The sequence below is a fragment of the Enterococcus sp. DIV2449a genome (assembly GCF_051711225.1).
Taxonomy (GTDB): Bacteria; Bacillota; Bacilli; order Lactobacillales; family Enterococcaceae; genus Enterococcus_D; species Enterococcus_D casseliflavus.
The window spans coordinates 1-57,671 of sequence record NZ_JBIOME010000002.1 but is presented as its reverse complement, the minus strand read 5'-3'; the positions used below and the strand labels follow the sequence as shown (position 1 = coordinate 57,671).

Sequence of the window (57,671 nt, the reverse complement as noted above, 5' to 3'; positions counted from 1 at the left end):
CAGTACCCAGCACGCGTTGATCGTCCTCTAAAGTCAGCCTAGCCTTTAAAAAAGTCGCTAACTGCTTGTGAAAATGAAACTTCTCCTTTTTCTAATATTCTTTTCATAATTACCTCCTTTTATTTTCTCCATTTTATCATAAAAATTAGACAGTTCCGTATTAATTGTGAATTTTTTAACCAAAGTAAAAAATTGTAACTATCCATTAGTAATTGACTAACGAGAAAACAGATATAGTTAATAGATGTATTTCATTTGCCTAGGGTGTCAGATCAGGATCAAATATCGGAACATTTTTTTCAAAATTAAAAAATAGTTTTGGCACAAGTTGCGTATTTTACCTAAAAAGAGAGTTATTATTGCTGATACTCCATATATTGGCCTTCTTTTCCTACATCCACATCCGGCACTGCTAATGATAACGTACCTTCACTGTCATAGAATAAGTAAAGGTTGGCTCCCCTCCAATCTGAAAAAGTTTTTCCCGAATTTGATATCTGTTTATCTAAACTTATTATAGTATTCACGCTTACATCTCTTTTAGGAGTTGATCCGTAGCCATGAACAAAAATTCTTTTTGTCGTAGAATTTTTTATTTCTGTTATCCATAATTGATTAAAGCTGCGATTGATGTGCTGCATGATATGAAAGCGATCGGTGACGATCTCGGCATTTAGAAACACGGTTTTTAGCAGCTGGTTATAGCTGGCGTTCATGTCCATCACAAGATAGTTTATTTTTAAGCGCGCCTTTCTTGGAAAACGCATGAAGTATTGTGTCAGTTTAACTAATCGGCGATCTTCCAGAATGGTGAACAAGCGATTCGTTGTCCCGTCAACACAAATAAAGCTCCTAGCTCCAGAAACGGATTTCATTGATTTAAATTCATCCATACATAAAACGGTCGGCAGGTAGTTTTGATTCGGCTGATAGTCCTTTGTCGCCTCTCTTAAAATTCGAGCAACGGTACTATCGGAAACAAAGTAATTCTTTGCGATCAATTTTCGTGATTAGTTTTCGAATAATTCTACTAATATTGCCTGTTTGAGTTCCTTTGTCAGTTGATGATGCTCATCTACTAAGTCCGTTTTCGCAGAAAACGTTGATCCGCAATCATGGCAAAGAAAACGGCTACCTTTCAATTCTAAAATAGTCAGCCTTTCTTTGAACTTCAACATCTGTGAGTTCTTAATATAAGAGTCATTACGAATGATGCGCACAGAGTTGCATTGTAGGCAATGAGAAAAGCGATTCGTCAAATTTCCTTTGATGATTTGAGCATTCACGCCCTTGTATTTCCTTTCTTCCAACCAATCATCATCGAAGAACAAATTTTTATCTGTTAAACCAAGGAATTCTTTAGTAGTATTATCCTTTGAGAGACTCCTTTGGTAGGGTAGGTTTTAGTCGACTAAATTTTACCAAACGTGAGTCTCTTTTTGATTTGAAGATAAGAAAAAAGTGTTGGTGGAAAATCGACTTCGGTTTTCCACCAACACAAAACATTATAGAAACCGAAAAATCAAATGATTTTCAAGTGCTTCTTGTTTTTTTGCAGAGCGTAACTAACTTATGTCATACGCGTCTTTTAAGTGGTGCTAAACAATCCATCAAATATTGATTTAATAGAACCAACGAGTCCAAAGTTTGAGTATTCGGTAATATCCCAATTAAAAGCAAAAACATTTGAAGTCCTTATTTTAGCTCTTCCTAATCACCTGTTTATTCGTCTTCTCGATTTGAAACATAGAATAAAAAAACTATTCTGTAGATGTTTGTGTATCTTAAAATGGCGCAATAAACTAGTTAGTTGTGCTTTTCTTTAAACTCTGTGACTAATTACTTAGTTGGTGTAGAGTTTATGACTAACATGTATATATTATTATTAAACGAATGACTAGAACGAATAAAGATCAAACTAACGATTTCTCTATCATGAAAAGGGTGCTGTAAAATCATCAAAAGTAATGATATGATATATCAAAATTCTTATTAGAAAAGCCGGATTCAGGTTTTAATTCCATCTGTTAACGAACTCATTCTGTTTTAAGTTCTTCTTTCTTGATTTTTTTATCCTCTACCCTTAGGAAAGGGAAATAGATACCAAAACTAGTTGCAATTAGGAGAACTTGCAGAACAGCACCTTGCCAGCCAGATAATAAGAAACCTGAGATAATGGGGGGTGTCGTCCATGGAAGTTGTAGCCCATTTGTGATTGGAACAATCCCTGTACTCATTGCAAAATATGTGATTAGACACATAACCAGTGGGGTAATAACAAACGGAATAATTAAAATGGGATTCAACACGACAGGTAACCCAAAAATTAGTGGTTCATTAATATTAAAAATAGCTGGGATAAATGATAGTTTTCCCAATGTTTTATACTGAGAAGAACGAGCAAAGAAAATTAGCGCCAATGCTAACCCGATTGTTGCGCTAGAACCTCCTAGTTTCACAAAATTATCATAGAATTGTGTACTAATAATATTTTCAGGTGGTAACCCCTGCGCAACTAATTCAGCATTTTGAATGCCCAATGTACGCCAAATGGGAGTTGTGATTGCACTTGTGATTTGAGCACCGTGGAGCCCAAAGGCCCACAATAAGGCTTCGACAAGCAAGAAGAGCAGGGTAGCGGGTAAAGAATTGCCTAACTTCATTAGCGGCTCTTGCAAAAATTGAGAGATGAACGTCTGTGCGTCAGAATAGCTCGTAAGCAAAAATCCAATACGTATCAGGTTGAAAAAAGCTAGGACAAACAGTCCTGGGATCAAAGCCGCAAAAGACTTTGAAACATTTGGTGGAACAGAATCAGGCATTTTTATTGTCCAGCCTTTTTGACTGATAAAACGGAAAATTTCTACTGATCCAATGGTACTTAAGATGGCAACGAATAAGCCAGCAGCACCAAAATAAGACATAGGTAGAAAATTTCCAGTATCAGTGTTCGTGATAGGTGTCAGAATAAGGAAACTAATAATCGCCACAACCTCAGAGCTTATCACATCGACTTTGTAAAATTTCGCTAGTTCATTTGCTGCCCCCATAATAAATACAAATGACATTAAATTCATTGTCATATCATTGACTTTTCCAAAATAAACTTGCCAATTTTCCCCTAATAGTCCTTGCATAAAATCTCGATAGGCTGGAATTGGAAACTCGTTAATCAATAAAAAGAATGAACCAATAATTAAAAAGGGGGTAATGACCAAAAATCCTGATTTAATTGCGGATAAATAGCGGTTTTGATCCAGTTTTGTTGCAAATGGGATTAATTTTTCTTGAATGGAATCCATAAAATTACTCATTTTTTTCCTCCTTACTCTTCTGTGCCTAGATTTTGTCCGTTAGAAGCAATCACATTTTTGTACCAATAGAAAGAATCCTTTTTATATCGCTTTAAGCTTTTTAAATCAAATTCTGTGCGATCAACATAGATGAATCCATAGCGTTTTTTCATTCCCTCGTGGGTTGAAATCAAATCAATTGCCGACCAAGGACAGTACCCTATTATTTCGCACCCATCTAAAATTGACAGTTTGATTTGCTCAATGTGGTCTTGGTAGTAGCGAATTCGATAATCGTCATGGATTTGATAGTGTGCATCTAGTTCATCATAGGCCCCAATTCCGTTTTCGGTAACAAGCATAGGAAGCCGATAACGGGAGTAGATTTCTCGGAAGGTTGCACGAAAACCAACTGGGTCAATTAACCAACCAAAGGGTGTTTTTGGTAGTTCGGGATTCTTAACTCCCTTAAATAAGCCAGGGATTCCTTCTAGAGATTGTTGATCACCAACGATTGCTTCATTCTCGTAGTCTTCATCCCAACAGGCCATATCGGTACTATAATAATTGAATCCGATATAGTCAGGCTTACCATTTTTCAACGAATTCCAGTCTTCATCATGAATCTTCGGTAAGGCGTTCTTCTCTTTTAGATAGGCCCAAACCAGCGGGTCATACTCGCCTTTCACTGCAACATCCAAATAAAGCCAGTTTCGAATCGCATTAAAGTTTTGCGCAGCGATGACATCCTCTGGTTTACTGCTTTGTGGATAGACTAACGAAATGTTTGGGGCTGGCCCAATTTTACTTTTAGGCAATAACTGGTGACAACATTCCATCGCCTTGGCTTGTGCCACAAGCATATGATGATTTTGTTGATACAATTCTTGTAGCGTGTTTTGACAATCTTCCGGTACATGAAACGTTCCAATAACGGGTCCAACCAGCGTTAACATGTTCTGCTCATTAATTGTCAACCAATACTCCACGCGGTCACCATAAGTTTTAAATAGCAACGTGGCAAATTCGAGAAACCAGTTAACGGATTCGCGGTTAGACCAACCGCCTTTTTCTTGTAGCTTTTGTGGTAGGTCAAAGTGAAACATGGTGACAATTGGCTCAATCTCATACTTTAAACACGTATCAATCACATTGTTATAATATTCAATACCCCTTTGATTTACCTCTCCTATTCCTTCTGGTAAAATTCGAGCCCAGCTAATTGAGAAACGGTAGGCTTTAAATCCCATCTCTGCCATTAATTTAATGTCCTCTTCGTAATGGTGATATTGATCTGAACAAACAGTCAAATCTGACGTACCTTCTGGAATTACTTTGACGTCTTGCCAAGAGGGACCTTTGCCGTCAATTAAGCTAGCTCCTTCTACTTGGTAAGCTGAACTACTTGCACCCCAAAGAAAATTTTTTGGGAAAACATTGTTTTTTTTCGACTGATAAATTGTAAACATTGACTTCTTCCTTTCGTATTGAATTTTTTTTTTACCTAATTTCAGTTGACTGTTTTTTTTCTTTACACCTAGCCTGTCTTATCTTAGACTTAGACTCATAGGAGGGATATCTTTGAAAAAAATGGTATTAGAGCATACAACACGTCCCACGGATATTGCGTTTGTTTCTAGTGGTTATGAAGAATGTACCTCGACTCAATCCGTGGGGCCTATAAAAAAAGACTATGGTATTTTACATTTCGTCACACATGGGAGAGGTCATTATTACCTTGACAATCAACACCATATTGTTGAGGAAGCTCACTGTTTTTTTACACCAGAAAGCACCTCAGTTTTTTATCATGCGGATTCTAGCACCCCCTGGTCCTACTGCTGGATTTGTTTTAAAGGAACTGCTGCAATGGAAATCTTGGATGATTGTGGCTTGACTAAATTTAATCCAATTATGGAAATTAAAAACATGCAAGCCATTCACGAAATTATTATGGAAATGTTGCAGTACTATCAAATAACTCCCGCAAATGAGTGGTTTATCCAAAGCTCATTGCTCCGTATTTTCGCCTTTATTCAATTGGAGAACAAACAAGACTATCTTGACTTAGAGTTGGTGAACATACCATTACTAAATGAAGCGATTGAATATTGTCAGACCACTCAATTATCTGAAGTAACAGTGACGAATATGTGTGAATATTTGCACATCAGTCGAACGTACTTATTTTTACTTTTTAAAGAAAAATTGCATATGTCACCGCAACAGTTTATTACCAGTGCTAAGATAGCAAACTCAAGGGAGCTATTAGCTAAATCAAATTTATCAATTCAAGAAATCGCTTACCTTTGTGGGTACAAAAATCAATTTTCGTTTTCTCGCGCCTTTAAGCGAGAAAACTCCATCACGCCAACGGCTTATCGCCAAATGTATTTGCAACCGGAGAATCTACTGGACCGCTGAGGGTAACCCTCAGCAGTTCAATAAACTTACTCAATGGATAGAAAACTTTGATAGCGTAAAGGGTTGACAACAAAATGGACACCATCTTCTTGGTACCAGTTATACGAAACCATTTCTGAACCTTCCCCCCAAGTATCTGGACAGTCGATCAATTCCCAATCTAGGGGAATCATGTGTTGTGTTTGTTTAGAAGCTAAAAGCATCAAGTCCTGCATCTCCAAAAGCTCTGTGGGAGAGAGGATATTTGGTTTTATAGAAACAAATAGTGGGGTTCCGCTTCTTGCTAACACCTCAGTCCATTGTTTATTAAAGCGCCAGTCAATCTGACCCGTTATCCCGACGCAGTCTGCATCTACATGATAAAATGTATTATGTTGAGGTAGTCGAAATGCCAGAGTATTAACGCCAATCTGTCTCGTGCGTTCCCATTCAAGACCACTTGTGTCATCACCAGTCCGATGAATATGCATTAATCCAGCCCCTAAATGACCCATGGTATTACAACCTAAAATCAACGTATTGCTTGAGTGACATTCTTCAAAAATCAGTCGATAAAAGTTTTTTACAATTTCTGCATTAGTCAAAGTTTTATCGTAAAAATGCCAATTTTCTCTCGTAACCATTGGATTCATTTCAAATCCCCAGCGCCCAAACAAGTCGTAGGTGGAAAAGTCGTGTTTAATTAATTCAAAACCCCACTCACAAATTCTGCGGATGTCTTGCCGTAAATACTCCTCAACAAAGGGGTGGGTTGGATCTAATGTTAAGTCACTTATGCGACACTCATCAGTGAACACGCTATCTTTATTTAGCAAGGGACGAAACCAAATTCCCGTCCGTAATCCTAGAGACTTAATTTTCTGATTCATTTTTTGTAAGTCTAAAAATTTATCGTTGCCCTTTTTCCAAGGGCCTCCGTTATATTCTAAGAGATGATGTTCTTCCTGCCAGCCATCATCTAGAACCATGAAGGCGGGATTTTCGCATTTTTTTGTCAGAGTTGCTAGATACTTAGCATCTTCTAAGACGTCATTCTCTGAGGTATCTCCATATGCATAGTACCAATTGTTGCTACCATAAACTGGCACATCTGGGAGTAACGGCTCCGGACACATCCGTTTGCAAAAGGAGACTGCTGCTGAAAATGAGTCATCACCGTGATAGATTTCGCTGACTACTTGAGCTACCCGTAATTGACGACCTTGCAAATGGACCCCGTTTCCTCCATTACGAAGATCCATGACTAAGGTGACGCCAGCAGGATCAACTTGCCAAAAACACATTGCATTCGGTTGCACCTTCACGCCAACGCCAACTGTTTCTGCGGAGGTCTTGGCAAGAAAGTACCATGGCAGTATTCGATTAGGGCTTATAGGGTTAAACCCCATTGTTCCATAGCTCCGTTCCCACTCATCACCCAAAATTTTACTTTCTTTAGGCAATTTTTTAGGCCATCGTATTTTAATATATTTTAATTTGCTTTCATGGGCTCTTACGTTTATATCTAAATGTTTAGGTTCTTTAGTAAATGACAAGGAAATATCGTCAAAATCCATTTTGTGTCCTTGATAAAAATTTGAATGCAACCCTGTTTCAGTTTCAATCGAAATCCAAGAAGGATCTAATGTTTCTATCGTATTTTCAACCAATTAATAATGCTCCTTTCACGCTATACACGAAGTATAAACGAAGAAATAAAGTAATTCCATGTCCGTTGGTTACAGGTATATTGCTCAATGTTAACTGATTGATTTCTACTGAATCACTAGTGTCCCATAGAATTTTAAAAAAAAAACCAAAATTTGGAGGGTTCGGACATAATCCTAGACTAAAAATGAACTCAAGAAGAATGCACGTATGTTTTCCCGTGAAGAATGTGCAAAAGCAATTCAGTTTTTTTATGTTTTGGATTTGAGTAGAGGGTACATTCGTCCAATTCTTTACTGAGTAGTCGATGTATTTTTAAATGGATTTTTATTTTTTTTAAACGGGGAAAAGCGACGAGAGAACAAATTTTGTAAAAGGCCATCCAAAAATGTAGGTTTTGGGCCAATTAAATCCAAATTAGATGTAGGTTAGTTTAATAACACTTCATTAGGTAGAACTTGATTAGGAACTAAGGTGTGATAGCCTGTGGGCGAGCCGCTATCTTTTAATTTTAGGCTTTTTAAAGGCCGCAGATTGTCAAAATAAGTGCAACACCTTGTCATAAAAGACCTCATAAGGTGTTTTCCAACCCAAACACTTCTTGGGTCGTAGATTTAGTTTAGAAACAAATAGATCCACTGTACTGTCTAATACTTCAGTTAAATCTTGCCCTTTGGGTAGGTATTCTCGCAGTAGTCCATTAGTATTTTCATTTGTTCCCCGTTGCCAAGGACTATAAGGATCCGCAAAAAAACAGTCAATACCGCATGCTTTACTAAATTCATGATAAAGCATAAACTCTTGTCCCCTGTCAGGCGTAATCGTTTTAAGATTTGCTTGTTTGACCCCGGAAAACAAATCAATAATTGTCTTCTTGACCGATTTAGAGTCTTTTTTTGGTGTCTTCTTTGCCAGAAGAAAACGTGATTTCCGATCAACAAGTGTGACCAAACAAGTTTTCCCTTGAGCACCAATCACTGTGTCGGCTTCCCAGTGACCGATTTCACTTCTTTTTTCTGCTGAAATTGGTCGATCGTGAATTCTAGGGGCATCGTTGAATTGTCCTCGTCCATCAAGAGCGCTTTTTTTAGGCTTTCCTTTGCGACGCAGCTTCCTTCTAGCCCCTTTACTATCTTTTGTAAAACCATCATTGAATAATCCACGATAGATAGCGCGATAAATCGTGTTATAGCTAATCGATTCACCGTTATTTTCTAACTTGATTCTCTGAGAAATTTGTTCTGGAGACCATTGGTTTTCTAAAAATAACTTTCTAACACATTCTTTTAATGGAGAGGAATCTAGCAATCGCTTCTTACCACAACGTTTCTTATTTTTCTTGTATGTTTTTTGAGCAACAGATGGTGAATAAGCGCGTTTCTTTGTCGAGTGACGTTTTAACTCACGCATGACAGTTGAAGGGTTTCTTTTGATAAGCCGTCCGATACGGCGATAAGAAAATCCAAATCCGTGGTATAAGAATATCAATTCTCTTTCATGTGTAGTAAGATGTGTGTATGAAGCCATGGCTAAATTCCTCCTAATGATTGTTCGTCAAACACCATTATACAGGAATTTAATTTATGGCTTTTTTTGGTGTTGCACTTAAATTGTACATTCACCAACTGTGATAAAGGAGGGTCTTTTATGTATTTCGATTATCGTTTTGAACCCCGTGGCGATTACTTATGTATCGACTGTAAAAGTTTTTACAGCTCCGTGGAATGCGTAGAAAGAGGCTTAAACCCTTTGACGACCATGCTAGTGGTATTATCTGGATCTGATCGACCAGGTGGACTTGTCTTGGCCGCCTCTCCTGCCGCAAAAAAAGAATTAGGTATTTCCAACGTCACGAGAAAATATGAGCTACCGGATCATAAAGATTTGATATGTGTGCCACCCCGAATGAACTTATATATCGAAACAAACATAAAAATCGTAAATATTATTCGTCGGTATGTTTCTGATGATGACATTCATGTTTATAGTATTGATGAACTCTTTGTACGCTTTGACAAAGTTAAAAACCTCCACGGAAATTGTCGTACTAAACAATTCGCAAAAGCCTTAATGCAAAGGATACTCGAGGAAACGGGAATCTATACCACTGTTGGGATTGGCGATAATATGTTATTGGCCAAACTTGCATTGGACAATGCAGCAAAGAAGAATCCAGATATGATTGCAGAATGGCGTTATGAGGACGTCCCTTCTACAGTTTGGAAAATCAAAAGTCTGACTGATTTTTGGGGCATTGGTCACCGTACGGCAAAAAATCTATGGAAACGTGGAATCACTACGGTCGAAGAACTTGCAAATACCCCCCCTTCCAGACTGAAGGCTTCTATGGGTGTGATTGGGCTTCAGTTGCACGCTCACGCAAATGGGATCGATCGCAGCGAGATTGATAAGAAATATAAAGTCCTAGAAAAGAGTATTTCCAATTCTCAAATTCTTATGAAGGATTATACAGATAAAAAAGAAGTAATGATTATCATACGTGAAATGGCTGATTTGGTCGGATCAAGGCTACGAAAAGAACATGCTCAAACCGAATCAATCGCCCTTTCTATCGGCTACTCTCACGGTGAGTTGTTACCAGGGTTTTCGCGCCAAATGAAGGTGCCAGCAACGTCCAACACAAAACAAATCACTAATTACCTTCTACAGCTGTTTGAGGAACACTACACTAGTTATGCGGTACGGCATGTCGGTGTATCCTGTTCAAAACTCGTTTATCAGACGAGTTTACAGCTGGATCTATTTTCTGATCCAGAAAAAACAATTCAGCAAGAAAAACTCGATTTCCTATGTGATGAAATTAGAAACAGATATGGCTTTAAGGCTTTGATCCATGCTAGTTCGTTGTTGCCTGGGGCGACAGCTGTTAGCCGCAGCACGAAAGTCGGCGGCCATTAGAAAGGAAGATTAAAAATGAGTTATGGTGATTCGTACGATGATCGCGAAATGGTGAAGTGGGCAGGATTCTATCTGTCTGAGCATACAGACTTAATGAACAAGGATGATAAAAAGCGGCTAACCTCCCCTTCCCAGAAACCACAAATGGAACTGGATGAGATCAATAAAATTATGGAGGAAGCAAGACTGAAGGATAAATCAGTCTGTATTCAGATGGAAGCCAGAGACCTAAATGGCAATTACTATCCTGATATCATTGGCAAGATTAAAGGTTTCGACGAATTAGGAATATATATAGAAGAAACAAAAATCGGCTACGATGAGATTCGTAATGTTTGCTTATACAGTCATATAAAGTGGCAATCTAGCAAAGAATTTTAGAACTAATATTATGATTACACAATAAGGAAAGCGAAAGTATACTAGTATACTTTCGCTTTCCTTATATATCTTATATTAGATAAAGTTTATAAAATCCCTATATAATAAGTCTCTCTCTTAAGTAGAAAAGTATACTGGTATACTTTTCTACTTATTAAGCATTTTCAACTGAGTTTCATACATTGCTTTAAATGCTTCTTGCTGTCTTGTTGATAGCCGTGTGTTTACGTAACTATCTATAACTAAGTCTACTATCTCATTAATTGTGGCCTTAGGCATATTTTCTAATTCGCCCAGAAATGGTCTAAGAGTGTTCATTTTCAAATTAACAGAAGGCGATACTTTTTGTGTTAGGGTTGCTGAAAATCTTTTATCTTTTGCAGTCGGATTCGTAATAGATTCTTTCTTTATAGTCTCTGTATTCGTATTATTTATAGGAGTGATAGAAGAGGTTCTACCAAAATCTGTTTTTCCTTTTATTTCGACCTTTTTTGATTGTAAAGAAGATTTGTTATTCTTATTGCTTATTATTGGCTTGAAATTTTCAGACATATTTAATCCTCCAGAGATTCTAATATTTCCTCATGTCGGTCTAACTCATTTAAAACATCGATAAATACCTGATGAGCTTTAATATCCCATCCATCTGGTTTTCCAGTATAAGAATACGAAACACGTATACCTTCAACATCGTAAACCTTTAATCTTTCTTGATACTTAACGATTGTATCCAGAACATTTCCTCCATATAACTCTTTTGCTTGATCAAGTACTTTAGTATCTACTCGTCCGCCGGGTCTTAGCATGCAAGGTATAATCCCTAGCACTTGTAAATCATTATCGTAAGTGTCTGCAAGATATTGCATGTAAGCAATATAGGTTTGAGCACCGTCCAGAGATAATTCTTGAGTTTGTAACACAATGATACAGTAATCAGCTGCAAGCATAGCATTATCACTATAATCAGATATTGTAGGTGGCACGTCTATATAAATAGCGTCATAGACTTCTTTCAATGGTTTCAGTAGCTCTTTCAAGTAGGTAATTTGCTTAATTTCATCATTCGGGAAACGATTCATTAGTATTTTTGTTAGGTTTCTAAAGGTGGTATTGGATGCAATTAAGTCTAAGTTACTCATGATAGGTGTAATTTGAGTACTTAAGTCTCCTTCCTCAAATCCAGTAGTGATACTCTTTGTAATTTCTTCAAGCTCACCTGTTTTAGCTAAAATACTCGTTGCGTTTCCTTGTGGATCTAAGTCAACTACTAATGTTTTTTTGTTATTGATTACAGCACTTTCATATGCAAGCATAGTTACTGATTTAGTTTTTCCTACTCCGCCTTTAAAATTTCCCACGACATATACTTTTCCCATGAATAGACCTCCGATTGATTAATAATATATCATAAGTATACCAGTGTGGAATTTACTTGTAAAGAAAATAATTGCAAAAGTAGATTGGTGTAAAAGTATACCAGTATACTAAAGGTGTTATTAAGTATACTGGTATACTGCGAATTTAAAGGAAATAATATAAAAAAGTTCCTATATAGATTCAGGAAGCACCGATATGTAAATACTTTAATCACAAAACGAAAAAAGTATACCAGTATACTGATACACCGTAATAAGTGTAGAAGTATACTGGTATACCATTAAAAAAGTTCAAAAGTATACTGTTGCAAACCATTGTTAAAAATAGTTCTTTACAAGTTGAAGAATGTTCTGTAGTCTAAAAGAAAAATAAACAGTAAAAAAAGAGACGGAAAAATAAGTGAATTGGACCTCACCTATTTTTCTGAATCACATACAAACCTATGTGTTCTCGCTCGTCTCGGTAGTTATGTAAGTGGCTGGAAACCACTTATGTGATTGGATAATCAGTTCAGACTGGGAATCTGAACTTATAGGATTATATTACCATTTTTTGACGGGCAACTCAATATATACATGCTTATTTGTCATGCATTTTAACGAAATTATGACGTTCTAAGCCATTGAGAGAACACAAATCGAAAGATTATTTGTGTTCTCTTTTTTGTTTGGAAAGGATCAGCAACCATGGCATATGATTTAGATGTTGTATACTCGACTATTTTACAGAACGGGATTCGTAAATTTAAATTTAAAAATAGCCGCCTTAAACCTATCTCTTACACAGATCAGTCGGGGAGAGGGGCGATTTTTGCGTACCGTTCAAAGGAACACATGATCGAGGGGATTGGACTAGTGATTACTTCAGAAGAAGGGGTGATCGAAAACAATAATCGATTCACTCATTGGACACCAAATGTATTTCGCTATGGAACGTATGCTGATGAAGCCAGAATGTTTACAAAAGGTCATTCTGAGGACAATTTGCGTCAAATCAATACTTTCTTTGTTGATTTTGACACATTAGATCCAAACTTTGACTATGGAGAAATTATCTTGGCCAGTCACGAGATCGGCTTTATGCCTACAATGATTCTACGTACACCGCATGGATTTCAAGCTTTCTATGTACTAGACAAGCCTGCATACGTGACGAAAAAATCAAATTTTAAAGTGATCAATGTGGCTAAAATGATCTCAAAAAATCTAAGAAACAAATTTTCAAATGATTATCGGTTTCCTGTTGATGTAAATGCCAATCATTTTGGGATCACACGAATGCCTTCTGAAGAGAATGTTTTATTCTTTGAACCACAATATCGTTATAGTTTCGAAGAATGGATCGACTGGTCAATGAGAGAAGATGCGGATAAAAAAGCGGAGATCAAGAACGTTTTTGTATTACCATCTACTCAAGAATTTCGTCAAGTCGATGAACCCTGGTTCCAGCTGTTGCTAAAAAGTCAAAAAATACAAGGTGAAAAGGGCGTATATGGTCGAAATAATGTCATATTCACCTTGTCTTTGGCATACTTTTCGTCAGGATACGAAGTAGAAGCATGTGAATTGACGATGTTAGAATTCAATGACCGCTTGGCTAACCCTTTATCTGATCGAGAATTAACCAGAATCATTCGTTCCGCTTACTCCGGAAAATATCAAGCAGCGCACAGAGAAAAAATTGTCCTATTATGCCAAGAGTGGGTCGATGCCAATCTTTCTGAAGAGCAACTATTCAATAAAAAACGGGGTTGGTGGAAATTCAAGAAAGAAAGAGCCGTGCGCAAGTATTCACATAGTCATGAATGGGCAGAAGATCTACTATCCTATTTGAATGAGCAATCCTATGAAGAACAACCATACATTCTTTCTACAAAAAAAGAGTTAACTGAAAGTTTAAAGATCCCAAAACGTTCCCTGGACAAAGTACTGAAGCAGTTAAAAGAAGAAAACAAAATTCATTTTCGTGTTCGTGCTGGTCGTAATGGAGGTATTATGCTAGCTTCGATACATGGATTGATGCGCTCCGTTATCCGGCTAAAAAAAGAAAGCCAGGGGGCTTATTTCGCTGCGATCTCAGAAGCTTTTGGAAGAGAATACACGTTTATCCAGACAGCACTGAAACGCTTGATAGAACCCAATAAGATCGGCGTACAAACAGATCTGTTCATGATCGATACGGGTTGAAATTAAAAGGTGCAAATTGCCTATTACATTATATCTATGATACGTTCCTTTTTTCCCCGCCTTGCTTGCTGGTCTTAAGAAAGAGTAGTATTATTATTGCAAACGTAATAATATGGTGGGAGGTTTTTCTGACTATGAGTATCAATACCTTTGTATATCCCTACCCGATCACTGTATTTATTATTTCGCGGTTAGGTCTGACAGTAGAGCAATTTTGTGAATTACATGGCTATAAGCAGAGTACAGTAGCAAGCTGGGTAACAAGAAACCGTACCGTAAAGACGTTGCCTTGTGATTTTTTATATTGTCTTAGTCTTTCTTCAGGCTGGTCGATGGATGATGTTTATCGTCATTTATTGGTATTGGAGGAGAAGTTCTTAAAGAGTATTAATCCAAAAAAAGAAAAAGAACAAATTAATTAGTTCTGTCTATCATTCTTCGTTGTATTTTAGTTTTTTTACGTGTTTGTTAAGTGATATAGGAAATGTAACTTAATAAATGGAATGGCAACCCTTTTTTTAACAAAAATTATAAAGTGTAAAAATCAGGTGCTTGTTATCTAATCCGATTGTCCTTGACAACGAGCCTCCATGGACGTGAATCAACTGTGGCGAAGCTACAAGCAAATGTATCGGCCACTACGCAACGCTACCACATCCATGCTCATTATCAAGGATCCGCTCCGCTAATCTCCGATTTCGAATGCTGATTGGTGTCTCATACTCCCAAAGAACCGTGTAACCGAAGATAATTCCACCAATTGACGTAATCAAATAATGCAGTGACAGAGCAAGTTGGTAAAGATATTCCACTTCGGTTACTTGAAAATGGGAAAAAAGATTATTCTGTGATATTTAAGAACGGACAGGTAACTGATTACAACGAAGTATTTAAAAAAGTTATTGAATAATGATTCTTCGGTTCTGTTGCAAAGTTTTCTGATAAACTGATTTTAAGGTAAAATGAATGGAAAAGATAGCTTGGAGGAATCAAGATGGATCATTTTAAAGGCAAGCAATTTCAGAAAGATGTGATTATTGTCGCCGTAGGCTACTACCTTCGGTATAATCTTAGCTATCGTGACGTCCAAGAAATCCTATATGACCGTGGCATTAACGTTTCTCACACCACCATCTACCGCTGGGTACAGGAATATGGAAAACTACTTTACACTATTTGGAAAAAGAAAAATAAACAATCCTTCTATTCGTGGAAGATGGATGAGACCTATATTAAAATCAAAGGGAAATGGCACTATCTTTATCGAGCAATCGATGCAGATGGTTTAACCTTGGATATTTGGTTACGTAAAAAACGGGACACACAAGCAGCCTATGCTTTTCTTAAGCGGTTAGTGAAGCAGTTTGATGAACCGAAGGTTGTAGTCACAGATAAAGCCCCCTCTATTACAAGTGCCTTTAAGAAACTAAAAGAATACGGCTTTTATCAAGGGACAGAACATCGTACCATTAAATACCTGAATAATTTGATTGAACAAGACCATCGTCCAGTAAAGAGACGCAATAAATTCTATCGAAGTTTACGCACTGCCTCTACCACGATTAAAGGCATGGAAGCCATCCGAGGATTATATAAGAAAACCCGAAAAGAAGGCACTCTCTTCGGGTTTTCGGTCTGTACTGAAATCAAGGTATTATTGGGAATCCCAGCTTAAATCATAGATACCGTAAGGGATTTTATTCTTTATTTAAAACTTTGCAACAGAACCAATTCACGTCTTTTGTTAACGCCAATAATCACTATGAGGCTATTAGGGATATGATTTAAGTTAAATAAGCTATTGGAATTTGGAATTGATTATCATTGTCATATAAGCCTGTTTGGTAATTGATTTAATATGTGTCATGTTATAGTATTGATAGGATGAAGAGAAAAAATTTTCACCCTACAATAAAAAAGGAGGGTTTTGAAATGAGTTTAGATTATTCAGATCGAGGGAAACAACCTGTTGTAGAAAATATTGAGGCGATGACTGTCGAAAATGAAAATTTTCGAACAACTATTTGGACTGGTGAAAAGTTACAAGTGACGGTTATGTCAATTGAACCTGGTGATGATATTGGCTTAGAGATTCATGAAGGAATTGACCAATTTTTGCGTATAGAATCAGGTAGTGGAGTTTGCAAGATGGGACCAAAAGAAGATGATCTTTCATTTGAAAAGCCAGTAAAAGATGATGATGCAATTTTTGTTCCTGCTGATACTTGGCATAATGTGGAAAATACGGGAGACGTTCCTTTGAAACTGTATACTATTTATGCGGGGCCAGATCATGTAAAAGGAACCGTTCACCCTACTCATGAAGATGCTAGAAACGATCCGAATGAAGATTAGAAATTAATAAATGACTAGATAATAAGCAACCCCTACTATTTGCCGGTAATTTTTCGGTAAGTAGTAGGGGATATTTTTTTCTAAAAACCGAATTTGCAAAGTGTGTAAAATTTGCTAACTATTATTCGAAAATGTCCACCATTCATAAACAAAAATTTGTTTCATAAGCGGTTGACAAATGAATGGTCGTTCATATATGGTTGTCTTAACATATGATTCTTGGTTCATATGAATGAATTTAATGGTTGAGGAGATGAAGTTAGGATGGATAATTCTAAAATGAATAATTTCGAACAACATAGTCATACACATAGCTATGTTGGTGAGCATACACACGAACATACGCATGATCATAGCGGTTCTGTTGCAAAGTTTTAAATCTACTATCAAATAAGGTAGAATAATAGAAAAAGATAGCAGGAGGAATGACGATGAATCATTTTAAAGGAAAGCAATTTCAGCAGGATGTGATTATTGTAGCCGTGGGCTACTATCTTCGTTATAACCTTAGCTATCGTGAAGTTCAAGAAATCTTATATGATCGTGGCATTAACGTTTCTCATACGACGATTTATCGTTGGGTGCAAGAATATGGCAAACTACTCTATCAAATTTGGAAAAAGAAAAATAAAAAATCCTTTTATTCATGGAAAATGGATGAAACGTACATCAAAATTAAAGGAAAATGGCATTATTTGTATCGAGCCATCGGTGCAGATGGTTTAACCTTGGATATTTGGTTACGTAAAAAACGGGACACACAAGCAGCCTATGCTTTTCTTAAGCGGTTAGTGAAGCAGTTTGATGAACCGAAGGTTGTAGTCACAGATAAAGCCCCCTCTATTACAAGTGCCTTTAAGAAACTAAAAGAATACGGCTTTTATCAAGGGACAGAACATCGTACCATTAAATACCTGAATAATTTGATTGAACAAGACCATCGTCCAGTAAAGAGACGCAATAAATTCTATCGAAGTTTACGCACTGCCTCTACCACGATTAAAGGCATGGAAGCCATTCGAGGATTATATAAGAAAACCCGAAAAGAAGGCACTCTCTTCGGGTTTTCGGTCTGTACTGAAATCAAGGTATTATTGGGAATCCCAGCTTAAATCATAGATACCGTAAGGGATTTTATTCTTTATTTAAAACTTTGCAACAGAACCTAAGATTTTAATTAATTATTAGGGGGAGAAGGAGAGAGTAGCCCGAAAACTTTTAGTTGGCTTGGACTGAACGAAGTGAGGGAAAGGCTACTAAAACGTCGAGGGGCAGTGAGAGCGAAGCGAACACTTGATCTTTTAAGTTGCTATCATTTATAGGTCAATAGAGTATACTTATTTGTCCTATGAACTATTTAGCAGTATAATAGATTTATTGGCTCTTTGTCAATAAGGACTGATGAGTTGCGTAAAATCAAATCTGGGTCAGAATGAACCACATTCTGGCTCAGATTTTTTGTTATCTTACTTTGATTAATTGATTGATCAAAAAGATTCTAATTCTCATGTTCTCGAATGATTTAAATCCGTAGGATACTCGTTTCATTGTCTTTATGTGGGTATTCTTCGCTTCTATTTTTCCATTGGAATAAGGATAGATCATTGCGTTGGTGATGCCTTCTTCATAGGTCAGAAGGTTTTGAAGCTTCTCCCGAAAGCTGTCATCTAACGTTTTGGGAAGTTCTGTCAATATGCAGAAAAACAAGTCAGGGTCTTTGTCTCGAAAGGCTTCAACTAATTCATGAAAAAAGGGATACGCCTCCTTCAGGGGCGTAGAAAACTCAAGCAATCGATCAATCATCATTGCTTCAGTGAGAAATGGGTATTTTGGTGCTCGGAAACTTTTCCATGTTTTGTATTCATAATGGTTGATGTTCGCACGATTTTTTAGCAAAAAGCGCCAGTTCTTTTTCAGTTTTTCTGCCTGGCTTTTCTGTCCTACTTTACGAAGTTCATTCATTTCACGGATACGCAACTCATTGAACGCTTGATTCATGTGTTTGACAATATGAAACCGATCAATCACTATTTTCGCATTTGGCAGAACACGTTTGGTGAGCTGGAAGTAGGCAGCGTTCATGTCTGTCACCAAGAATTCTACTTCTTCTGGATTGGTACAACCTAAGAAATAGCTTGTTAATCGAGGTAATTTACGCGTAGGCAAAACATCAATTAATTTTCCTGTTTCGCCATCCGCGCAAATAAAGCTCATCTTATCTTCTATGGAAGCATGCGAACGAAATTCGTCAACCATCAATACTCTGGGGAGAATCTTCTTAGATTGCTTTGGCAAATAACTTTTAAACTCTTTCAATGTACGAATAACGGTGGTCAAAGATACCTGACAGCTTTTCGCAATAAAAGATAAAGATACTTTTTCAGTCAGTAAAGAAGCAATTTTATATCTAACATGATCTGCGATTGAATGTCTGGGTTGGACAAAATAACTTTGAGCCGTCCAATGGGTTTGGCAGTTTTTACAGGTATAGTGCTGCTTTTTTAGACGCATAACCAAAGGCATATGATTGTATTGTTCAAAACGGACAATCGTTTCCTTCTTCCCATTTTTCACTATAATTGCTTTCCCGTTTCCATCTACCACAGTAGAGCCACAACTTCTACAAGCACGAGGAGCAGGCGAGAGAACAGCATCGACGACCAACGTCTTTTTCTTCTGAAGGGTCTCGTAAGAGACCTCTGTAATCATCAAATCTTTCTCTGTTATTCTCAACATTTTTTTGATAGAATCATTCATATAGCATATCGTCCTCTCAGTTGTTTATTTTGTGGTGATTTAATCATACTAGAGAACGATATGTTTTTTTATACCTAAAATGAAAATGGGGCTGAAGAATCAATTCTGATTCATCAGTCCCATAAATTATAGAGCCGATTTATTGAATAGGTCATTTAAGTTGAGCATATTAGAGGAGAAAAATCTTGGAGAAATATTTGAAGAACCCGATTACATGGATTGGATTAGTTCTTGTGGTTACGTGGTTTTTAACTAAAAGTAGTGAATTTTTGATTTTTGGTGTGTGTGTCTTGTTGTTAGTATTTGCTAGTCAAAGTGATTAAATAGAATCCATATCCAATTTATTTTTTTCTTAACAAGGGAGGTGTTTTTTAACATGACTAAAGTAGGGTATGCACGAGTAAGTAGCAAAGAACAGAACTTAGATCGGCAATTACAAGCGTTACAGGGCGTTTCTAAAGTCTTTTCAGACAAAATAAGCGGACAGTCCACTGAACGACCACAATTACAAGCTATGCTTGATTATATCCGTGAAGGGGATATTGTTGTTGTTACTGAATTAGATCGATTAGCACGGAATAATAAAGAATTAACAGAATTGATGAATCAAATTCAAATTAAGGGGGCAACCCTGGAAGTCTTAAATTTACCCTCAATGAATGGTATTGAAGATGAAAATTTAAGGCGTTTGATTAATAGCCTTGTCATTGAATTGTACAAGTATCAAGCAGAATCAGAACGAAAAAAAATTAAGGAACGTCAGGCACAAGGAATCGAAATTGCTAAGAAAAAAGGCAAATTCAAAGGTCGGCAACAGAACCTAAAAGCTTTTAGGTTGTCTATATCTTGGAGTAGGATTTTCCCTAACGGTGATGAAAAGCACGCGAATGAGAAAGGACTTCAATTTTATGACAGTGTGTTTGATGAATGTGCGAAGTATGGGATTGAACCAATCGTTACACTGTGTCACTTTGATTTTCCTATGCATTTAGTTAGAAATTTTAATGGTTTTTATAGTAAGGAAACAATTACATTTTTTGAGAGATATGCACGAACAGTTTTTGAGAGATTTAAGAGTAAAGTGAGATATTGGATTACTTTTAATGAAATTAACTTTTCTTTGTTAGAAGATGGAGCTTTAGAAGTTCTAGGAATCAATGATTTGGATCTTAGAAAGTCGAAAGAGGCACGTTTTGAGGCATTGCACAATGTTTTTATGGCAAGTGCCAAAGTTGTTAGGTTAGGACGTAAAATCAACCCATCCTTTAAAATCGGATGCATGATTGCTCATGTTACCTTGTATCCATTAACAAGTCGACCTGAGGATAACATATTGACTCAGGAGATGGATAGAATGTTTAACGATTTTTGTGCAGATGTTCAAGTAAAAGGAAAGTATCCATATTATGCAAAAAACTATTTTAAGATAAATAATATAAAAATAGAATTATCTGATTATGATGAGAAGGTCTTGGAAGAAGGGGTAGTTGATTTCTATTCTTTTTCATATTACATGAGCAATTGCATCTCCTCCGAGGATGGGCATGAAGTATCGGCGGGTAATCTTTTAGGTGGGATTAAAAATCCATTCTTAGATACTTCTGATTGGGGTTGGCAAATAGACTCAGTGGGCTTAAGATACACAATGCATAAATTGTATGATCGCTATAATATTCCTTTAATGATTGTAGAAAATGGATTGGGGGCAGTAGATAAAGTTACAGAAGATGGTTCAATTAATGATGATTACAGAATTAACTACTTAAAATCTCATTTAATAGAAATGAAGCAAGCGATATATGAGGGTGTGGAAGTCTGGGGCTATATGGTTTGGAGTCCTATAGATATTGTCAGTTCAAGCACAGGGGAGATGAAAAAGAGATATGGGTTGATTTATGTCAATAGAAATGACAACCAGAAAGGAAACTTTGAAAGATACAAGAAAAAATCCTTTTATTGGTATAAAGATGTTATTGGTTCCAATGGGAATAACTTGTAGGAAGCCACTGCTTACTCATGAACTGTAAATGTAGAAAATTTTTAGATTTACAAGTCTCTAATATTTCAATTTAAGAAAAGCTTATTATTAAGATGAGAATTACAAAGGGAATTAATTGGCTAAAATCCTTTAGTCCTCACACTTACGTAAAATTGAGATAGGATAAGAAAAAGCTTAACAGGGAGTGTATATCTTTTTTAATGCTACAAGGTGTAATCAGATATTGTTGAGTATCCATCGGATTACTATCAAAATCGGTTAATTGTATTTCAAAAATATGACAAAATATTTCTATTTGTTTCTATTTGTTTTAAATTCTATTATTTCGAATATTATTTATTCTATTTGCTATGCTTTATATAAATAATATTTATTAAAAGTATAGGAGAACTGTTTGTGAAAAAAAATATTTTTATTTCCAGTATTTTAATGTTGTTTTCTATGTCAGTGGTTTCTGCATATGCGGAGGATCTAGACAATGAGATCGGTAAACAGGAACAGAAAATTGATGTTATAAAGAAAGAAACAAAGACCATAGAGGAGCAAAAGTTAGATACCGATAATTCAATTAAGAAAATTGATGCCGAGATTAAAGAAATACTCGAAAATAAATCAGTTACAGAAAAAAAAGCAAATGAAATTTCTAAAGAAATAACGGAGCTCACTATAAAGATTAACAAAAGAAAAGATTTACTAAGAAATCAAGCTAGAGATATTCAAACTTCTGATTCATCAAATAGTTTAATGGAGACATTACTCAGTTCAGAATCTATTAGTGATGCAATAAATAAAGCAGTTGCCTCTATTACGATTATGAACGCGAGTAATGGTATAGTGGAACAACAGCAGATGGATATAGAAAAAAGTGTTGTACTTGAAAAAGAATTAGAAAAAAAACTAGCTGACATCGAAGATCAATCTTCTGAATTAGATAAGAAACAGAGAAACTTAGTAGATATCAAATTGGGACAAGAATTAGAAATAGCTGAATTATCCTTATCCCTAAATACTGAAGAAGAAAAGAAACAGAAACTCATTGAGGAAAGAGATGAGGCAGAAAAGAAAAAGAAATTAGCTTTAGAGGCTTTGGAAAAGCAACGAAAAATTGAAGAAGAAGCTAAAAGAATGGCTGATTTGGAAGTATCTAAGAAACAAGAGACAAGTAATAATAATTCAGCAGAGAATGCGGAATTGGTTGATGAAAAACCAATAAAAGAGAATCCAAGCGAGACAAGTAAATCTGAAGAAAATGTTGTATCGGATGAAGAAAAAAGCAACGTAGATTTGTCTTCCAAAGAAAAAGATGTTCCATCAACCGAGGAGTCTAGTTCGTCAAATAATGGTTGGACTAGGCCTCTAGATTCTATTAATATTTCAAGCCGATTTGGGTTTCGCTCAGATCCTACAGGATATTCTGGAAATCAGCATGACGGTTTAGATTTTACCGGATCTACTGGAACTCCGATTTATTCAATTAATTCCGGAGAAGTTGTTGCGGCAGGTTATGGACCGTCTACTGGAAATCATGTGATTATAAAACACTCTAACGGTATGTATAGTTATTATATGCATATGAGTACACCACCGGCGGTATCAGTAGGCCAGTCAGTCTCTTCAAGAGAATACTTAGGAGGGATGGGAACGACGGGTAATTCTACTGGAGTTCACCTTCACTTGGGCATGTCTACAGGATTGTGGTCCGGTTTTGTGGACCCAGCGACTTATATAGGCTTATAGAATTGCAAATTTTTTTGTTTTAGAAAAATCTAGTGTTTAAGGCAGTATGCTTTATTACGCTAGATTTTTCATTTGATTTATACACCTTTTTTTAAACTATTCGAAGTAATAGAATTAACTTTTAATACGTTAAAGAAAAGTATAAAGAATATAAATTAGATAATTATTTCAATATTTTTCAAAATAGTTTAATCTCATTTATAGAATGTGGTTTAGATATCGACGTAAATTTAGGTAAAAATTGGTGCTATATGTTCAAAAGTAATCGATCGAAGCTAATTACACAGAAGAAAAACCGTATTTTTTTAAAAAACATATGAATGATTTGACATATGTTTGGTTGGTCATTTATAATATTATTACATTAACTAAAGGATGAGTAAGATGTCAAAAGAAAGAAAAAAAGAAATACGGAGAAAATTGATTAAGCTTTTAAATGAAAATCCTAACTGGTTAGATAGTGATCATACAGAACTAAAAAAAGAAATTCAGTTGTTGGGACAGTTTCTAGGATATAGCTCCAAAAACAAAAAAATTGGAGACTTAACTTTAGAAAAATATTTAAAATTACTTAGCTTAGGTTTCAATAACCAAGAAATAAAAGGAATCTATCAGTTATCTGAGGGTAGCTTTAAGGAGTGGTTGAAAGAGCATGATTTTTATCGGCGAAATGTGGATGAGATTTTAAATGAAAACAAAGAATTCAAAAACTATGATTAATCATAAACAATATTTAGGAGGTAACATAAATGGACAAAGAAGAAATCAACAATAAAAATCATTCTCTTAAAAACGAGACTAGTAACCATGGGGGTACTGAGCATAAACATAATGAAGAACACGATCACAGTCATGGGAATATCCCAGTGTATTTTTACTTCATTGGGTTAATCGCATTTTTAATTGCTCTATTTTTAGGAGAAGATCTACTTATACTTTCTAACATGTTATTTAGTATTACGGTGGTTTCTGCAGGGTACCATGTAATCATAGAGGGCTTTGGAGATACAATAAAAGATAGTTTGAAAACAAAAAAATTTATGCCTAATATTCATTTTTTAATGGTATTAGCAGCAGCTGCTGCAATGATTATTGGCAGTTTCGAGGAAGCTGGTCTATTAATTTTGATTTTTGCAGGGGCACATTTCTTAGAAGATTACGCAGAGGGGAAGAGTAAGAGAGAAATTACGAATCTGCTAAAGCTAAATCCCACGGAAGCCAGAAGACTATCAATTGACAACTCTGTTGAAGTCGTGTCAGTTGATCAATTAGTGGTCGGAGATAAAGTGCAAGTTTTAAATGGAGGACAAGTGCCTACAGATGGAAAAATAATCTCTGGAACAACATCAATCGATGAGTCGTCTATAAACGGTGAAAGTATTCCAAAAGAAAAAACAGTAGGTGACGATGTATTCGGAAGTACAATTAATGGTACCGGTTCGTTTGTTATGGAAGTTTCAAAAGATAGTAGCGATACTGTATTTGCAAAAATATTAAAACTAGTTGATCAATCGCAGAAAAATTTGAGTAAAACAGCAACAACCATAAAGAGGTTAGAGCCCAAGTATGTGACCTTAGTATTGATGATTTTCCCATTTATATTGGTCTTGGGTCCAACAGTTTTTGGATGGAGCTGGAATGTAACTTTATATCGAAGTATTGTATTTTTAATTTCCTCTTCACCGTGCGCATTAGCAGCTAGTGCGGTACCCGCTACTTTATCAGCGATTTCTAATTTAGCTAAGGGAGGTGTACTGTTTAAAGGGGGATCATTTTTATCTAATTTAGGGGAACTCAAAGCTATTTCTTTTGACAAAACAGGGACTTTGACGAAAGGAAAACCCGTTGTTACAAATCAATATTTCATTGATGGGGTCGACGAAGAGGAGGTAATCGACGTTATTGTATCAATGGAAAAAGAATCAAATCATCCTTTAGCGACTGCTATAGTTAGTAATTTTCCACATACGGAGACAAAAACACTATCAGTAGAAAATGAGGTTGGCAGAGGATTAGTATCAACTTTCAATGATAATGAGTATAGAATTTCTAAACCTTCGGAATTTAATAGTTATGATAAAAACATAAAAGAAAAAGTTAATGAGTATTCAAAAGACGGAAAGACTGTTGTTTTAATAGCAATCAATAAGGAAGTTATAGGTTTAATTGCATTAATGGATGTCCCTAACTTGAATGCAAAAGATGCAATAGAATACTTCAATGATCAAGGTGTTCACACTACTTTAATTACAGGGGATGCTAAACTTACGGGTGAATCGATTGGCAATGAGCTAAAGATTGGTCAAGTAATTGCTAATGTTTTACCGGAAGATAAGGCGAAAATTGTTAAACAGCAACAGGATTCATATGGACTAACTGCAATGGTAGGTGACGGAGTCAATGATGCGCCAGCTTTAGTTAATGCGGATGTAGGAATTGCTATGGGCGATGGAACGGATGTTGCTATCGATGTAGCGGATGTGGTTCTAATGAAGAATGACATATCGAATTTAGTTTATGCTCATAAAGTATCTAGACGATTAAATAAAATTGTCTGGCAGAATATTATCTTTTCAATGTTTATTGTGTTGCTATTAATATCATTAAACTTTTTAGGTAAAATGACTATAGGAATAGGAGTTTTAGCTCACGAAGGAAGTACTGTGTTGGTTATTTTTAACGGATTGAGATTATTAATTCCTCAAAAAGAAATGTGAAAATTATAGGACGGAGATTCTAAATGAAAAATAAGGATTTAGAAAGATCAGTTGAGGGAGTCCAGAAAATCGTAAAAGTACTCAATGATCGAACCAGACTAAAAATACTGTTTTTTTTGTCGAAACAAGAAAGAAATGTCTCTGAATTACAGTCATTGGTCCAAAGATCACACACAGCAACATCGCATCATCTTTCTAAGTTGAAAAGTAATAGGATGGTTTCAGCAGAGCGTAAAGGAAAGTATATGTACTACTCCTTGAAAGATGAACATATAAAAACTATTTTAAAAGTTATGTTTGAACACACTATGGAAGAGGGTGAATTTTGTGGGACACCATCACAAAAAAGATTATTATAGAGATGACCACCATAAAAGTAACACTTACAAAAAAGAACATCATGGTAATCATGGTTCCTATAGAAGTAACAGAGGCTGCTTAGGCTGTTTAACTCAAATATTCCTAGTTTTAATTATAGTATCATTTATCTTTATCAGCGTTAATTTGTGATTATTAACTGATGTGTTAAGTAATTGAGGTAAATATTTTGATACGGAGGAACTTAATGAATAGAGAAGAAATTTTACAAACAATCAAAGATCTAATAGCTAATGGCAATATTGAAGAAGCAAATGCTCTTTTGAATGAACAAGCTACATTCTTAGCAGATTATTATGATCAGGCAGCTGGATTATTTGAAAATTTAGATACTGTGCAAATGCCTTTTTTTAATGACAAGGAAACTATATTGTTGTTATGGGAAAAACTTTCAAATTTATTCAATAAATAAAAATTTAGATGTTGAGGGCTTTCATGTTATTTTTAAGTGTAATATCAATATTCGTTCTTCTAAGTGTAGACCAGATTGCTAAATTATTGACAGTTAGTATTTTTGCATTATATGAAGAAAGAGTCATTATTCCCGATATTTTTTCACTGACCTATATTCAAAATAGTGGGGCAGCTTGGGGGATTTTGAGTAATAATACAAACTTATTGATTGTTATATCGGTGCCCATAATCGCTATGTTGGGTTGGCTAATGTTAAAAAGTAAAAAAAAGATTCTGACGAGTGGCCTGATTTTTATTATTGCAGGTGCATTGGGAAACTTAGTAGATCGAATAAGGATTGGCTATGTAGTTGATATGCTGCGTCTTGATTTTCTAAATTTCCCTGTATTTAATATTGCAGATGTAATGTTGACGTTTGGTGTGCTTTTGGTGATCACTGATTATCTATCAGATAAAATATCAAATGTAGAGAATAAAAATCAGTGATTTTAATGGTCTTATGCAAGACAATTCTGGGAAAAGTGCTACTAAAAAGTATCTGCTTAAATATATTCCATAAATTTTACGGATGTGACACAATCAGATTCTGTCACATTCGTTAAAATCGCTCCATCCTTAGAGGCTCTAAGAGGAAATCACTTTTCTTTTAGGGCCTTGTCATTTTAATATTTAAATGGCGCATAGTTTGCTTCATAACTAGCGTTCAAAAAAACTAAAAATGTATCATAAAAAGAAGGCACGCTTATAAACATGCCTTCTTTTATTTGTTGTGTTATTTAACTTTCATCAATCGTAATCCGTTTAATGTTACTAAAAGCGTTGCTCCCATATCTGCTACAATAGCAATCCATAGTGTTAGCCAACCTGGTATGACTAGTAGTAGAGCTAATAGTTTTATACCTAATGAGAAGGTGATATTTTGCTTAATTACTTTTAGAGTTTGGCGGCTAAGTCTAACAATGAATGGTAATTTTTGTAAATCGTCGCCCATTAGAGCAACATCAGCAGTTTCAAGAGCCGTATCTGTTCCTGCACCGCCCATTGCAATACCAACCGTCGATGCAGCTAATGCTGGTGCATCATTAATGCCGTCGCCCACCATTGCTACTTTATTATAAGTTGTCCGCAACGCTTTAATCGAATCTAATTTTTCTTGAGGCATTAGATCTCCTTTTATTTCAGTCACACCTAATTGCTTACCAATAGATTCAGCGGTTTTAGTATTATCACCAGTAAGCATAATAGTGTGTTCAATTGACAACTTGTGGAGTTCAGAAATAACGGCAGCACTTGAATCTCTTACTTCATCCGCGACAGCAATTACTCCTAAAATTTGTTCGTCAGTACCGAAATACATGGCGGTTTTCCCTTGTTCTTGAAATTGTCTGTATTGTACTTTGACCGCTGTTTCTTCGATTACTGATGCAGAAAACAGTTTAGGGCTTCCAATATAGTAACGTATGTTTTGATGTATACCTGTAAGTCCTTTACCTGTGATAGATTGGAAATCCTCGATTTGTATTGACTTGTAATCCACATTAGTTTTATCCGCTTCGTTTAAAATAGCAGAAGCTAATGGGTGTTGAGAAAGAGATTCCAACGATGAAATAATCGATAGATAATTTATATCAGTTTCAGAACTGGTTGCAATGAAATCCGTTACGACAGGCTTTCCTTTTGTTAAGGTTCCAGTCTTATCGAAAGCAATTGCTCTCAAATGACCAATTTCTTCCAGATAGACTCCGCCTTTTACTAAAACACCATTTTTTGCTGCATTACCAATAGCCGAAACAATTGAAACAGGTGTTGAGATCACTAATGAACAAGGACATCCGACAACTAAAATGGATAACCCTTGGTAAAGCCATTTATTCCAGTCACCACCAAAGAATAGCGGAGGAACAACCACTATCAAAAGGGCCATAATAATTATGAATGGCGTATAGTATTTTGCAAATTTATCTACAAAGGCTTGTGCAGGAGCTCGTTCTCCTTGCGCTTCTTCAACTAAGTGAATGATTTTGGCAATCGTTGTATCCGTTACTTTTTTTGTTACTTTGACTTCAAGAACACCTTCTTCATTTAGTGTTCCTGCAAACACTTCATCATCTAACTGTTTTTCAACAGGAACCGATTCTCCTGTTATTGCTGCTTGATTTACTGAAGAATGACCGTTGATAACAAGCCCATCCATGGCTATTTTTTGTCCGGGTTTAATGATCATAATATCGTCGATATCGATTTTATCGACACTGACTAATTGCTCTACATTGTTTCTCCTGATAAGAGCTTCTTTGGGAGCTATATCCATAAGAGAACGAATCGACTGTCTTGCTTTATCCATTGAAAATCGTTCCAAAGCTTCGCTAATAGCAAATAGTATTACTACAATAGAACCTTCGGCCCATTCTCCAATAAATGCGGCCCCAATAATTGCAATAGTCATTAAAGATTCCATGGAGAAGTCCAATTTGATCAAATCAGAGAACCCTTCTTTAAATAAATCAAATCCACCAATTATTATTGCCAATATATAAAGAGCTTTCGTTAATAAATGATCTTCGCCCAATGATAGTTGGGAAATCACAGCAACAAGTATAAAACCAAGAGAGATGATTAAAGCGATATTCCGTTTAATAAAAGACTCTTTTGATCTAACTTGTTCATCATTTTCTTGATCATCACGAATGATAAGATTTTCGAAGGCTCCCGCTTCTTCGAGTTCTTCAATTGTTGTTTGGCCTTCTACTGAAATCTTACTTGCACCAAAGTTTACTGTTGCACTCGTAACTCCTGGCAATTGTTTTACATTTTTTTCAAATTTACCTGCACAATTTGTACAGCTTAATCCTTCTATTCGATAGGTTTTTTCGGTCATTTTCTCACTCATGCTAGCACCTCTTCTTTAAAATTTACGCCAAGCTCCATAAGATTTAAGATTTTGATATTTTTAATAAAATAGTAGACTAACTTACCATCCTTGTGACTATCAACTATTCCCAATTTTTTTAAGGAGTTCAGATGGTGTGAAGTTGTTGCGACCGAAGCATCAATGATATTAGCAATATCACAAACACATAGCTCATCTTCATGAACTAAAGCATGTACAATTTTAAGTCGATTTTCATCTGACAATATTTTAAAGAAACCACTTACTGACGGAGTATCAAAGTTTGCTAGTTTAGATTTAGCACGATTAACTTTGTCTTCATGAATACAAGTTATTTCACAAATTTCATTATTCATACGATCATCCCTTTACATTCAAATGTTTGTTTGAATGTATTGTATCAGAACATCCATCTATATTCAAGTGAATGTTTGAATGTTCATAAAATGACATATTTCTGGACACTCTTTTAGATAGCATAATTGATAGGTATCACTTTATTTTTGTGTTCATAAACTCGAAAATAAATCATTGTTCAATATAAATTTAAATTTATGAGTATTAGGACAAACATTGACTGTGGTCAGAAACTTAAGAGTTTCGGACCCTGATTTTTTTCTTGTTTCTTAGCTTATTCGGCAGCTCAACTAATTAGGTTCAGTAAGTTATTTATTTAAACTACAACAACAAAAATTAAGTTGAGTAAAAAAAGTTGAATCACCGAACTTAAGATTGGTTCTTCCTCGGTGTCATAGTTTAGGACAAAGCTTTTCTGACAGAGATTACCAAATATAAATTAGTGCAGTTTATACAAATTTCAAGCAACCTATAACAATAAATATCCCCCAAAATATGTAGGGTTCTGTTGCAAAGTTTTAAATCTACTACCAAATAAGGTAGAATAATAGAAAAAGATAGCAGGAGGAATGACGATGAATCCTTTTAAAGGAAAGCAATTTCAGCAGGATGTGATTATTGTAGCCGTGGGCTACTATCTTCGTTATAACCTTAGCTATCGTGAAGTTCAAGAAATCTTATATGATCGTGGCATTAACGTTTCTCATACGACGATTTATCGTTGGGTGCAAGAATATGGCAAACTACTCTATCAAATTTGGAAAAAGAAAAATAAAAAATCCTTTTATTCATGGAAAATGGATGAAACGTACATCAAAATTAAAGGAAAATGGCATTATTTGTATCGAGCCATCGATGCAGATGGTTTAACCTTGGATATTTGGTTACGTAAAAAACGGGACACACAAGCAGCCTATGCTTTTCTTAAGCGGTTAGTGAAGCAGTTTGATGAACCGAAGGTTGTAGTCACAGATAAAGCCCCCTCTATTACAAGTGCCTTTAAGAAACTAAAAGAATACGGCTTTTATCAAGGGACAGAACATCGTACCATTAAATACCTGAATAATTTGATTGAACAAGACCATCGTCCAGTAAAGAGACGCAATAAATTCTATCGAAGTTTACGCACTGCCTCTACCACGATTAAAGGCATGGAAGCCATTCGAGGATTATATAAGAAAACCCGGAAAGAAGGCACTCTCTTCGGGTTTTCGGTCTGTACTGAAATCAAGGTATTATTGGGAATCCCAGCTTAAATCATAGATACCGTAAGGGATTTTATTCTTTATTTAAAACTTTGCAACAGAACCAGATGTGGCATATGTTGAAGAAGACTTACGTTCCCCTTGCACACAAGAAATTGCTGTTTTTAGAAAGTTTGCGGAAATAGTTGAAGGAGCAGATAGTGATGTTGTTGTGATTGATACCACCCCAACAGGTCATACACTATTGCTATTAGATTCAACACAAAGCTACCACAAAGAGATTGAACGTTCTTCTGGAGATATACCCGAGTCTGTTCAAAAGCTACTGCCTAAGTTACAAAATGGGGATGAAACAGAAGTAGTAATGGTCACATTACCCGAAGCAACACCTGTTTATGAATCAATTCGATTAAAAGATGACTTGGAGAGAGCGGGAATCGCTCGTACTTGGTGGGTAGTGAACAATAGCATGCTTTCTAGCGGAACAACGAACCCAATGCTTTTAGCAAGAGCACAAAATGAAGAAGTTTGGATTGATAAGGTAGCAGAGCTGTCTAACAATCATTACCCAGTGATTGAATGGAAAGCTGAGGATATTTCAGGAGATGCTTTAAGAGATATTTTATAATTTACGAGATAACTCATATTTTACTCATTGACAAAACATAGATAAAGTTCTATATTAAATATAGATGAACATCTATATGGAGGTGAGAATATGGATTATTTAGGATTATCAAAAATTATGAAGGCAATTGCAGAGCCTAATAGACTTCAAATATTAGACATGATTTCAACTGGTGAAAAGTGTGCATGTGATATTTTGGATAATTTTGATTTTACTCAGCCGACACTATCACATCATATGAAGGTTTTAATTGAGGCGGGAGTAGTAACCGCACGTAAGGAAGGCAAATGGCAATATTATTCTCTGGTAACAGAGAATATTGAAGAATTTCAAGAATTAATACATCAGATATTGAATATAAAACAAAAAGAAGGAGTTATGTAAAATGAGTAAAGTATCGTTGTATGAACCAGCAATGTGTTGTGACACAGGAGTTTGTGGTCCCGGAGTAGATACAGAATTGCTTCGAGTTTCCTCTATTATTCAAACATTGGAAAAAGCCGATGGTGTAGAAGTAGAGCGTTTTAATTTAACAGGTAATCCTGCGGCATTCGTAGAAAATGAAAAAGTTGGGGAGTTGTTACAGTCTAAAGGAGCCGACATACTACCAGTTGTTTTATTAGATGGTGAAATTGTGAAAATGGCTGGTTATCCGTCAAATGAGGAGTTTAGTGTCTATACTGGTGTTAATTTCTCAGAGGATAAGAAAGAAGAACAATCAAATAGTTGCTGCTCTCCATCATCTGGATGTTGCTAAAACGAAGAAACTAAAGCCTATGAGAAGAGATTCTCATAGGCTTTTTTATTAAGTGAGACAGAATCTATTGACAATAGATAGATGAACATCTATATTATATATAGAAGAATTTCTATGTATGGAGGGATGAAAGATGGATTATGAATTAACAGCAAAAGTTTTTAAAGCATTAGGAGACCCAAAAAGGGTTCAAATTGTGGATATGCTCTCTTGTGGTGAGCGTTGTGCATGTGATTTATTAGAGCATTTTGAATTTACACAACCAACGCTTTCCCATCACATGAAAGTGTTAATGAATGCAGGGATTGTTCAAGCCAGAAAATCAGGGACATGGCACAACTATTCATTGAATGCGGAAAATATGAAAGTATTATCTGGTGTCATTCAAACAATCATTCAAAACACAGATGACTGTATTTGTCATACGATTGATAATGCTGCATGTTCTTGTGAGGGTAAAGGGAGAGTAACAGCTACAAAGAAAGTAACAACTGCTTAGAATGAAGATGTTAAATTTAAAGGAGGAAACCAAACATGAAATTGTACCAACCAGATCAGTTACCATTAACAAAGTATCTATTTTTTACAGGAAAGGGAGGTGTTGGTAAAACAACGACTGCTTGTGGCACTGCTACTTATTTAGCAGATAGTGGGAAAAAAGTTATGTTAGTCAGTACCGATCCAGCAAGTAATTTACAAGATGTTTTTCAAACAGAATTAACAAATAAAGGGAAAGAAATTCCAGAAGTTCCGGGATTAACTGTAGCAAATTTTGATCCTGTAACAGCAGCTGATGACTATAAAGAAAGTGTTGTAGGACCATTTAGAGGGAAACTACCTGATTCTGCATTAGCGAATATGGAGGAACAATTATCTGGTTCTTGTACAGTAGAGATTGCTGCCTTCAATGAATTTTCTGGTTTTTTAACTGATCCAGAAGCAGAGAAAAAGTATGATTATATTATTTTTGATACCGCACCAACAGGTCACACGTTAAGGATGTTACAGTTACCGTCTGCATGGAGTAATTTTATGGATGAAAATACAACAGGAGCTTCATGCTTAGGTCAATTATCTGGTTTAGGTGATAAAAAGGAAATTTATGAGCATGCTGTAGCCACATTAGCTGATGGAGCAAAAACAACTTTAATGCTTGTAACTAGACCACAAAAGGCACCACTTTTAGAAGCAGATCGAGCTTCTAAAGAATTACAAGAGATAGGCATTGAAAATCAAGTTTTATTAGTGAATGGCGTCTTAGAGGAAGCAACAGATAAAGTATCTCAATTGATTTATGATGGACAACAAGAAGCGTTGGCACAAATGCCAGATAGTTTGAAAGCTTTTCCTGAGTACAGTATTCCTTTACGTTCTTACAATGTGACTGGTGTTGAAAATCTACGCCAATTGTTGAAATCCAATCAAGGTGAATTTTTAACTGAAATAGTCACACCAAGAGTATTTCCTAGATTGAAAGACATCGTGAATGAGTTGCATCAATCTGGTAAAAAAGTGATTTTTACAATGGGGAAAGGTGGCGTTGGGAAAACGACTATTGCTGCGGCAATTGCCACTGGTTTAGCAGATAAAGGCAAGAAAGTTCATTTGGCTACAACCGATCCAGCTGCTCATTTACAATTTGTGATTTCTGAATCCGATCAAATCAAGGTGAGTCATATCGATGAGGACAAGGAATTAGCAGATTATACAGAAGAAGTATTAAGCAAGGCTCGTGAAACGATGTCACCAGATGATGTTGCTTATGTAGAAGAAGATTTACGTTCGCCTTGTACACAAGAAATCGCTGTATTCAGAGCTTTTGCAGAGATTGTGGATGATGCCGATTGTGATGTGGTAGTTATTGACACCGCACCAACAGGACATACATTACTATTACTTGATTCTACCCAAAGCTACCATAAAGAAGTAGAGCGGACATCTGGTGAAGTACCAGAATCAGTGAAACGTCTCTTACCTCGTTTGCAAGATGGAAAAGAAACCGAAGTGGTCATGGTCACTTTACCTGAAACAACACCTGTTTATGAATCTATGCGACTACAGGAAGACTTGGATCGAGCAGGCATTGCTCATACATGGTGGGTCGTGAATAGCAGTATGTTAACAAGTGGTACAACAAATCCAATGTTACTAGCCCGAGCACAAAATGAAAATACATGGATTGATAAAGTAGCAGAATTATCTAATAATCATTATGGAGTTGTAGAATGGCATGCAGAAGAAATCTCTGGAGAAGCACTACACAATATATTGAATTAGAAGCATTTTATTTTTTTTATTGATAGATAGAAATTTTTCTATCTATCATGCACTTATTTGAATTTTATGATGGAGGAAGATGATGATGGAAAAAGAAGAACAAAAAGGATTGGGAATATTTGAAAAATATTTAACGCTTTGGGTGGCTTTGTGTATGGTTACGGGTGTTTTAATTGGGAAATATTTGCCAGCTGTTCCAGCAACTTTAGGGAAATTCGAGTATTATCAAGTATCTATTCCAACAGCAATCTTAATTTGGTTGATGATCTATCCGATGATGTTGAAAATAGATTTTACTAGTATTGTTAATGCAGCTAAGAAACCTAAAGGTTTGATTGTAACTTGTACAGTGAATTGGTTAATTAAACCATTTACAATGTACGCCATTTCAGCTTTTTTCTTTTTCGTTGTATTTAAAGGGATTATCCCAAATGATTTAGCCAAAGAATATGTTGCAGGAGCAGTATTGTTAGGTGCGGCACCTTGTACTGCAATGGTCTTTGTTTGGAGTTACTTAACCAAAGGAGATCCAGCTTATACATTGGTTCAAGTTGCGATTAATGATTTAATTATTTTAGTGTTGTATGCGCCAATCGTTGCTATTTTATTAGGTGTTGGAAATGTAGCTGTTCCAATTAATACGTTGATCTTGTCGACTGTTTTATTTGTAGTGATTCCACTTCTTTTAGGTGTTGTCACTCGAACAGTCATTATAAAAAATAAAGGACTTCATTATTTTGAAACAGTCTTTCTAAAGAAATTTGATAAGGTTACAATTATTGGGTTGCTTTTAACGCTAGTGATTATTTTTTCTTTCCAAGGTGAAAGAATCTTGAATAATCCACTGCACATTCTTTTAATTGCCATTCCGCTAACCATTCAAACACTATTGATTTTTGCTATTGCGTATACATGGGCTCGTTTTTGGAAGTTGCCTCATTCGATTGCTGCTCCGGCAGGCATGGTTGGAGCTAGTAATTTCTTTGAATTATCAGTAGCAGTAGCCATCTCACTATTTGGTTTACAGTCAGGGGCAACATTAGCAACAGTAGTGGGCGTATTAGTTGAAGTACCAGTCATGTTGTTATTAGTTAAAGTTGCGAATAGTACGGTTGGATGGTTTGAAAAAAATGAGTTACCTCAATCGTTAAGAAGCTAGTTGAAGAAGACTAAATTTATTACTTGGAGATGTTGATTGTGGCAGGTGTAACAAAAAAATTATCATTATTAGATCGTTATTTAACCCTATGGATTTTTCTTGCAATGGGCTTTGGTATTGGTTTGGGTTATTTTGTACCAGAGGTTGTGACAGGAATAAATAAACTGGAAGTTGGAACAACTTCTATACCTATTGCGATAGGCTTAATATTAATGATGTATCCACCGTTAGCTAAGGTGAAATATGAAGAGATGTGGCGTGTCTTTAAAGATTGGAAGGTTTTATTATTATCACTTTTCCAAAACTGGATTGTCGGTCCCATTTTAATGTTTATTTTAGCGGTTGTCTTTTTACATGATTATCCTGAGTATATGGTAGGGTTAATTATGATTGGTCTGGCTCGTTGTATTGCAATGGTGATTGTGTGGAGTAACTTAGCTCAAGCGGACAATGAGTATACGGCAGGATTAGTGGCGTTCAATTCCATTTTTCAAATTATCTTTTATTCAGTGTTTGCCTATATTTTTGTGACAGTTATTCCGGGATGGTTAGGCTTAGAAACGCATGCTGTTTCAATTGGAATGGGTGAGATTGCAACAAGTGTTTTCATTTATTTAGGTATTCCTTTCATTGCAGGCTTTTTATCTCGTTGGATTCTAATAAAGAAAAAAGGAAAGAAATGGTATGAAGAAAAATTCATTCCTAAAATTAGTCCAATTACATTGGTTGCCTTATTATTTACAATTGTTGTGATGTTCTCTGTTAAAGGAGAAAAAGTCATTGAACTTCCAATGGATGTAGTAAGGATTGCTATTCCATTACTCATTTATTTTGTCCTTATGTTCTTTGTTTCATTCTTTATTTCTAAACGTATGGGGGGAACCAGTTATCCAATTGCAGCTTCATTATCGTTTACCGCAGCGAGCAATAATTTTGAATTAGCAATTGCGGTAGCAGTTGGCGTATTTGGTATTAATTCAGGGGAAGCCTTTGCAGCAGTAATTGGTCCACTAGTGGAAGTTCCGGTTTTGATTGGTTTAGTAAATGTAGCATTGAAATTTAAGCAAAAATATTTTAAGCAAACTTAAAAAAGGAATGAGGCATCTTTATGAAAATTGTGATTATTGGTTCAGTAGCAGCTGGGACAAGTGTGGCTGCAAAGGCTAGACGAAATACAGAGGAAGCAGAGATTGTTGTCTACGACCAAGACAAGGATATTTCCTATTCAATTTGCGGGATTCCTTATTATATAGGAGAAGAAGTTGAAGAGTTAGATAAGTTGACCCCTAGAAATGCTGCATGGTTTAAAAAGCGTTATAATGTAGATATTTTTACAGAGCATCGAGTGACAGCTATTCATCCTGAAACTCAAACGCTTGAGGTTGAGAATCTTCAAACAAAGGAGAAGAAAACCGAATCCTATGATGAATTGGTTTTAGCAACAGGAGCCAAACCGATTGTGCCAGAGATTTTTAAAGCACAGCAAGCTAATAGAAATCTTTTTCATGTTCGTACTATTCAAGATGCTGCTGCCATTCACTCATTTATTGAAAAAGAAAAGCCACAACAAGCTACTATTATTGGTGCAGGCTTTATTGGATTAGAAATGGCAGAGCAATTGGTTCATAAAGGAATAGAGGTAACTATTATTCAACGTGGCAATCAAGTCATGAAACAAATGGATGCTGATATGGCTTATCGTGTCCAAAAGGAGCTTGAAAAGAATCATGTTAAGCTCCAATTGAATACAACAATCACAAAAGTAATAGAGAAGGATGGCTATATTACTGAATTAGCAATCAGTCAGGGTCAAACAATCAAATCGGATTTAGTCATTCTTGCAGCTGGTGTTACTCCGAATACTTCACTTATTCAATCGACAACTATTCAATTGGGAAAATCTGGTGCGATTAAAGTGAATAAGAAAATGCAGACAACGGTACCACATATTTATGCGGTAGGAGATGTTGCTGAGAGCTATTCTGTCATTACAGACAAACCAATATATCGTCCACTTGGATCAACTGCTAATAAGATGGGTAGAATTGCTGGTGATATCATCACAGGAGGAACACTGGAACATCGTGGTATTTTAGGAACTGGTATTGTTCGAGTTTTTGATTTAGCGGTTGCATATACTGGTTTAACAGAAAAAGAAGCTAAATTAGAAGGATTAGAGACAGCTATTCTTTATAATATTAAGCCAGATCATGCGGACTACTTAGGTGGAAAAGAGCTGACAATCAAAGCTTTAGCAGATAAAAGTAGCGGGAGAATTCTTGGAGCTCAGATTATTGGAGAGCAAGGTGTAGATAAACGAATTGACGTAATTGCCACTGCAATTTCATTTGGTGCAGTAGCAGAAGATTTGTTCCATTTAGACCTTGCTTATGCACCACCATTTGCGACAACGAAAGACCCCGTTCTTTATACTGGAATGGCGTTAGATAATGCAATAAGCAATGGAACACCTTTAATGACCCCAACTGAATTGATTGAGCGACAAGCAAGTGGAGAACAACTGCAAATTATTGATACTCGTTCCAAAAAACAATATGAAATTTCTTGTGTTAAAGGGGCTATCCATATTCCATTAGCAGAAATACGTGATAGAGTGGCGGAGCTAGATAAAAATGTAACAACAATCACGTATTGTAATAAGGGCGTAACTGGAAATGCTGCTCAAAATATCCTGTTAAACGAAGGATTTAAAGAAGTCTATAATTTATCTGGAGGAAATAAAAATTACCAGATAATTGCCCAAATGCTCGCCTCTAACTGATTTAATGATGAAGGGATTAAATAGATGACAGAAGAAAAAAGAGCGTTGGCAAGACTTGCTGGTATCTTGGGAGCTTTCCTCGCTGCCAAACTATTAAACTATCAAATAAATGTTGGTATATTTGTAAATTTTGTTATAATTGTTGTGGTTCTATATGTTTTAGCTAAAAAAAGAGAATCTAAAGCTAAAGAAGACAAAAAATAGTTTGTCGCAAATGCAGTTGCACCTTGACTGCATTTGTTTTTTGACAAAAGAAATATAAGTAAGGAGGTAATGAGTAAATAAGCTATGCACTAGATTTAAAAGGCTTAAAAAAAGTATATGCGACCGGTGTTGAGGCGCTGCGTGGTATTGATTTAACTGTAGAAGAAGGAGATTTTTACGCACTGCTAGGTCCAAACGGTGCTGGAAAATCAACAAAAATTGGAATTATTACCTCACTTGTTAATAAGACTGCTGGTCAAGTGAAGGTTTTTGATTATGATATTGATAATGATTTAGAGCGAGCAAAGCAACAGATTGGTCTTGTGCCGCAGGAATTTAATTTTAATCCGTTTGAAACGGTTCAACAAATTGTAGTAAATCAAGCAGGATATTATGGTGTCTCAAGAAAAGAGGCACTGAAACGTAGTGAAAAGTATTTGAAGCAGTCCAATTTATGGGAGAAAAGAAACGTTCGTGCCCGTATGTTATCTGGAGGGATGAAACGAAGACTTATGATAGCTCGAGCATTAATGCACGAGCCACGTCTGCTAATTCTTGATGAACCAACTGCTGGAGTGGACATTGAGCTTAGAAGAGAAATGTGGGCATTTTTAAAAGAGTTAAATGAAAGTGGCACAACAATCATTCTTACAACTCATTATTTAGAAGAAGCAGAGATGCTTTGTCGTAACATTGGAATTATTCAATCAGGTGAGCTAATTGAGAATACAAGTATGAAAGCACTTCTATCAAAACTACAATATGAGACTTTCATTTTTGATTTAGATAGCTACGACAAAAAGCCTGTGATAAAAGGTTATAAGCACTTTTTTGAAGATGATCTAACACTTGCTATAGAAGTTGAACGAAATCAGGGAGTTAATAATATTTTTGAGCAGCTCAATCAGCAAAATATCAAGGTTCTTTCTATGCGCAATAAATCAAATAGATTGGAAGAGTTGTTCTTAAAAATTACCGAAGACAAACATCAAAAGGAGGAGAAAAATGTTTAGTATCTACTTTACAGCACTTAAAAGCTTAGCAGTTAAGGAAACCAACCGTTACCTACGGATATGGGTACAAACTTTAGTGCCTCCTGTTATTACGACCTCATTATATTTTGTTATTTTTGGAAAAATGATTGGTGGTCGTATTGGTGATATGGGCGGCTTCTCCTATATGGAATTTATTGTACCAGGTTTAATTATGATGTCTGCAATCACAAGTTCTTACGCAAATGTTTCTTCATCTTTCTTTTCTCAAAAATTCCAAAAGAATATTGAAGAGCTATTAGTTGCACCTGTACCCACACATGTTATTATTTGGGGATTTGTTATTGGTGGACTGGGTAGGAGTATCTTAGTTGGGACATTGGTTACAGTCATTTCTCTATTTTTTGTTCCACTTCATGTTTATTCATGGTTTATTGTGGTGATTACATTATTGATGACTGCAATTTTATTTTCATTAGCAGGCTTAATTAATGGTGTTTTTGCACAATCTTATGATGATGTTTCAATTGTACCAACATTTGTTTTACAGCCATTAACTTATTTAGGTGGTGTATTTTACGCCATTTCAATGTTGCCGCCATTCTGGCAGGCAGTATCGAAAATTAATCCAATTGTTTATATGATTTCAGGATTTCGTTATGGATTTCTTGGAACGACAGATGTACCAATTATGGTTTCAATTACAATATTAATCCTTTTTATCATCGTTCTTTATGCAATTTGTTATTATTTAGTAGATAAAGGAAAGGGATTAAGAAGTTAATAATTAAAAGACAGTTATTAGAATTAGCTCTTACCTCTAACATATTTGTGGAGATAAGAGCTTTTTTATTTTATTTCATGAAGATTGTATTTTAATGTATCAAAGAATTTGATTATGGTGTCCCATATCCCATGATATAAGGACTGTTTTTTTCATAACTTAGTTTAGCAATTTTGTCTCCTGAATTACCTTCAATTGTGTAAACAATGTTATTTTCTACTTTCTCAACAATTCCTACATGGTCGCTAACAGAATCACCATCCCAGTCAAAAAAGATGATATTACCACTTTTAGGCAAATTACCTTTTCCCAACCACTGATTTTTAGCTTTAAAATTTTCGGTTCTGTTGCACAGTTTTAAATAAAGAATAAAATCCCTTACGGTATCTATGATTTAAGCTGGGATTCCCAATAATACCTTGATTTCAGTACAGACCGAAAACCCGAAGAGAGTGCCTTCTTTTCGGGTTTTCTTATATAATCCTCGCATGGCTTCCATGCCTTTAATCGTGGTAGAGGCAGTGCGTAAACTTCGATAGAATTTATTGCGTCTCTTTACTGGACGATGGTCTTGTTCAATCAAATTATTCAGGTATTTAATGGTACGATGTTCTGTCCCTTGATAAAAGCCGTATTCTTTTAGTTTCTTAAAGGCACTTGTAATAGAGGGGGCTTTATCTGTGACTACAACCTTCGGTTCATCAAACTGCTTCACTAACCGCTTAAGAAAAGCATAGGCTGCTTGTGTGTCCCGTTTTTTACGTAACCAAATATCCAAGGTTAAACCATCTGCATCGATTGCTCGATATAAATAATGCCATTTTCCTTTAGTTTTGATGTACGTTTCATCCATTTTCCATGAATAAAAGGATTTTTTATTTTTCTTTTGCCAAATTTGATAGAGTAGTTTGCCATATTCTTGCACCCAACGATAAATCGTCGTATGAGAAACGTTAATGCCACGATCATATAAGATTTCTTGAACTTCACGATAGCTAAGGTTATAACGAAGATAGTAGCCCACGGCTACAATAATCACATCCTGCTGAAATTGCTTTCCTTTAAAAGGATTCATCGTCATTCCTCCTGCTATCTTTTTCTATTATTCTACCTTATTTGATAGTAGATTTAAAACTTTGCAACAGAACCATTTATTATTTAAAAGATACGTCTTGATATATGAGGAGGTCTGCGTATTTAATAATTTTATAAATCGTTATTTTTAAACTTTTTAATTGTTTTTCGACTTTTTTGGTGGTACGATTAAATTGTAATAAACAATAAAAAGGAGAGATAAAAATGTTTAAAGCCAGTAAATTATTAGTCCTTGTTGCAAGTCTAGTTTTAGTTTTGGCTCCTTCAATCAGTTGGGGTGTGAATGCTTCTGCTTCAGAACTTACAACAGATGATCCTATAGAGTATTACAAAGAAAATTCGGAATATTTCGATATTTCTTACGAAGGTGATGAAACGACTGTAACAATCACCGACTCAGATTTTAAAAATTTATTAGATGCAAAGGGAATTGATTCTTCTTTTCTTTTTGAAAAGAATGCAGTAATGAGAAGTAGTAGCAATGGGGTGACAAAAATTGTTTGGCGTGGTCAAGCTAGAAACGGCAATGTTGACTTATATTTAAGCAAGAATTGGTTAAATAATATGAGTAAGTTTGGAGCCGGAGCGGCTGCAGCGGCTGTAGCAACGATACTGCCAGGAGCAGGTTGGTCTATCGCATTAGGAGGAATTGGGGCAGTCATTAGTGGAGGAAACTTCCAACATGGTCGAGTTTTTGTAATAAGAGGGTTTGTTTATCAATACTATTATCTTCAGTAAAATATAACGAAAATTGAGGCTTAGGATGTGATTAAATGTTAAATAAGAAGAGTAAGATCATTCCTATTCTTGGAGTTTTTATAGGATACGTGATAATTGAAGTGGTTAAAACATATATGAACAGATCATTAAGTGGAGATATGTTCTTAAAAGACATATTGGTACCAGGATTGTTCTTTGCTGGTGGGTTTGCGATCTTCTACTTTATTTTATTAAGATATGTGAAATAAAAAAAGAAAGGATGTATGTCAATGAAATTAAAAGTTATAAGTACTTTTATCATACTTTTAGCTTTCATCGGTTTTACAGCTATCGATGTTTCAGCTGAAGAAAATAATTCAGTAGATTCTGTTACTATATATTTAGATGATTCAGAATCTGAGATTGCTAATGATGTGTCTATTACAGAGGATAATACTGTTATCCCTTCAATAAATAATAACAACATAACCGTAAGGGTCAGCCCAATTTTTTCAGCGGATGTTTGGATGAGCGTCGCAACGAAAAAAGGGGGTACCCCAGGTTTAAGTAAATATTGGTATGTACGCTATATTAGCGGAAGAAAGTATCAAGGTTATGTCTATTATATAGGGCAGTCAAGAGTTAAAAATTGGGGTCCACCACCACAACTAGAACATAGATTCCAAGGTACGCTAGATTTAGCTTAAAAGTAGTCTAATTAATTTAAAAATTTTTTCAGCGCCTATCTTTAATCTAAAGAAGGTGCTTTTTTTGTAGATGCTGATAGAAATAATAATTATTAGAGGGTCAGAAACTTAAAAGTTTTTGATCCTTTATTTTAAAGTCCGATTTTACAGCTTTTCGGCAGCTCATTTAATTATGGTCAGAAATAGTTGCTGAAATTTTATTCTATTAGCAAAGAGTCTAGAACTTATGAGAGGAGTCGGTTATCATTTGTCATTAACACAATAAATATTTATAAAATTCGTGTTCACCTACAATTAGATTTAATATATAATATTTGTTGTACGAGATTATATTTTTTAGCAAAAACTAGTTTTTTGTTAATGAACAAGAGAGGAAGAAACATTTAATGGACAAATTTCAGAGATTGTCATTAGTAAATCAATTTGAGTTATTGGCTAAATTTGATGACCAAAACAGATCTTATTATGAAAGAAAAATCGAAATATTGAGAGAAGGTTACGAGCTTCATTACGATGATGAAATTTGGAATGAACTTTCTGACCCATTGCCAAAAGACGATTCTCGATTTGTACTTGATGTATTGAGCATGTATAGAGATATCAATTTTAGCAAGAAAAACCTGAACTCGTCTGACAATCAGAATATTAAACCACATGCTACTTATTTCCGAGGGTTTGATTATAATGATCCCAAAGAAATAAAATTAGCGTTTTATGCTAAGTTTTTTATTGAAAAGTTAGATCGATTCCCTGAGTTAGTAGAGGATAAAGAATTTGAAGGATTCAATAGTCATCAACTAATGACAAACACTTATAATAAATATTTATCTAATTACAAAGTAGTAAAAACCTTATCAGATTATAAGTTTGGCAATCTTTCTGTAAATCTTATAAATAGAATCTTAGGTGAGTAAATGGATAAAGTAGATACTTTGTTGAATTTTATTGCCGTCATTGCCAGTATCTTTTTCTCTATTGTCAATTATAGATTTAAAGTTGCAAGCAAAAAAAGTGAAGTAAGCGCTGAAAAGAGTAAAGAAGATACTAAAGAAATTGTAGAGAATGCAAAGAAAGAGTTGATAAGATTAAGTCGTGAAAAAGGCTGGATCCAAGAATACTCCTCTATTGAAACTGAATTAAAGAGTATGAGATCAAAACTTGAAGATTTGTTAAACAACGATGAGGAAATTAATTTATATGGTATCTCTCCAAGAAAAATTATTCCAGAAATTAGAAAAAGCCTACTCACTATTCGTGATAGGTCACATTTGCCAGGACTAAAAGGATTTGATTTTACCTTATTTGAAAAAGAATTAACGGAAATTGAAACTGCTGACCAAGTTAAGAGAATAAAGATTGTAAAGGATCTTCAGATTATGATTACACAACAGATTTCATTTATAAAAGAAACAACTGATTCTATTAAGTAGAATACATTGTTTTTCTTATAATACCAATGAGACACAAGCTGGTTGTGTCTCTTTCGTTAAAATCGATCCATCCTTAGAGGCTCTAAGAGGAAATCACTTTTCTTTTAGGGCCTTTTTTCTATAGCTTGTTTAAATGTGACTTATTATCTGTTATAATCATATTAAGTAACATTTGAAAGGCGGCTAAAAATGAAGAGCGTAGAACCGATTCGCGACAAAAAAAAGATCGATGCCATGAAAGCAATTTTGGCTTCCGGCAAATATGGGCAACGAAATTTGGTGCTTTTTTCGATCGGGATCAATACAGCGTATCGAATTTCCGATTTAAGACAGTTGAAATTAAGTGATGTGTTAGAAATTTCCCGTGGACGGGTGATTGTCAAAGAACGTCTGGCCATGAAGGAACAAAAAACAGCTAAACACAATTCGGTTTTCATTTCGAACAAATTACGAAAAGTGATTCTTGAGTATGTTCAATCGGATTTTCCTGACCAGCTGCAAGTACAGGACTTCAGTAATTATTTGTTTCCAAGTCGCAAAGGAGCAGATACGCCTTTGACCCGACAAAGCCTTTGGCGGATCATTCATGAAGCAGGAACGGCGGTTGGGTTGAAAGAAATTGGTCCCCATTCGATGCGCAAGACCTTCGGCTATTTTTTGTACAAGCAAGGGACCAAAACAGAGATTATTCAGTCGCTGCTCAACCATTCTTCGCAACGGGAGACCTTACGCTATATTGGGATCACCCAGGAAGATAAGGATACCGCAGTAAAGAGTTTGGATCTATGACAGAATAATGCCCTATATAATAGAAGGAAAAATTCAAGAGGTGAGAAAATGAACGAAGAAAAGCGTCCGAAATTTCCTAATAAATACCACTTATCTCGCAAAGAGTCGGTGTACTTATTGAAAAAAAATATTGTGGAACTGGTGTATAATGCGGGAAAATTTGAAGGATTGAATACAACGCTATTACAAACAGAAGAGATTATTAAGTATAATCGGGCCAATAACGTGGCTGTAGATGATGTCCTGACCGTCGTTAACTTAAAAAGAGGCTTTGAAATGCTTTTAAACGACGTACAGGAACCATTGCTAGAGACAAGTAAGCGGATTAATCGGATCGTTGCAGCGGAAGATGCGCTTTTTCCTGGTGAAATAAGAACCGGCGGAGTAGAAGTATCGACTATTCAGGGAAGGTATGTTCCTCCAATGTTAACTGAAGATGAGGTAAAGAATCAATATGACAAGATAATGAATCAAGAGATATCAGAGACAGAAAAGGCATTGCGACTGTTTCTATTCATTTCGAAAAATCAAATATTTTGGGACGGTAATAAGAGAACTGCGTTATTAACTGCTAATCAGATTATGTTTAGCCAAGGTTTGGGATTGTTGTCCATTCCTGAAACTGTATTTGAAAGATTTAATGAATTGTTATCTATGTATTATAATAGCAACCAATTTAGTGATGAATCAAAAATTTTATCATTTATGTATGACGAATGTATTTTTGGAATAACTTACAAATCCTAGGTATGGAAAATCATTTTAATAAGTCAACTAATAGATACATGTATGACCGATGAAGTTTTGTATTATTTCGTCGACCTAAAATTAATTTAAAAGTTAAATTAGTAAAAAACAGCGCATATTAAAAAGATGTATAAAAGTAAGTGAAAAATAGTACTCATTTTTCTTTTTATTTCATGCTCCAAACAACGATAAAAATCTTTGCACAATTAATGTAAACATTTCACTGTCATTTGCTATAGGATGATGGTATAATTTGGTTGTGTTAATTGAGAAGTAAAAAATATCAATTATTATCTTTTACATTTTAATTAAAAAATATCTTGAAAAATATTTTTACTGTGTTTAACACTTGAAATTCTATTGATTTTAAAGTATAAAAATAGAGTACAGAGATATTGTAGTATCTCCGTACTCAAAGCGTAGCTACTAATTTACTGTGCGGTAGCGAGTTACAGCAACAAATCCAAGAACAAATAGATTAACCGTTTAATGCTGCCAGGCTTCTAACGGTTGGTCTTTTTGTTTGTTACTAGACTATTAATGTATCGTGCCAGTTTTTCAATTACTGGTGCAACTGTTGCAATAATTTTTACAATAGTTGCGATTTTAAGAATATCATCTAAATCTACCATTTCACCATCTCCTCATGAAAAAAATTTTTCCATAACAATCACATACGTGATTTTTGACAGCTACCGCTTGGCGATTAGATATAACAACCGATATATAATTACTTAACTAAAAAATATATCTGTTGTACTCTGCTACACTCCAAGTATAAATTAATCAAAAAAAAAGTCAACGGAAAAACACTATATCTTGTGCTTGTGATTACTTAATACACAATAAATAGTGTGTTTGGTTATTTTATACAATTCTAATTTTGAAGGGAATATTGATTTGATAGCTTTTTTTTGTAAGATTTAGGGAAATATTCAGAGAAAATGAGTAAAAAAAATTCCCGTTGTGCTAAATTTCACAAAAAAGATTTCTACTTGGATTCTATTATATATTAAATATAACAATACGATAGAATACCAATTTTTAAAATGATTATCAATAATTAATTAATCACATGAAGCGGTTCATTTGATTTAAGTCATATAAATATAATGATAAATTTTTTAGATCAAACATATTATAAAATAAAGGGACATCATAATTTTTATTTAGTTTACATAAGATATATTATACAAAGTTAAAGGCGTTTGGCGAATGTTAAGATTAAGCGCAACTATACATTGCTTTTATATAAACATAGTTCGTCTTTTGCTCTTTTTATCCCTATTGATAAACTTGAATTGATACGATTGTTCGACAAAATCATTTCATAACGAATGAAATGTTCTCTTGAAAATATCATGTAATTCTCGCGTATTCTAGTTTAAACTTTTGAGCTGGTGTTTTCCACTTTAGAATTTTTCTTGGTCTAGTATTTAAGTTTTCTACAGCGTCATCGACGATACGTTGCGAGACATTCTTAAAATTAAACGGTTTAGGGAAATATTCTCTAAGTAATCCATTATGATTTTCGTTAGAACCACGTTCATGAGGTGCATACGGATTTGCATAGTAAATTTTGCACCCGAAGGTGTCTTCAATAAGACCGACTTGAAATTGATTTACAAATTCAGTTCCTCGATCACAAGTAATAGATTTTACCCCTTGAGGATACATTTCTATTAGTTTTTTAATCGCTGCCATCATAGCGCGACCTGTTTTATTAGGGAGTTTAATCGCTACGTATTGTCGTGTCTTTCTTTCGATAAAAGTTGCGAGACAGGTTGATATGCCTCGTTTTGAAACTACTGTATCAGCTTCCCAATGACCAAATTCTGTACGAAGCTGAACAGCTTCTGGGCGCAAATCAATGGTTCTATTTTCAAAGAAAGCTCGATCAATGCGAATCTTCGATCCAGATGACTTTACTTTATATCTTTTTCCATGTCTCCTAAGCTTTTTGATGTTGAAATCAATGGTTTTTGAGTAAATCCAGTTATAGATCGTGGATGTACATACCTTTACGCTTTTAACGGAATGTGCAATTTGTTCTGGAGAATATTTTAGATTCAGATATTTTAAAATAGTTTTAGTATTATGAATCGTGGCTTTTTTAGTAACTCCACAGTTCTTTTTCCGCAATTTAGCGATATTTTGTGCACTTGAAGCTTGATAAGGCAACCGTGCGATACTGTTGGCTTTTCTAGCTTCAGTCCCCCGTTGAATCTCCCGAGTGATTGTTGAACGATGGCGATCTAATCTACGTGCTATTTCAGCTGGTCGTAATCCTTCGTCAAGATAGGCCTCAATTTTCCCACGCTCTTCAGCGGTTAAATGCTTATATACCATGTATCAAACTAGCTCCTTTGCTCTATTAATTACTACGGCAACGAATGATTTGACAATGAACCTTCACAGATATGAGATCCGCTTCCAACTAGGACCTAACTTAAGACAAGTCAGCTCAGCCGATACAAGGCTATCATATCTGTGTTCATAATCAAATCGTATTACCTACCGTATGCAGGCACATCGTATCATATTAAATAACGAGCATCAATATAAGTTTGCGGAGGTTTGTTGCGCTTTATTTTGCTATCCAGCAGTTATCGATGATAAATAGCTTTAAATCAGTATGATTATTGTGTTGATTATATTTATGTCAACTAATTTCTCGTTGTCATAAATATAATCAACTTAGCTAGATGAATTTTACTTGATTGACTACCTTGATAACAAAGCTATTCATAATTACGTGATTTAAAAAAGAAATCATACAATTAGTTAAAGTGGACCCTTTGTCAAGGACAATTCAAAAAGAAACCAAAACCTATTATGCAGCGACTAGCTGGTATCGATAATCATTCTATCTCAGCCTCTTTACTATTTTGTATCATTTCGTGCTCGTAAAGCCGATAAAATCGCAACCGTATCTATCACTTCTTGTAAAGCCGCCCCTAATAATGTTGGAATGATTCCAAAGCTAGCTATTACCATTAATACACAACAAATAATGATACCAATCAATACCGATTGTTTCGCTACGACCATTGTTCGTTTAGCAATGTCTCTGGCTTGAGCTACTTTAGCCAAATCATCTTTCAAAATAACAATATCTGCACTTTCACTGGCAGCTGTCGAACCATGCGCCCCCATCGCTATTCCGATATCCGCTACGGAAAGAGCTGGAGCATCATTTACTCCATCACCGACCATGACTGTTGGTCTAAGTGGCGCTGGGATTTCTTGAATATAGGCGATTTTATCTTGCGGTAGACAATCAGCATGCACCACATCAATGCCTACTTGGTCTGCAATACTATCTGCTACTTCTTGCTTATCTCCTGTTAATAAATGGATGCTCTCTACTCCTTCCGCCTTTAGCATTTGCATCGTTTCCTTTGCCTCTTGACGGACTTGATCTTTCATAGTCACATGTCCTATCATGACACCATTCACAGCAACAAATACCGCGACTTCGTTTGTTAAGCGATGGACATCTTTCTTCCCTACGAAGGTCGATTTACCTACTTTTACTTCGTTTCCTTCAATAAAGCATACGACACCTTGACCAGTCACTTCTTCCAAATCTTTCACTGGCAATAATGCCACACCTTTTTCTTTGGCTTCCCGAACAATGGAGCGTGCAATGACATGCCCCGATTCTTGCTCCGCACTGGCTACGAGTTGTAAAAATGTTTTTTCCGTATAACCACTCGTATAAGATAATTGATCAATGTAGAGCGCTCCTTCTGTTATTGTCCCCGTCTTATCAAATGAAAAGCTTTTAGCGGTTGCAAGTTTTTCGATGGTTGTCCCATTTTTCACCACGATACCATTGCGGCTAGACCGACTCATACCTGCGACTAGCGCAATCGGAGCAGCTAAGATTAAAGGACACGGTGATGCGACTACTAGGACTTCTGCAAAGCGTACCGGATCTTTAGAGAAAAACCATGCCAAACTACCAATCACATACGCAATAATCGTGAAAGGTACCGCATACCGATCTGCTAAACGAACAAAATTGGCCGGTTTTTGAGCCGATTCTTTTACTAATTTGACCAATAATTGGTATTGACTATCAGCAGCTACTTTAGTTACTTTAAAACGAAATGCTTGATCGCCATTTAGCGACCCTGACATCACTTCATCGCCAATTCCTCTTTCGACTGGTAATGACTCACCTGTTAAAGAAGATTCATCCAACGTCGTCTGACCTTCTTTAATCACACCATCCACTGGTACAAGCTCACCTGGTTTAACTAAGACAAGCTCACCGAGTTGCACCGTCTCAGCTTTGCAATCAATGATTTCCGCTCCCTTAATCACATGAGCAAGTTGAGGGGAATGGCTTAACAATTCTTGTAATTCTTTACTAGCTTGTCGGCTAGCATAATCTTCTAGACTATCTCCACCAGTAAGCATAATTAGCACAACTAAACTAGCCCAATATTGACCGACCGCCAATGTCGCTACAATGGCAGTAATAGCCAAAATATCCACACCGTATTTTCCCGAACGCAGTGTAGCAATCATGCCAATCAACATTTGAATGGCAATTAACCCACCCGTAATCGCTACAATCATATAAGCTATTGTCGGATTTTTGAATAGAAATTCAGCTAGTAAGGCTGCGAAACCGATTGTTAAAGTTAGAATAAATCGTTGGTAATTTTTCATTGTTCTCCTCCTCTATTTCACAAAAAGAGTGTAGCACCACAACTTTTCGAATGATAATATAATCCTCTAATTGATAACGATAATCAGATGCAACTATCAAAATCCTATTTTATATTATATTTATTTCAATTTAATACGTTAATCCACTAGGTAGTTAGAGTTAAACGTCGATGTGCCTATCATTTTTTTTAGGCATTCCGAAAAAAATCCTTTTTTTTTTTTTTTCATTTGAGGAGTAAACTAGCGTTGAAAAGAAATGAAAGGTGGTTATCTTCTTGAGTAAAAATGAAAATCATGCTCATAAGCACAAGTTGATGGAACACGCCAATGGTCCATCACTTGAGGAAATAAATGGGACGGTCGTTGTTCCTAAAGGTATGGGATTTTGGAAAACATTGTTCGCATACTCGGGGCCGGGTGCACTTGTGGCAGTCGGCTACATGGATCCGGGAAACTGGTCCACTTCTATTACTGGTGGACAAAATTTTCAATACCTATTAATGTCGGTGATCTTAATGTCTAGCTTGATTGCTATGCTTTTACAATACATGGCAGCTAAACTAGGAATCGTCACTCAGATGGACTTGGCGCAAGCGATTCGAGTGCGTACGAGCAAATCATTAGGTATTATTTTGTGGATTTTAACTGAATTAGCGATTATGGCCACAGATATTGCCGAGGTTATCGGGGCAGCTATTGCCTTATACCTACTATTTGATATTCCCTTATTGTATGCTGTTTTTATTACCGTCTTTGATGTCTTGTTGCTTTTATTGTTGACAAAAGTCGGATTCCGTAAGATCGAAGCAATCGTGGTTTGTTTGATTTTTGTCATTCTTTTTGTCTTTGTCTATCAAGTTGCTCTATCAAATCCAGATTGGGCTGCCGTGATGAAAGGCTTTATTCCAACAAGCGAAACATTCTCTTCATCGAAAAGTATCGGCGGTCAAACTCCTCTAACAGGCGCACTAGGAATTATTGGAGCAACTGTGATGCCGCATAATCTGTACTTGCATTCGGCTGTTTCTCAAACACGTGCCATTGATCATAGCGATGAAGATGATGTTGCCGAAGCAGTTCGCTTTACCACATGGGATTCTAATATTCAATTAACGATGGCTTTCTTTGTTAACTCGTTGCTTCTTATTATGGGTGTTGCTGTATTTAAAACTGGAGCTGTCCAAGATCCATCCTTCTTTGGATTGTATGAAGCCTTATCAGATCCTTCAACTTTAAGTAATGGTATCCTAGTTCAGGTTGCGAAATCTGGTTTATTGTCTACTCTCTTTGCAGTTGCGCTACTTGCATCTGGTCAAAATTCTACGATTACTGGTACTTTGACAGGACAAGTAATCATGGAAGGTTTCATTCATATGAAAATGCCGATTTGGTTACGGCGCCTTGTTACTCGTTTAATCTCGGTGATTCCGGTTTTAGTCTGTGTGGCGTTAACCAGTGGTAAATCGGCTATTGAAGAACATACTGCGTTAAATACGTTAATGAATAATTCTCAAGTCTTTCTAGCTTTTGCCTTACCATTCTCAATGGTCCCACTACTCATGATGACGGATAGTAGTCTTGAAATGGGTGATCGCTTCAAAAACTCATGGATCATTCGCTTATTAGGTTGGATTTCAGTCATCGGATTAACATATTTAAATCTAATCGGATTGCCCGGACAAATTGAAGGGTTCTTCGGTGACAACGCAAGTAAAACAGATCTTGTCATTGCAGATAGCATTGCCTACTTTACGATAGCTATTGTGCTTCTTTTGTTGGCATGGACAGTTTATGATCTATATAAAGGAAACAAAAAATTAAATGCGCGCATTCAATTAAATAATATGCGTGAAACGGAGTAGGAGGAGCAATATGTATGCGTTCAAACGAATTTTAGTTGGTGTGGAAGAGTCAGAAGATGCGTTAAAAGCCTTCCATTATGCTGTCCATCGCGCGAAACTAGAAGACTCTTCGCTTATCATCGCACTTGTTTTAGAAAACGAAGACATTAATACGTATGAAATTCTGGATAAGACCTTTTTAAAGAACGCTCGAGAAAAATTAATTCGCCAAGGTGAAACCTATCGTACTTACGCAAAAGAGCAAGGACTAACAGATGTGGAAGTTCTCATTGGTCAAGGAAATCCGGGTGAAGTTATTGTCAAAGAATTTATTCCAATTTCAAAGGCTGATTTATTAATCATTGGTTCTAAATCACGTAACCCTATCCGGAAATACTTAGGCACACAGGCTAGTTACATGGCGAAAAATGCGACAATTTCTGTTTTAGTATATCGTTAAAAAGAGGCGGAGACAGAATTATTTATCTACGAGCAAAAAGACCATAAACTCCAAAAGTTATTTTGAACTGCTCCCTGTCAAGTAGACAGTCAAAAAAAACAAAAAGATTTGTTCGAGTTTCACTCGAACTGGCCTTCAGAGGAGATAGAGAAAGTCCCTTTCTCTATCTCCTCTTACAGGTTAATAAAAAGACTTAAGCGACAGCCTTACTTCTGATTTCCATCGGAGTGAGTCCGTCGTGTTTTAGTGTGATTCGTTTATGATTATAGAAGTGAATATAGTCTTCCACGTCCGTGACTAAAGCTTCTCTGGTCGCATAGTTATTCAGGTAGTAACGCTCTGCTTTTAAAGTGCCCCAAAAGCTTTCGATTGGTTGGTTATCTAGACATTTCGAAACTCGTGACATACTTGCGGTAAATTTGTACGTATCTCTCAATGTTTTGTAAGCATGAGAAGTATACTGGAACCCACGGTCACTGTGGATCAGTGGTCGTGCTCCTGGGTTGGCTTCAAAGGCCTGTTTTAGTGTATCCATGACGATTTCATTATCATTTCTAGGACTCAATACATAGGCGATGATAGACTTGTCCCAAAGATCAACGATCGCACTCAGAAATTCTTTCTGACCATTCCCATATTTAAACTCAGTGATGTCTGTACACCAAATCTGATTTGGGGACGTGGCGGCGTCGAAGTTACGATTCAAAATATTCTCTGCTAGATGAATAGGATTTGACCGTTGCCAAGACGGACGCGGTCTTCTAATAACCGAATAGAATCCTAGAATACGCATAATACGGTGAATTCGTTTGCAATTATAGCGCGTTTCCAGCTTTTTATTCACAGCCACTGTCATTCGGCGATAACCGTAGATTTTCTTACATCCAAGATGGATTTCAGTAATGACTTCAGCGATGTGTTGCGTTTCTTCATCCTGGCTAGTCGGAACACGTTTGCTCCATTTGTAATACCCCTGCGTTGAGACAGTTACTAGTTGGCAAAGTCGGCTGATTGGCCAACCACGCTCTTCATTAAGCTCTTTGACTGCTAAAAATTTCGCTTCTTTTCGAGATAGCGCTAGCGTTTGAATCGATCCCGAATTTCTTGCAACTTTTTTTGGATAGCCACCTCCATCTCAAGGTGTTCTTTTTCTGCTTGAAGCTTCTTATTTTCTAGTTTGAGACAATCTAGCTCTGTTAGTTCCTCTAGACTCTTTTTGCGACCACGTCCGTCTTTCAATCCTTCTTGTCCAAGTGATTGGTATTTTCGCACCCACGAATAAACCTGTTGGTAACTCACCTGATACTTCTCGATTGCCTTATCATAGGCAAGTTCATGAGCAATCGTGTACTGCACGATTTCAATTCGTTCTTTATAGTCGGTTTTTCTGCCTTTAGTCATACGGGATTTTGACCTTCCTTTGCTAGTGGATTTAACTTCGCTACCACTAGTATACTTGGAAATCCACTTATTCAAAACACTGTTACCTGAAATAGAATACTTTTTGACTACAGACAGTTTGGATTCCCCTCCGTCTATGACGGCTTTAACAGCACATAACTTGGTTTCCTCTGAGTATGTCGTCCACGTTCTAAGTTCCTTAAGTCGTTCAGAACCACCTTCTTCGAACTTACGAAGCCAATCATGCAAAGTCCCGATACTGATACCGATTCTTTTTGCTTCAGCATTTCTAGATGTCCTCCCTTGTAACACTTGATTAACAGAATATAATTTTTCATCAACGCTAAACTTTACTCTTTTTGACATATAAAAAACTCCCAACATAGTAGTAAAGTGGACCCTTTGTCAAGGACAATTCAAAAAGAAACCAAAACCTATTATGCAGCGACTAGCTGGTATCGATAATCATTCGGTGCCAGCAGCTTTTTCAAATTCCACTGTCCGCGGTCATTATTATAGTAGTCTATATAGTCGTTAACCATCGTGTAAACTTCTGTATAAGACTGACAACTGGCGAAGTCACACTCATCCTTCATGTGGCCAAAAAATGATTCTTGTGGTGCATTATCCCAACAATTTCCACGTCTACTCATTGATTGGGTGATTCCTGAAGCTTTCAATTGTTTTTGAAATATAGGACTAGTGTAGTGCGAACCTTGGTCTGAATGGATAAGCACCTCTTGATGCAGTCGATTTCCGTGATTGGCAACCAGCTGCGTGACTGTTTTCAACACAAAATCAATTCTCAAATTATCCGAAAGTTGATGTGCGAGTATTTCATTCGTTTGCGCGTCTTTTATGGTCGACAAATAAGCAGTGGCTCCATTACCATATTGAATATAGGTAACGTCAGTTAATAGAATCTTCCCTGCAATCCCCTGCTTAAACGCGCGTTTGAGCTTATTTTCGACGAGATGATGTTCTTTCGTAGCTTTCGCTAATTTGCGATAAGGATTCGCTTTCCTTACCGAAGACAGAAGGTCGTACTTACGACAGATTCGCTGAACACACTTTCGATTCATGATTATTCCAAATTTATTTTTGAGTGTCATTACGATTGAACGTGTGCCTTTCTTCTTATTTCGAAAAGCAATCGCTTTTTCAACATCTTTTTTGAGCGCCAACTCTCTTTTCGCTTCTTGTGTTCGGAAAGAACTATTTTTATAGGCATAGTACCCACTACGGGAGACGCCAGCTAAACGACAGAATAGGCTGATTGAACGGTTTCGTTTGGTTGATAGTTCCTTAATGAGCGCAAAGGTAAGTGATGAAGTTCGTTTATCTGCCAGACTTCCTTTTTCGCTCAGTTCTAACTTTTTTATGAATTCGAGTTCACCTTTCAAATAGAGGTTTTCAGCTTCAAGTTTTGCCACACGTTCTTCAGGAGTGAGCACACGTTCCAATGGACGTCCACTATTCGCTTTTCTCAAATCTCGCAACCCGAGTGTTCCGTGTTCTTTCACAGCTTTTTTCCAACGAAAAGTCGCATTCTTAATACGTTCAGTGCCGATTACTTCAACGTCAAAACCTGCATCTTCAAAAATTCTTGTTGGTGATTTTCCGAGTTCATATTCTTCAATGAATTTTGTTTTGAAATCAACAGAATAGGTAATTGCCTTTTGACTTGCCTTAACGACATTTGGATTCGCTAGCAGAACTTTGAGCTGATTTTGTGTAAAGTGCTTGATAGTCATTGATTGATCCACCTTTCCTTTATCTTGTTACATTCAGTGTATACAAAAATAGACCCGATAGCTAAGGTATTTTTTTCAAACTGTCCTTATCTATGGGTCCACTTTAAAATGAACGTAAATTTTCAGCATTTAGCCTTAATTGTATACAATAGCCTTATAATGTATACAATTGTTTTGTTTCGTGCTATAATAAATTCATGAATGGAGGGAGAATCATGGCAACTATTCGAATTGATGATGAGTTAAAAAAAGATGCGGACAAAATGTTTGATGAAGTTGGAATGAATACGTCCGTTGCAGTAAAGATATTTTTAACGAAGTTTGTAAAGACAGGAAAGTTTCCGTTTGATATTGAAACTGATTCTTTTCAACCTACGAATGAAACAGCACAAGCCTTTAAAGAGACGGAACGCTTAATCGAAAAAGGTAATTTAGCCAACAATGAAGATTTGAACGACTATTTTACTAGGATGAAAAAAGAAGCCCTCGAGGAAGAACATGCTGAATTATAGGACGACGAAACGCTTTGATAAAGATGTAAAAAAATTGATTAAGCAGGGGAAGCCCGTCCAAAAGTTGCAAGCTGCTATGGAATTGCTTATTAATGAAGAAGAACTTGGTACAGAATACAAACTTCACCCCTTAGAACCAAAAAACCTCATACCTAAACGATGGGACATACACGTAGGTGGGCGAAACAGTGATTGGGTAGTAATCTTCTATTACTATGAGGGAACGATTATTTTTGAACGAACAGGCAGCCACTCTGATTTATTTCGATAATTTTATAATTAAAGAGCTGTTGGTTTCTAAGATAACTCAATTTTCTAAGTTTTTTCATAATCGTTTGTTATGATAACCTTAGATCTGAACTTAGACTTGCGCTGCCCGTTATTGAAGTTTCAGGCAGCGCTCTTTTTGGGGGATCGATAATGGAAGAACAAAAAATATTTGATAAACGCTGGCAGCTAGCATCAAGCGAACAAAGAGCAAGATATAATAATTTGATGTCCTCCTACCCTACTATTAATTGGACCTACAAAGAAAAGAAGTATTTGCTTTGGTTGTGCCAGTTAGATATAGATACCTTTGAAATATTTGAAGTGATCCTAGATAAAATTAAACAGAGTTCATCATAAACAAGCGAATCCTTCACTCGATTCGCTTGTTTTGCTATTTAATTGGTTGTCTCAGGACAATTCTAAGCTCATTTGAAGAAATATCGCTGGATAATCCCCTTTAAGTAAATGCTTCAGAATAGTTGGAAACACGTATTGCCAATGATCTCACTTTTTTATTAAAAAAATAAGCTAGTCCCTTGTATATTTAAATCAGTCAGTTAAATATACTTTCCTTTCTTTCGTATTGGTATACTGACTATAAGCGCTGTGGATTAGTACTAGTCCCAACAGCTCCATTTAGATGACTGGTTAAGGGAGGCTCTAA

At 35.9% G+C, this 57,671-nt stretch carries 54 protein-coding genes and 4 pseudogenes (1 of these 58 running past the window's edge); 38 read left to right on the top strand and 20 right to left on the bottom strand.

The genetic code is table 11. The annotated features are described in order from the left end of the window. The 4 genes and pseudogenes from IGI76_RS16945 to IGI76_RS16930 form a co-directional block, all read right to left on the bottom strand. A pseudogene (locus IGI76_RS16945) lies at nucleotides 1–26 on the bottom strand (DUF805 domain-containing protein); its annotated part reaches 484 nt to the left of the window's first position; the annotation flags it as partial. 336 nt (nucleotides 27–362) lie between these two features. Next, a pseudogene (locus IGI76_RS16940) lies at nucleotides 363–1,331 on the bottom strand (ISL3 family transposase); the annotation flags it as partial. A gap of 705 nt (nucleotides 1,332–2,036) precedes the next feature. Then, nucleotides 2,037–3,314: a PTS sugar transporter subunit IIC gene (locus IGI76_RS16935; RefSeq protein WP_438781792.1), complete on the bottom strand. Its 1,278-nt coding sequence runs from the start codon at nucleotides 3,312–3,314 to the stop codon at nucleotides 2,037–2,039. An 11-nt stretch (nucleotides 3,315–3,325) separates the two neighbouring features. After that, the gene (locus IGI76_RS16930; protein WP_438781794.1) at nucleotides 3,326–4,762 is read right to left on the bottom strand and encodes a glycoside hydrolase family 1 protein; all 1,437 of its coding nucleotides are present in this window, start codon (nucleotides 4,760–4,762) and stop codon (nucleotides 3,326–3,328) included. Nucleotides 4,763–4,883: 121 nt separating this feature from the next. On the opposite strand from IGI76_RS16930, the gene IGI76_RS16925 reads away from it, so the two are divergent. Further along, on the top strand, nucleotides 4,884–5,717 hold the full coding sequence (locus IGI76_RS16925) for an AraC family transcriptional regulator (RefSeq protein ID WP_438781818.1): 834 nt from the start codon (nucleotides 4,884–4,886) through the stop codon (nucleotides 5,715–5,717). A gap of 26 nt (nucleotides 5,718–5,743) precedes the next feature. On the opposite strand, the gene IGI76_RS16920 is transcribed toward IGI76_RS16925, so the two are convergent. Continuing rightward, nucleotides 5,744–7,366 (bottom strand): hypothetical protein, encoded by a 1,623-nt coding sequence (locus IGI76_RS16920; RefSeq protein ID WP_438781796.1) that lies wholly within the window; start codon nucleotides 7,364–7,366, stop codon nucleotides 5,744–5,746. 535 nt (nucleotides 7,367–7,901) lie between these two features. Next, nucleotides 7,902–8,891, bottom strand: a complete 990-nt coding sequence (locus IGI76_RS16915) for an IS30 family transposase (protein ID WP_438781798.1) — start codon at nucleotides 8,889–8,891, stop codon at nucleotides 7,902–7,904. Nucleotides 8,892–9,011: 120 nt separating this feature from the next. Between IGI76_RS16915 and IGI76_RS16910 the strand changes: the two genes are divergently transcribed. Both IGI76_RS16910 and IGI76_RS16905 read left to right on the top strand, forming a co-directional pair. Next, entirely contained in the window at nucleotides 9,012–10,283 is a 1,272-nt protein-coding gene (locus IGI76_RS16910; RefSeq protein ID WP_002332590.1) for a Y-family DNA polymerase, read from the top strand. Between the two features lie 15 nt (nucleotides 10,284–10,298). Then, a complete protein-coding gene (locus IGI76_RS16905) occupies nucleotides 10,299–10,664 on the top strand; it encodes a hypothetical protein (protein ID WP_438781800.1) in 366 nt (121 codons plus the stop codon). A 147-nt stretch (nucleotides 10,665–10,811) separates the two neighbouring features. On the opposite strand, the gene IGI76_RS16900 is transcribed toward IGI76_RS16905, so the two are convergent. Together IGI76_RS16900 and IGI76_RS16895 are read right to left on the bottom strand one after the other, a co-directional pair. After that, nucleotides 10,812–11,216, bottom strand: coding sequence for a hypothetical protein (locus IGI76_RS16900; protein WP_002298757.1), 405 nt, complete (start codon nucleotides 11,214–11,216; stop codon nucleotides 10,812–10,814). A 2-nt stretch (nucleotides 11,217–11,218) separates the two neighbouring features. Continuing rightward, nucleotides 11,219–12,040 carry a ParA family protein gene (locus IGI76_RS16895; protein ID WP_002298756.1) on the bottom strand — a complete coding sequence of 274 codons (822 nt, stop codon included), beginning with the start codon at nucleotides 12,038–12,040 and terminating at the stop codon, nucleotides 11,219–11,221. 687 nt (nucleotides 12,041–12,727) lie between these two features. Here IGI76_RS16895 and IGI76_RS16890 point away from each other — a divergent pair. Both IGI76_RS16890 and IGI76_RS16885 read left to right on the top strand, forming a co-directional pair. Next, a complete protein-coding gene (locus IGI76_RS16890; RefSeq protein ID WP_438781803.1) occupies nucleotides 12,728–14,227 on the top strand; it encodes a primase C-terminal domain-containing protein in 1,500 nt (499 codons plus the stop codon). Between the two features lie 134 nt (nucleotides 14,228–14,361). After that, a complete protein-coding gene (locus tag IGI76_RS16885; RefSeq protein ID WP_438781805.1) occupies nucleotides 14,362–14,649 on the top strand; it encodes a type III secretion system protein PrgN in 288 nt (95 codons plus the stop codon). 216 nt (nucleotides 14,650–14,865) lie between these two features. Here the strand turns inward: IGI76_RS16885 and IGI76_RS16880 are convergent. Next, nucleotides 14,866–15,004, bottom strand: a pseudogene (locus IGI76_RS16880) (IS3 family transposase); the annotation flags it as partial. Between the two features lie 217 nt (nucleotides 15,005–15,221). Here IGI76_RS16880 and IGI76_RS16875 point away from each other — a divergent pair. The 3 genes from IGI76_RS16875 (at nucleotide 15,222) to IGI76_RS16865 (ending at nucleotide 17,694) form a co-directional block, all read left to right on the top strand. After that, nucleotides 15,222–15,902 (top strand): IS6 family transposase, encoded by a 681-nt coding sequence (locus IGI76_RS16875; RefSeq protein ID WP_031645850.1) that lies wholly within the window; start codon nucleotides 15,222–15,224, stop codon nucleotides 15,900–15,902. 257 nt (nucleotides 15,903–16,159) lie between these two features. Continuing rightward, on the top strand, nucleotides 16,160–16,582 hold the full coding sequence (locus IGI76_RS16870) for a cupin domain-containing protein (protein WP_002341373.1): 423 nt from the start codon (nucleotides 16,160–16,162) through the stop codon (nucleotides 16,580–16,582). Between the two features lie 431 nt (nucleotides 16,583–17,013). Further along, nucleotides 17,014–17,694 (top strand): IS6-like element IS1216 family transposase, encoded by a 681-nt coding sequence (locus tag IGI76_RS16865; protein ID WP_002287920.1) that lies wholly within the window; start codon nucleotides 17,014–17,016, stop codon nucleotides 17,692–17,694. 349 nt (nucleotides 17,695–18,043) lie between these two features. Here the strand turns inward: IGI76_RS16865 and IGI76_RS16860 are convergent, their stop codons facing one another. Next, the gene (locus IGI76_RS16860) at nucleotides 18,044–19,339 is read right to left on the bottom strand and encodes an ISL3 family transposase (RefSeq protein WP_438781807.1); all 1,296 of its coding nucleotides are present in this window, start codon (nucleotides 19,337–19,339) and stop codon (nucleotides 18,044–18,046) included. Nucleotides 19,340–19,715: 376 nt separating this feature from the next. On the opposite strand from IGI76_RS16860, the gene IGI76_RS16855 reads away from it, so the two are divergent. The 7 genes from IGI76_RS16855 to lspA all read left to right on the top strand — a co-directional run bounded on the left by IGI76_RS16855 (nucleotide 19,716) and on the right by lspA (nucleotide 27,070). Continuing rightward, nucleotides 19,716–21,338, top strand: a complete 1,623-nt coding sequence (locus IGI76_RS16855; RefSeq protein WP_438781809.1) for a family 1 glycosylhydrolase — start codon at nucleotides 19,716–19,718, stop codon at nucleotides 21,336–21,338. A gap of 396 nt (nucleotides 21,339–21,734) precedes the next feature. Next, a complete protein-coding gene (locus IGI76_RS16850) occupies nucleotides 21,735–23,075 on the top strand; it encodes a murein hydrolase activator EnvC family protein (protein ID WP_201706032.1) in 1,341 nt (446 codons plus the stop codon). A 384-nt stretch (nucleotides 23,076–23,459) separates the two neighbouring features. Further along, on the top strand, nucleotides 23,460–23,795 hold the full coding sequence (locus IGI76_RS16845; RefSeq protein WP_074536935.1) for a hypothetical protein: 336 nt from the start codon (nucleotides 23,460–23,462) through the stop codon (nucleotides 23,793–23,795). A 29-nt stretch (nucleotides 23,796–23,824) separates the two neighbouring features. After that, a complete protein-coding gene (locus IGI76_RS16840; RefSeq protein ID WP_201706031.1) occupies nucleotides 23,825–25,792 on the top strand; it encodes a heavy metal translocating P-type ATPase in 1,968 nt (655 codons plus the stop codon). Between the two features lie 23 nt (nucleotides 25,793–25,815). After that, nucleotides 25,816–26,151 (top strand): ArsR/SmtB family transcription factor, encoded by a 336-nt coding sequence (locus IGI76_RS16835; protein ID WP_201706030.1) that lies wholly within the window; start codon nucleotides 25,816–25,818, stop codon nucleotides 26,149–26,151. Nucleotides 26,152–26,357: 206 nt separating this feature from the next. Next, nucleotides 26,358–26,582 (top strand): hypothetical protein, encoded by a 225-nt coding sequence (locus IGI76_RS16830; protein WP_201706029.1) that lies wholly within the window; start codon nucleotides 26,358–26,360, stop codon nucleotides 26,580–26,582. A gap of 23 nt (nucleotides 26,583–26,605) precedes the next feature. Beyond that, complete coding sequence (gene lspA, locus IGI76_RS16825; RefSeq protein WP_201706028.1) at nucleotides 26,606–27,070, top strand: signal peptidase II; 465 nt, start codon at nucleotides 26,606–26,608, stop codon at nucleotides 27,068–27,070. Between the two features lie 286 nt (nucleotides 27,071–27,356). On the opposite strand, the gene IGI76_RS16820 is transcribed toward lspA, so the two are convergent. Then, on the bottom strand, nucleotides 27,357–29,474 hold the full coding sequence (locus IGI76_RS16820) for a heavy metal translocating P-type ATPase (RefSeq protein WP_001291323.1): 2,118 nt from the start codon (nucleotides 29,472–29,474) through the stop codon (nucleotides 27,357–27,359). Continuing rightward, nucleotides 29,471–29,830 carry an ArsR/SmtB family transcription factor gene (locus IGI76_RS16815; protein WP_074536946.1) on the bottom strand — a complete coding sequence of 120 codons (360 nt, stop codon included), beginning with the start codon at nucleotides 29,828–29,830 and terminating at the stop codon, nucleotides 29,471–29,473. Before IGI76_RS16815 ends, IGI76_RS16820 begins: the two co-directional genes overlap by 4 nt. A gap of 576 nt (nucleotides 29,831–30,406) precedes the next feature. On the opposite strand from IGI76_RS16815, the gene IGI76_RS16810 reads away from it, so the two are divergent. The 12 genes and pseudogenes from IGI76_RS16810 to IGI76_RS16755 all read left to right on the top strand — a co-directional run bounded on the left by IGI76_RS16810 (nucleotide 30,407) and on the right by IGI76_RS16755 (nucleotide 40,619). Next, nucleotides 30,407–31,087 (top strand): IS6-like element IS1216 family transposase, encoded by a 681-nt coding sequence (locus IGI76_RS16810; protein WP_001067799.1) that lies wholly within the window; start codon nucleotides 30,407–30,409, stop codon nucleotides 31,085–31,087. A 46-nt stretch (nucleotides 31,088–31,133) separates the two neighbouring features. After that, nucleotides 31,134–31,664: pseudogene (gene arsA, locus IGI76_RS16805) on the top strand (arsenite efflux transporter ATPase subunit ArsA); the annotation flags it as partial. Nucleotides 31,665–31,754: 90 nt separating this feature from the next. Then, a complete protein-coding gene (locus IGI76_RS16800; protein ID WP_002333381.1) occupies nucleotides 31,755–32,048 on the top strand; it encodes an ArsR/SmtB family transcription factor in 294 nt (97 codons plus the stop codon). Nucleotide 32,049: 1 nt separating this feature from the next. After that, entirely contained in the window at nucleotides 32,050–32,421 is a 372-nt protein-coding gene (gene arsD / locus IGI76_RS16795) for an arsenite efflux transporter metallochaperone ArsD (protein ID WP_002360740.1), read from the top strand. A 133-nt stretch (nucleotides 32,422–32,554) separates the two neighbouring features. Then, nucleotides 32,555–32,920 (top strand): As(III)-sensing metalloregulatory transcriptional repressor ArsR, encoded by a 366-nt coding sequence (arsR, locus tag IGI76_RS16790; RefSeq protein ID WP_003744438.1) that lies wholly within the window; start codon nucleotides 32,555–32,557, stop codon nucleotides 32,918–32,920. Nucleotides 32,921–32,955: 35 nt separating this feature from the next. Further along, nucleotides 32,956–34,698: an arsenite efflux transporter ATPase subunit ArsA gene (gene arsA, locus IGI76_RS16785; RefSeq protein ID WP_201706027.1), complete on the top strand. Its 1,743-nt coding sequence runs from the start codon at nucleotides 32,956–32,958 to the stop codon at nucleotides 34,696–34,698. Nucleotides 34,699–34,777: 79 nt separating this feature from the next. Further along, nucleotides 34,778–35,857, top strand: a complete 1,080-nt coding sequence (arsB, locus tag IGI76_RS16780) for an arsenite efflux transporter membrane subunit ArsB (protein ID WP_236598632.1) — start codon at nucleotides 34,778–34,780, stop codon at nucleotides 35,855–35,857. 29 nt (nucleotides 35,858–35,886) lie between these two features. After that, nucleotides 35,887–36,945 carry an arsenite efflux transporter membrane subunit ArsB gene (arsB, locus tag IGI76_RS16775; RefSeq protein WP_172762076.1) on the top strand — a complete coding sequence of 353 codons (1,059 nt, stop codon included), beginning with the start codon at nucleotides 35,887–35,889 and terminating at the stop codon, nucleotides 36,943–36,945. 20 nt (nucleotides 36,946–36,965) lie between these two features. Beyond that, on the top strand, nucleotides 36,966–38,639 hold the full coding sequence (locus IGI76_RS16770) for an FAD-dependent oxidoreductase (protein WP_201706025.1): 1,674 nt from the start codon (nucleotides 36,966–36,968) through the stop codon (nucleotides 38,637–38,639). Nucleotides 38,640–38,663: 24 nt separating this feature from the next. Beyond that, nucleotides 38,664–38,843: a hypothetical protein gene (locus tag IGI76_RS16765; protein WP_002333374.1), complete on the top strand. Its 180-nt coding sequence runs from the start codon at nucleotides 38,664–38,666 to the stop codon at nucleotides 38,841–38,843. A 77-nt stretch (nucleotides 38,844–38,920) separates the two neighbouring features. After that, nucleotides 38,921–39,856 (top strand): ABC transporter ATP-binding protein, encoded by a 936-nt coding sequence (locus IGI76_RS16760; RefSeq protein WP_201706048.1) that lies wholly within the window; start codon nucleotides 38,921–38,923, stop codon nucleotides 39,854–39,856. Beyond that, complete coding sequence (locus tag IGI76_RS16755) at nucleotides 39,849–40,619, top strand: ABC transporter permease (protein ID WP_002415744.1); 771 nt, start codon at nucleotides 39,849–39,851, stop codon at nucleotides 40,617–40,619. Before IGI76_RS16760 ends, IGI76_RS16755 begins: the two co-directional genes overlap by 8 nt. A gap of 112 nt (nucleotides 40,620–40,731) precedes the next feature. Here IGI76_RS16755 and IGI76_RS16750 read toward each other — a convergent pair whose 3' ends face one another. Beyond that, on the bottom strand, nucleotides 40,732–40,974 hold the full coding sequence (locus IGI76_RS16750) for a CHAP domain-containing protein (protein WP_104872791.1): 243 nt from the start codon (nucleotides 40,972–40,974) through the stop codon (nucleotides 40,732–40,734). 39 nt (nucleotides 40,975–41,013) lie between these two features. Continuing rightward, on the bottom strand, nucleotides 41,014–41,694 hold the full coding sequence (locus IGI76_RS16745) for an IS6-like element IS1216 family transposase (RefSeq protein ID WP_438781778.1): 681 nt from the start codon (nucleotides 41,692–41,694) through the stop codon (nucleotides 41,014–41,016). A gap of 224 nt (nucleotides 41,695–41,918) precedes the next feature. Here IGI76_RS16745 and IGI76_RS16740 point away from each other — a divergent pair, with 224 nt between their 5' ends. The 6 genes from IGI76_RS16740 (at nucleotide 41,919) to IGI76_RS16715 (ending at nucleotide 46,086) form a co-directional block, all read left to right on the top strand. Then, complete coding sequence (locus tag IGI76_RS16740) at nucleotides 41,919–42,452, top strand: hypothetical protein (protein WP_174098317.1); 534 nt, start codon at nucleotides 41,919–41,921, stop codon at nucleotides 42,450–42,452. Nucleotides 42,453–42,703: 251 nt separating this feature from the next. Continuing rightward, complete coding sequence (locus IGI76_RS16735; RefSeq protein WP_174098315.1) at nucleotides 42,704–43,120, top strand: hypothetical protein; 417 nt, start codon at nucleotides 42,704–42,706, stop codon at nucleotides 43,118–43,120. Nucleotides 43,121–43,506: 386 nt separating this feature from the next. Further along, entirely contained in the window at nucleotides 43,507–44,034 is a 528-nt protein-coding gene (locus IGI76_RS16730) for a YfbU family protein (protein ID WP_201706023.1), read from the top strand. After that, complete coding sequence (locus IGI76_RS16725) at nucleotides 44,035–44,550, top strand: (4Fe-4S)-binding protein (protein ID WP_174098305.1); 516 nt, start codon at nucleotides 44,035–44,037, stop codon at nucleotides 44,548–44,550. 189 nt (nucleotides 44,551–44,739) lie between these two features. Further along, nucleotides 44,740–45,339, top strand: coding sequence for a tyrosine-type recombinase/integrase (locus tag IGI76_RS16720; RefSeq protein ID WP_021470057.1), 600 nt, complete (start codon nucleotides 44,740–44,742; stop codon nucleotides 45,337–45,339). Between the two features lie 48 nt (nucleotides 45,340–45,387). Further along, on the top strand, nucleotides 45,388–46,086 hold the full coding sequence (locus IGI76_RS16715; protein WP_123867112.1) for a Fic family protein: 699 nt from the start codon (nucleotides 45,388–45,390) through the stop codon (nucleotides 46,084–46,086). A 503-nt stretch (nucleotides 46,087–46,589) separates the two neighbouring features. On the opposite strand, the gene IGI76_RS16710 is transcribed toward IGI76_RS16715, so the two are convergent. The 3 genes from IGI76_RS16710 to IGI76_RS16700 form a co-directional block, all read right to left on the bottom strand. Further along, nucleotides 46,590–46,718 carry a hypothetical protein gene (locus tag IGI76_RS16710; protein WP_267912433.1) on the bottom strand — a complete coding sequence of 43 codons (129 nt, stop codon included), beginning with the start codon at nucleotides 46,716–46,718 and terminating at the stop codon, nucleotides 46,590–46,592. Nucleotides 46,719–47,445: 727 nt separating this feature from the next. Further along, complete coding sequence (locus IGI76_RS16705; protein ID WP_438781357.1) at nucleotides 47,446–48,435, bottom strand: IS30 family transposase; 990 nt, start codon at nucleotides 48,433–48,435, stop codon at nucleotides 47,446–47,448. A 534-nt stretch (nucleotides 48,436–48,969) separates the two neighbouring features. Further along, nucleotides 48,970–50,769 carry a heavy metal translocating P-type ATPase gene (locus tag IGI76_RS16700; RefSeq protein WP_005237655.1) on the bottom strand — a complete coding sequence of 600 codons (1,800 nt, stop codon included), beginning with the start codon at nucleotides 50,767–50,769 and terminating at the stop codon, nucleotides 48,970–48,972. 314 nt (nucleotides 50,770–51,083) lie between these two features. Here IGI76_RS16700 and IGI76_RS16695 point away from each other — a divergent pair, with 314 nt between their 5' ends. Then, complete coding sequence (locus tag IGI76_RS16695) at nucleotides 51,084–52,631, top strand: Nramp family divalent metal transporter (RefSeq protein ID WP_438781814.1); 1,548 nt, start codon at nucleotides 51,084–51,086, stop codon at nucleotides 52,629–52,631. A 10-nt stretch (nucleotides 52,632–52,641) separates the two neighbouring features. Further along, on the top strand, nucleotides 52,642–53,070 hold the full coding sequence (locus IGI76_RS16690; protein WP_005237651.1) for a universal stress protein: 429 nt from the start codon (nucleotides 52,642–52,644) through the stop codon (nucleotides 53,068–53,070). Between the two features lie 193 nt (nucleotides 53,071–53,263). Here IGI76_RS16690 and IGI76_RS16685 read toward each other — a convergent pair whose 3' ends face one another. From IGI76_RS16685 to IGI76_RS16675, 3 genes are all read right to left on the bottom strand, one after another. Then, entirely contained in the window at nucleotides 53,264–54,160 is an 897-nt protein-coding gene (locus tag IGI76_RS16685; protein WP_438781816.1) for an IS3 family transposase, read from the bottom strand. Continuing rightward, nucleotides 54,148–54,837 (bottom strand): transposase, encoded by a 690-nt coding sequence (locus IGI76_RS16680; RefSeq protein WP_438781782.1) that lies wholly within the window; start codon nucleotides 54,835–54,837, stop codon nucleotides 54,148–54,150. The genes IGI76_RS16685 and IGI76_RS16680 overlap by 13 nt, the downstream gene beginning before the upstream one ends. Nucleotides 54,838–54,908: 71 nt before the next feature. Continuing rightward, the gene (locus IGI76_RS16675) at nucleotides 54,909–56,225 is read right to left on the bottom strand and encodes an IS3 family transposase (RefSeq protein WP_438781784.1); all 1,317 of its coding nucleotides are present in this window, start codon (nucleotides 56,223–56,225) and stop codon (nucleotides 54,909–54,911) included. A gap of 215 nt (nucleotides 56,226–56,440) precedes the next feature. On the opposite strand from IGI76_RS16675, the gene IGI76_RS16670 reads away from it, so the two are divergent. The 3 genes from IGI76_RS16670 to IGI76_RS16660 all read left to right on the top strand — a co-directional run bounded on the left by IGI76_RS16670 (nucleotide 56,441) and on the right by IGI76_RS16660 (nucleotide 57,364). After that, nucleotides 56,441–56,737 carry a type II toxin-antitoxin system RelB/DinJ family antitoxin gene (locus IGI76_RS16670; RefSeq protein WP_115231952.1) on the top strand — a complete coding sequence of 99 codons (297 nt, stop codon included), beginning with the start codon at nucleotides 56,441–56,443 and terminating at the stop codon, nucleotides 56,735–56,737. Beyond that, on the top strand, nucleotides 56,724–57,008 hold the full coding sequence (locus tag IGI76_RS16665) for a type II toxin-antitoxin system RelE/ParE family toxin (RefSeq protein ID WP_438781786.1): 285 nt from the start codon (nucleotides 56,724–56,726) through the stop codon (nucleotides 57,006–57,008). Before IGI76_RS16670 ends, IGI76_RS16665 begins: the two co-directional genes overlap by 14 nt. A 149-nt stretch (nucleotides 57,009–57,157) precedes the next feature. Continuing rightward, nucleotides 57,158–57,364: a hypothetical protein gene (locus IGI76_RS16660; protein WP_438781788.1), complete on the top strand. Its 207-nt coding sequence runs from the start codon at nucleotides 57,158–57,160 to the stop codon at nucleotides 57,362–57,364. Nucleotides 57,365–57,671: the final 307 nt, after the last annotated feature.

Coding starts and splice junctions, on each gene's coding strand:
- IGI76_RS16935 (WP_438781792.1), bottom strand. CDS start 3,314: ATGAGTAATTTTATGGATTCCATTCAAGAAAAATTAATCCCATTTGCA.
- IGI76_RS16930 (WP_438781794.1), bottom strand. CDS start 4,762: ATGTTTACAATTTATCAGTCGAAAAAAAACAATGTTTTCCCAAAAAAT.
- IGI76_RS16925 (WP_438781818.1), top strand. CDS start 4,884: ATGGTATTAGAGCATACAACACGTCCCACGGATATTGCGTTTGTTTCT.
- IGI76_RS16915 (WP_438781798.1), bottom strand. CDS start 8,891: ATGGCTTCATACACACATCTTACTACACATGAAAGAGAATTGATATTC.
- IGI76_RS16910 (WP_002332590.1), top strand. CDS start 9,012: ATGTATTTCGATTATCGTTTTGAACCCCGTGGCGATTACTTATGTATC.
- IGI76_RS16905 (WP_438781800.1), top strand. CDS start 10,299: ATGAGTTATGGTGATTCGTACGATGATCGCGAAATGGTGAAGTGGGCA.
- IGI76_RS16900 (WP_002298757.1), bottom strand. CDS start 11,216: ATGTCTGAAAATTTCAAGCCAATAATAAGCAATAAGAATAACAAATCT.
- IGI76_RS16895 (WP_002298756.1), bottom strand. CDS start 12,040: ATGGGAAAAGTATATGTCGTGGGAAATTTTAAAGGCGGAGTAGGAAAA.
- IGI76_RS16890 (WP_438781803.1), top strand. CDS start 12,728: ATGGCATATGATTTAGATGTTGTATACTCGACTATTTTACAGAACGGG.
- IGI76_RS16885 (WP_438781805.1), top strand. CDS start 14,362: ATGAGTATCAATACCTTTGTATATCCCTACCCGATCACTGTATTTATT.
- IGI76_RS16875 (WP_031645850.1), top strand. CDS start 15,222: ATGGATCATTTTAAAGGCAAGCAATTTCAGAAAGATGTGATTATTGTC.
- IGI76_RS16870 (WP_002341373.1), top strand. CDS start 16,160: ATGAGTTTAGATTATTCAGATCGAGGGAAACAACCTGTTGTAGAAAAT.
- IGI76_RS16865 (WP_002287920.1), top strand. CDS start 17,014: ATGAATCATTTTAAAGGAAAGCAATTTCAGCAGGATGTGATTATTGTA.
- IGI76_RS16860 (WP_438781807.1), bottom strand. CDS start 19,339: ATGAATGATTCTATCAAAAAAATGTTGAGAATAACAGAGAAAGATTTG.
- IGI76_RS16855 (WP_438781809.1), top strand. CDS start 19,716: ATGACTAAAGTAGGGTATGCACGAGTAAGTAGCAAAGAACAGAACTTA.
- IGI76_RS16845 (WP_074536935.1), top strand. CDS start 23,460: ATGTCAAAAGAAAGAAAAAAAGAAATACGGAGAAAATTGATTAAGCTT.
- IGI76_RS16840 (WP_201706031.1), top strand. CDS start 23,825: ATGGACAAAGAAGAAATCAACAATAAAAATCATTCTCTTAAAAACGAG.
- IGI76_RS16835 (WP_201706030.1), top strand. CDS start 25,816: ATGAAAAATAAGGATTTAGAAAGATCAGTTGAGGGAGTCCAGAAAATC.
- IGI76_RS16830 (WP_201706029.1), top strand. CDS start 26,358: ATGAATAGAGAAGAAATTTTACAAACAATCAAAGATCTAATAGCTAAT.
- lspA (WP_201706028.1), top strand. CDS start 26,606: ATGTTATTTTTAAGTGTAATATCAATATTCGTTCTTCTAAGTGTAGAC.
- IGI76_RS16820 (WP_001291323.1), bottom strand. CDS start 29,474: ATGAGTGAGAAAATGACCGAAAAAACCTATCGAATAGAAGGATTAAGC.
- IGI76_RS16815 (WP_074536946.1), bottom strand. CDS start 29,830: ATGAATAATGAAATTTGTGAAATAACTTGTATTCATGAAGACAAAGTT.
- IGI76_RS16810 (WP_001067799.1), top strand. CDS start 30,407: ATGAATCCTTTTAAAGGAAAGCAATTTCAGCAGGATGTGATTATTGTA.
- IGI76_RS16800 (WP_002333381.1), top strand. CDS start 31,755: ATGGATTATTTAGGATTATCAAAAATTATGAAGGCAATTGCAGAGCCT.
- arsD (WP_002360740.1), top strand. CDS start 32,050: ATGAGTAAAGTATCGTTGTATGAACCAGCAATGTGTTGTGACACAGGA.
- arsR (WP_003744438.1), top strand. CDS start 32,555: ATGGATTATGAATTAACAGCAAAAGTTTTTAAAGCATTAGGAGACCCA.
- arsA (WP_201706027.1), top strand. CDS start 32,956: ATGAAATTGTACCAACCAGATCAGTTACCATTAACAAAGTATCTATTT.
- arsB (WP_236598632.1), top strand. CDS start 34,778: ATGATGATGGAAAAAGAAGAACAAAAAGGATTGGGAATATTTGAAAAA.
- arsB (WP_172762076.1), top strand. CDS start 35,887: ATGTTGATTGTGGCAGGTGTAACAAAAAAATTATCATTATTAGATCGT.
- IGI76_RS16770 (WP_201706025.1), top strand. CDS start 36,966: ATGAAAATTGTGATTATTGGTTCAGTAGCAGCTGGGACAAGTGTGGCT.
- IGI76_RS16765 (WP_002333374.1), top strand. CDS start 38,664: ATGACAGAAGAAAAAAGAGCGTTGGCAAGACTTGCTGGTATCTTGGGA.
- IGI76_RS16755 (WP_002415744.1), top strand. CDS start 39,849: ATGTTTAGTATCTACTTTACAGCACTTAAAAGCTTAGCAGTTAAGGAA.
- IGI76_RS16745 (WP_438781778.1), bottom strand. CDS start 41,694: ATGAATCCTTTTAAAGGAAAGCAATTTCAGCAGGATGTGATTATTGTA.
- IGI76_RS16740 (WP_174098317.1), top strand. CDS start 41,919: ATGTTTAAAGCCAGTAAATTATTAGTCCTTGTTGCAAGTCTAGTTTTA.
- IGI76_RS16735 (WP_174098315.1), top strand. CDS start 42,704: ATGAAATTAAAAGTTATAAGTACTTTTATCATACTTTTAGCTTTCATC.
- IGI76_RS16730 (WP_201706023.1), top strand. CDS start 43,507: ATGGACAAATTTCAGAGATTGTCATTAGTAAATCAATTTGAGTTATTG.
- IGI76_RS16725 (WP_174098305.1), top strand. CDS start 44,035: ATGGATAAAGTAGATACTTTGTTGAATTTTATTGCCGTCATTGCCAGT.
- IGI76_RS16720 (WP_021470057.1), top strand. CDS start 44,740: ATGAAGAGCGTAGAACCGATTCGCGACAAAAAAAAGATCGATGCCATG.
- IGI76_RS16715 (WP_123867112.1), top strand. CDS start 45,388: ATGAACGAAGAAAAGCGTCCGAAATTTCCTAATAAATACCACTTATCT.
- IGI76_RS16710 (WP_267912433.1), bottom strand. CDS start 46,718: ATGGTAGATTTAGATGATATTCTTAAAATCGCAACTATTGTAAAAATT.
- IGI76_RS16705 (WP_438781357.1), bottom strand. CDS start 48,435: ATGGTATATAAGCATTTAACCGCTGAAGAGCGTGGGAAAATTGAGGCC.
- IGI76_RS16700 (WP_005237655.1), bottom strand. CDS start 50,769: ATGAAAAATTACCAACGATTTATTCTAACTTTAACAATCGGTTTCGCA.
- IGI76_RS16695 (WP_438781814.1), top strand. CDS start 51,084: ATGGAACACGCCAATGGTCCATCACTTGAGGAAATAAATGGGACGGTC.
- IGI76_RS16690 (WP_005237651.1), top strand. CDS start 52,642: ATGTATGCGTTCAAACGAATTTTAGTTGGTGTGGAAGAGTCAGAAGAT.
- IGI76_RS16680 (WP_438781782.1), bottom strand. CDS start 54,837: ATGTCAAAAAGAGTAAAGTTTAGCGTTGATGAAAAATTATATTCTGTT.
- IGI76_RS16675 (WP_438781784.1), bottom strand. CDS start 56,225: ATGACTATCAAGCACTTTACACAAAATCAGCTCAAAGTTCTGCTAGCG.
- IGI76_RS16670 (WP_115231952.1), top strand. CDS start 56,441: ATGGCAACTATTCGAATTGATGATGAGTTAAAAAAAGATGCGGACAAA.
- IGI76_RS16665 (WP_438781786.1), top strand. CDS start 56,724: ATGCTGAATTATAGGACGACGAAACGCTTTGATAAAGATGTAAAAAAA.
- IGI76_RS16660 (WP_438781788.1), top strand. CDS start 57,158: ATGGAAGAACAAAAAATATTTGATAAACGCTGGCAGCTAGCATCAAGC.